The organism is Cupriavidus sp. 94F1, assembly GCF_057798875.1.
In genome coordinates this window covers 1-57,671 of record NZ_JBYOJT010000006.1, presented here as the reverse complement: position 1 = coordinate 57,671, position 57,671 = coordinate 1, and the positions used below count along the sequence as shown (strand labels likewise).

General features: G+C 65.5%; 37 protein-coding genes and 2 tRNA genes (1 of these 39 running past the window's edge). 21 read left to right on the top strand and 18 right to left on the bottom strand.

Going from position 1 to position 57,671, the window contains the following annotated elements:
• On the bottom strand, positions 1-95 hold the beginning of the coding sequence (locus tag AC3FJ6_RS16315; protein ID WP_488772864.1) for a (Fe-S)-binding protein. It extends 631 nt beyond the left edge of the window; the window shows 95 of its 726 coding nt (coding positions 1-95); its start codon is at positions 93-95; its stop codon lies beyond the left edge, outside the window.
• 239 nt (positions 96-334) lie between these two features.
• Here AC3FJ6_RS16315 and AC3FJ6_RS16310 point away from each other — a divergent pair, with 239 nt between their 5' ends.
• Positions 335-1,120 (top strand): IclR family transcriptional regulator, encoded by a 786-nt coding sequence (locus AC3FJ6_RS16310; RefSeq protein WP_153948087.1) that lies wholly within the window; start codon positions 335-337, stop codon positions 1,118-1,120.
• Positions 1,121-1,234: 114 nt separating this feature from the next.
• Here AC3FJ6_RS16310 and pbpG read toward each other — a convergent pair whose 3' ends face one another.
• The 4 genes from pbpG to AC3FJ6_RS16290 form a co-directional block, all read right to left on the bottom strand.
• A complete protein-coding gene (gene pbpG, locus AC3FJ6_RS16305) occupies positions 1,235-2,419 on the bottom strand; it encodes a D-alanyl-D-alanine endopeptidase (RefSeq protein WP_488772863.1) in 1,185 nt (394 codons plus the stop codon).
• Between the two features lie 295 nt (positions 2,420-2,714).
• Positions 2,715-3,410 (bottom strand): nitroreductase, encoded by a 696-nt coding sequence (locus tag AC3FJ6_RS16300; RefSeq protein WP_153948085.1) that lies wholly within the window; start codon positions 3,408-3,410, stop codon positions 2,715-2,717.
• Between the two features lie 25 nt (positions 3,411-3,435).
• The gene (locus AC3FJ6_RS16295) at positions 3,436-3,879 is read right to left on the bottom strand and encodes an acyl-CoA thioesterase (RefSeq protein ID WP_488772862.1); all 444 of its coding nucleotides are present in this window, start codon (positions 3,877-3,879) and stop codon (positions 3,436-3,438) included.
• 123 nt (positions 3,880-4,002) lie between these two features.
• Positions 4,003-4,950 carry a histone deacetylase family protein gene (locus AC3FJ6_RS16290; protein WP_488772861.1) on the bottom strand — a complete coding sequence of 316 codons (948 nt, stop codon included), beginning with the start codon at positions 4,948-4,950 and terminating at the stop codon, positions 4,003-4,005.
• 467 nt (positions 4,951-5,417) lie between these two features.
• Between AC3FJ6_RS16290 and phaP1 the strand changes: the two genes are divergently transcribed.
• Positions 5,418-5,996: a TIGR01841 family phasin PhaP1 gene (gene phaP1 / locus AC3FJ6_RS16285; RefSeq protein ID WP_400392899.1), complete on the top strand. Its 579-nt coding sequence runs from the start codon at positions 5,418-5,420 to the stop codon at positions 5,994-5,996.
• A 320-nt stretch (positions 5,997-6,316) separates the two neighbouring features.
• Here phaP1 and lpdA read toward each other — a convergent pair whose 3' ends face one another.
• From lpdA to aceE, 4 genes are all read right to left on the bottom strand, one after another.
• Complete coding sequence (gene lpdA / locus AC3FJ6_RS16280) at positions 6,317-8,095, bottom strand: dihydrolipoyl dehydrogenase (RefSeq protein WP_488772860.1); 1,779 nt, start codon at positions 8,093-8,095, stop codon at positions 6,317-6,319.
• Between the two features lie 39 nt (positions 8,096-8,134).
• Positions 8,135-8,767 carry an Ntn hydrolase family protein gene (locus AC3FJ6_RS16275; RefSeq protein ID WP_228770958.1) on the bottom strand — a complete coding sequence of 211 codons (633 nt, stop codon included), beginning with the start codon at positions 8,765-8,767 and terminating at the stop codon, positions 8,135-8,137.
• A gap of 63 nt (positions 8,768-8,830) precedes the next feature.
• Entirely contained in the window at positions 8,831-10,477 is a 1,647-nt protein-coding gene (gene aceF / locus AC3FJ6_RS16270) for a dihydrolipoyllysine-residue acetyltransferase (protein WP_488772859.1), read from the bottom strand.
• 202 nt (positions 10,478-10,679) lie between these two features.
• A complete protein-coding gene (gene aceE, locus AC3FJ6_RS16265) occupies positions 10,680-13,367 on the bottom strand; it encodes a pyruvate dehydrogenase (acetyl-transferring), homodimeric type (RefSeq protein ID WP_488772858.1) in 2,688 nt (895 codons plus the stop codon).
• 433 nt (positions 13,368-13,800) lie between these two features.
• Here aceE and AC3FJ6_RS16260 point away from each other — a divergent pair, with 433 nt between their 5' ends.
• Both AC3FJ6_RS16260 and AC3FJ6_RS16255 read left to right on the top strand, forming a co-directional pair.
• Positions 13,801-16,413, top strand: a complete 2,613-nt coding sequence (locus AC3FJ6_RS16260) for a PAS domain S-box protein (RefSeq protein ID WP_488772857.1) — start codon at positions 13,801-13,803, stop codon at positions 16,411-16,413.
• Positions 16,414-16,554: 141 nt separating this feature from the next.
• Positions 16,555-17,187, top strand: a complete 633-nt coding sequence (locus tag AC3FJ6_RS16255; protein WP_101682117.1) for a response regulator transcription factor — start codon at positions 16,555-16,557, stop codon at positions 17,185-17,187.
• A gap of 62 nt (positions 17,188-17,249) precedes the next feature.
• Here the strand turns inward: AC3FJ6_RS16255 and AC3FJ6_RS16250 are convergent, their stop codons facing one another.
• Positions 17,250-17,948 (bottom strand): hypothetical protein, encoded by a 699-nt coding sequence (locus AC3FJ6_RS16250; RefSeq protein ID WP_488772856.1) that lies wholly within the window; start codon positions 17,946-17,948, stop codon positions 17,250-17,252.
• 154 nt (positions 17,949-18,102) lie between these two features.
• On the opposite strand from AC3FJ6_RS16250, the gene folD reads away from it, so the two are divergent.
• The 5 genes from folD (at position 18,103) to AC3FJ6_RS16225 (ending at position 24,363) form a co-directional block, all read left to right on the top strand.
• Positions 18,103-18,960: a bifunctional methylenetetrahydrofolate dehydrogenase/methenyltetrahydrofolate cyclohydrolase FolD gene (gene folD, locus AC3FJ6_RS16245; RefSeq protein WP_488772855.1), complete on the top strand. Its 858-nt coding sequence runs from the start codon at positions 18,103-18,105 to the stop codon at positions 18,958-18,960.
• Positions 18,961-19,124: 164 nt separating this feature from the next.
• The gene (locus tag AC3FJ6_RS16240; RefSeq protein ID WP_488772854.1) at positions 19,125-21,227 is read left to right on the top strand and encodes a M3 family metallopeptidase; all 2,103 of its coding nucleotides are present in this window, start codon (positions 19,125-19,127) and stop codon (positions 21,225-21,227) included.
• A gap of 30 nt (positions 21,228-21,257) precedes the next feature.
• Positions 21,258-21,695, top strand: a complete 438-nt coding sequence (locus tag AC3FJ6_RS16235; protein ID WP_488772853.1) for a hypothetical protein — start codon at positions 21,258-21,260, stop codon at positions 21,693-21,695.
• A 6-nt stretch (positions 21,696-21,701) separates the two neighbouring features.
• On the top strand, positions 21,702-22,499 hold the full coding sequence (gene xth / locus AC3FJ6_RS16230; protein ID WP_153948436.1) for an exodeoxyribonuclease III: 798 nt from the start codon (positions 21,702-21,704) through the stop codon (positions 22,497-22,499).
• A 4-nt stretch (positions 22,500-22,503) separates the two neighbouring features.
• Positions 22,504-24,363, top strand: a complete 1,860-nt coding sequence (locus AC3FJ6_RS16225; RefSeq protein WP_488772852.1) for a SulP family inorganic anion transporter — start codon at positions 22,504-22,506, stop codon at positions 24,361-24,363.
• Positions 24,364-24,511: 148 nt separating this feature from the next.
• Here AC3FJ6_RS16225 and AC3FJ6_RS16220 read toward each other — a convergent pair whose 3' ends face one another.
• Positions 24,512-24,775, bottom strand: a complete 264-nt coding sequence (locus tag AC3FJ6_RS16220) for a DUF1488 family protein (protein ID WP_066738920.1) — start codon at positions 24,773-24,775, stop codon at positions 24,512-24,514.
• Between the two features lie 359 nt (positions 24,776-25,134).
• Between AC3FJ6_RS16220 and AC3FJ6_RS16215 the strand changes: the two genes are divergently transcribed.
• Positions 25,135-25,210, top strand: a tRNA-Lys gene (locus AC3FJ6_RS16215).
• 118 nt (positions 25,211-25,328) lie between these two features.
• Here the strand turns inward: AC3FJ6_RS16215 and AC3FJ6_RS16210 are convergent.
• A complete protein-coding gene (locus tag AC3FJ6_RS16210) occupies positions 25,329-26,711 on the bottom strand; it encodes an 8-oxoguanine deaminase (RefSeq protein ID WP_488772851.1) in 1,383 nt (460 codons plus the stop codon).
• Positions 26,712-26,829: 118 nt separating this feature from the next.
• Complete coding sequence (locus tag AC3FJ6_RS16205) at positions 26,830-27,729, bottom strand: LysR family transcriptional regulator (protein WP_488772850.1); 900 nt, start codon at positions 27,727-27,729, stop codon at positions 26,830-26,832.
• A 125-nt stretch (positions 27,730-27,854) separates the two neighbouring features.
• Between AC3FJ6_RS16205 and AC3FJ6_RS16200 the strand changes: the two genes are divergently transcribed.
• From AC3FJ6_RS16200 to AC3FJ6_RS16180, 5 genes are all read left to right on the top strand, one after another.
• Positions 27,855-27,930, top strand: a tRNA-Lys gene (locus AC3FJ6_RS16200).
• A 270-nt stretch (positions 27,931-28,200) separates the two neighbouring features.
• Positions 28,201-29,178, top strand: coding sequence for a tripartite tricarboxylate transporter substrate binding protein BugE (locus AC3FJ6_RS16195; RefSeq protein WP_488772849.1), 978 nt, complete (start codon positions 28,201-28,203; stop codon positions 29,176-29,178).
• Between the two features lie 177 nt (positions 29,179-29,355).
• Positions 29,356-29,730, top strand: coding sequence for a hypothetical protein (locus AC3FJ6_RS16190; RefSeq protein ID WP_066738921.1), 375 nt, complete (start codon positions 29,356-29,358; stop codon positions 29,728-29,730).
• A gap of 379 nt (positions 29,731-30,109) precedes the next feature.
• Entirely contained in the window at positions 30,110-30,631 is a 522-nt protein-coding gene (locus tag AC3FJ6_RS16185; RefSeq protein WP_488772848.1) for a MarR family transcriptional regulator, read from the top strand.
• A gap of 150 nt (positions 30,632-30,781) precedes the next feature.
• Entirely contained in the window at positions 30,782-35,671 is a 4,890-nt protein-coding gene (locus tag AC3FJ6_RS16180; protein ID WP_488772847.1) for an NAD-glutamate dehydrogenase, read from the top strand.
• A 135-nt stretch (positions 35,672-35,806) separates the two neighbouring features.
• On the opposite strand, the gene AC3FJ6_RS16175 is transcribed toward AC3FJ6_RS16180, so the two are convergent.
• Positions 35,807-36,196 (bottom strand): hypothetical protein, encoded by a 390-nt coding sequence (locus AC3FJ6_RS16175; RefSeq protein WP_153948430.1) that lies wholly within the window; start codon positions 36,194-36,196, stop codon positions 35,807-35,809.
• 423 nt (positions 36,197-36,619) lie between these two features.
• Positions 36,620-36,937, bottom strand: coding sequence for a hypothetical protein (locus AC3FJ6_RS16170; RefSeq protein WP_488772846.1), 318 nt, complete (start codon positions 36,935-36,937; stop codon positions 36,620-36,622).
• Between the two features lie 380 nt (positions 36,938-37,317).
• On the opposite strand from AC3FJ6_RS16170, the gene AC3FJ6_RS16165 reads away from it, so the two are divergent.
• Entirely contained in the window at positions 37,318-37,578 is a 261-nt protein-coding gene (locus AC3FJ6_RS16165; protein WP_101682162.1) for a hypothetical protein, read from the top strand.
• 38 nt (positions 37,579-37,616) lie between these two features.
• Here AC3FJ6_RS16165 and eno read toward each other — a convergent pair whose 3' ends face one another.
• Positions 37,617-38,894 carry a phosphopyruvate hydratase gene (gene eno, locus AC3FJ6_RS16160; RefSeq protein ID WP_488772845.1) on the bottom strand — a complete coding sequence of 426 codons (1,278 nt, stop codon included), beginning with the start codon at positions 38,892-38,894 and terminating at the stop codon, positions 37,617-37,619.
• Positions 38,895-39,015: 121 nt separating this feature from the next.
• Between eno and AC3FJ6_RS16155 the strand changes: the two genes are divergently transcribed.
• Positions 39,016-39,927 (top strand): LysR substrate-binding domain-containing protein, encoded by a 912-nt coding sequence (locus AC3FJ6_RS16155; RefSeq protein ID WP_488772844.1) that lies wholly within the window; start codon positions 39,016-39,018, stop codon positions 39,925-39,927.
• A 52-nt stretch (positions 39,928-39,979) separates the two neighbouring features.
• Here AC3FJ6_RS16155 and AC3FJ6_RS16150 read toward each other — a convergent pair whose 3' ends face one another.
• Positions 39,980-41,431, bottom strand: a complete 1,452-nt coding sequence (locus AC3FJ6_RS16150; protein WP_488772843.1) for a sensor histidine kinase — start codon at positions 41,429-41,431, stop codon at positions 39,980-39,982.
• Complete coding sequence (locus AC3FJ6_RS16145; protein WP_153948425.1) at positions 41,428-42,171, bottom strand: response regulator transcription factor; 744 nt, start codon at positions 42,169-42,171, stop codon at positions 41,428-41,430. Before AC3FJ6_RS16145 ends, AC3FJ6_RS16150 begins: the two co-directional genes overlap by 4 nt.
• A 186-nt stretch (positions 42,172-42,357) precedes the next feature.
• Here AC3FJ6_RS16145 and msrB point away from each other — a divergent pair, with 186 nt between their 5' ends.
• The 4 genes from msrB to AC3FJ6_RS16125 all read left to right on the top strand — a co-directional run.
• Positions 42,358-42,876 carry a peptide-methionine (R)-S-oxide reductase MsrB gene (gene msrB / locus AC3FJ6_RS16140; RefSeq protein ID WP_488772842.1) on the top strand — a complete coding sequence of 173 codons (519 nt, stop codon included), beginning with the start codon at positions 42,358-42,360 and terminating at the stop codon, positions 42,874-42,876.
• A 44-nt stretch (positions 42,877-42,920) separates the two neighbouring features.
• Positions 42,921-44,768, top strand: a complete 1,848-nt coding sequence (locus AC3FJ6_RS16135; protein WP_488772841.1) for a cytochrome c biogenesis protein DipZ — start codon at positions 42,921-42,923, stop codon at positions 44,766-44,768.
• A gap of 26 nt (positions 44,769-44,794) precedes the next feature.
• Positions 44,795-45,526 (top strand): peptide-methionine (S)-S-oxide reductase MsrA, encoded by a 732-nt coding sequence (msrA, locus tag AC3FJ6_RS16130; protein WP_488772840.1) that lies wholly within the window; start codon positions 44,795-44,797, stop codon positions 45,524-45,526.
• 705 nt (positions 45,527-46,231) lie between these two features.
• Positions 46,232-57,671, top strand: an 11,440-nt coding sequence (locus AC3FJ6_RS16125) for an autotransporter-associated beta strand repeat-containing protein (protein WP_488772839.1), incomplete at its 3' end; no start/stop codon positions are given.

Below are 57,671 nucleotides of genomic sequence, written 5' to 3'. Positions count from 1 at the left end.
TCGTAGCCGGCCGATTCCAGCAGCTTCAGCACCGAAAACCCGATTTCCGGGCGCATGAGGTCCACCAGACAGGTGGCGAACAGTCCGATTCGCATGGTTTTTTCTTTATCCAGACCCGGAAACCCCGTGATTATGCCCCTTTGCCCTGCCGCTGCGGGCATCCGGCGCCGCAATCCTGTTCATCTGGCGATGCAAAGCGGCTCATCCCACGCCAGGCGCCCGGACGCCTCAATCGAGGGAAATCTCGAAAATCACGTTTCACCTGTTGAAATTTTCACGATGCGAGATAGAATCAGGCAAACGCTTAATTTGCCGCACGGCAACATTTTTCCACATGGCAGAAGCAGACAAGTCACCCGGCAAGACCTCGATCCAGGTGATCGAGCGCATGATGACGCTGCTGGACGCGCTCGCCCAGCACGCGGACCCCGTCAGCCTGAAAGAGCTGTCGCTGGCCACCGGCCTGCACCCGTCCACCGCGCACCGCATCCTGAACGACATGGTGGCGTGCCGCTTTGTCGACCGGTCCGATCCCGGCAGCTACCGGCTTGGCATGCGGCTGCTGGAGCTGGGCAACCTGGTCAAGGCACGGCTTTCGGTACGTGATGCGGCGCTGGCGCCGATGCGCGCGCTGCACCGCGTGACGGGGCAGACCGTGAACCTGTCGGTGCGCCAGGGCGACGAGATCGTCTACATCGAACGCGCCTACAGCGAACGCTCCGGCATGCAGGTCGTGCGCGCGATCGGTGGCCGCGCCCCGCTGCACCTGACATCGGTAGGCAAGCTGTTCCTGGCCGCCGACGAAGCCACGCGGGTGCGCACCTATGCCACGCGCACCGGCCTGGCTGGCCATACGCGCACTTCGATCACGGAGCTGGCCAAGCTCGAACGCGAACTGAGCTGGGTGCGCTCGAACGGCTATGCGCGTGACAACGAGGAACTGGAACTGGGCGTGCGCTGCATTGCCGCGGGCATCTATGACGATTCCCGCCGGCTCGTCGCCGGCCTGTCGCTGTCGGCCCCGGCCGATCGGCTGCAGGACAGCTGGCTGCAGAATCTCAAGGAGACCGCGCTGCAGATTTCGCGCGGCATGGGCTACGTGCCCGAGCCCGCCGCCTGACCTGCACCGCCATCGTCGGCCAGACGGCCACGTGGGCCACGTCGGCCTGGCAAAAAAGAACGCGCCGGGGGTCTGAACCCCACGGCGCGTTTTCCATGGCGCAATGGCTACCGTTCAGGTGCCATGCGACTGCTGCGATACCAGGACCGCCGCAGGGGATCTAGGACCCTGCGTAAGATTGGGCGTTGACGGGAAAGGGCGCTGCTGGCCCCCTGCCGACGGAGGTTGGTGCTCAAGCCAGTTGCGCACGCGCGTGGCGTCGGCAAAGCGCGACAGCTTGCCCACCGAATCCAGGAACACCATCACCACGTTGCGATCGTTCACACGGGTCTGCATGACCAGGCACTGGCCGGCTTCGGAGATATACCCGGTCTTCTGCAGGCCGATATCCCAGCTGCCGCCACGGACGAGACGGTTGGTGCTGACATAGTGCATCGTCCGGCCCGACACGCTGACCTCGTGCTCCGGCTGCGTCGAGAATTCGCGGATGGTCGGGTTGCGGTAAGCGGCGTTGACCAGGCGGGCCAGGTCCATCGCGCTCGACACATTGCTGCTGGACAGGCCGCTGGAATCGACGAAGTGACTGTCGTTCATGCCCAGTTCGCGCGCCTTCTTGTTCATCGCCCCGACGAAGGCCGGCAGGCCGCCCGGGTAGCTGCGGCCCAGCACCGACGCGGCGCGGTTTTCCGAAGACATCAGCGCCAGCAGCAGCATCTCGTGGCGCGTCAGCGTCGTGCCGAAGCGCAGGCGCGAGCTGCTGTGCTTCTCGTTGTCGCGGTCGTCCTCGGTCACCGTCAGCATTTCATCCATCGGCAGGTGCGAATCCATCACCACCAGCGCGGTCATCAGCTTGGTGATCGAGGCAATCGGCAGCACCGCGGTCGGATTTTTCTGGAACAGCACCTCGTTGGTGTTCTGGTCCATGACCAGCGCCACCGACGAACGCAGCGACAGCGCGTCCTCGGTATCGCGCAGGCCCATCGCCTCGCCCAACGACGGTTTGGCCGGCACGAACGCGGCGCGCACCGGCGCCGCACGGCTGGCCACCACGGTGCGCTTGCCGTTCCTGACGACAATCACCTTTCGGGGAGACGCCTCCGCCTTCGCAGAAGCCACCTTTTTGATGGGTTTTGCGGACTTTTCGGTCTTTTTGGAGGAAGTTTTCGTCGCAGTCGACTTCGTCGATGCGTACGCTGCCGGCGCGGCCAGCAGGGCAACGGACACCAGCGCCGAAGTGGCGATAGCGGTCAGTTGGGGAAGGCCAAAGAGTCGGGACATGAAGGAATCGGTCCGGAACATGATCTGTTCAGCGCGAATACGGAATGGCGCTAGTGTAGGAAATTAAGAAATTCTTAGCAAGATTAATGACTTACAGCGGCTCTTTAAAGCTTCATTCGCAAACATTTCCGCATTGCGGTAAAAGAGCCAGATAAATCACATCACTGCTAACGCAAATACAACAGTTTTTGACTTGCTGCGTCTCAGGCGTCACGCCGTCGTCGTCGGCCACGGGGCACGTCAAGACGCCTTGTATCGTGCCGGCTCCTGTCGATAACGGTCTGCATGGCGGAATCCTGATATCTGTCAGGGCAATTCAGGAGAGGAAACGCACGAACCCACTGACCGGTTCACGTTCGGTTGTCAATTGATTGGCTGTCGCCCCCGGGTCTGCATACCCCAGCGACATGCCGCACACCACCATTTCCTCCTCGGTCAGCAACAGGTGCTGCTTGATGATTGCGTGGAACTGCGTGAACGCCGCCTGGGGGCAGGTATCGAGCCCGCGTGCGCGCGCAGCCACCATGATGCTTTGCAGGAACATGCCGTAATCAAGCCAGCTGCCCTGCTCCATGATCCGGTCGATCGTGAAAATCAGGCCGACCGGCGCATCGAAGAAGCGGAAGTTGCGGGCGTGCTGCTCGTGCATGCGCGCCTTGTCCTCGCGCTTGATCTCCAGCAGGCTGTACAGATCCCAGCCGACCTTGCGGCGGCGCGACAGGTACGGGTCGACCCACTCGCGCGGATAGTATGGATATTCTTCGCGGTACTTGGCGTCGCGCTCGGGGTCGTCGTAAGCGGCCAGCACATCTGCGCAGAAGCGCGCCTTGGCATCGCCCGCCAGTACGTAGACCTTCCAGGGCTGCGTATTCGTGCCCGACGGCGCCCGACTGGCGACCGCAAGAATGTCCTCGATGGTCTCGCGCGGCACCGGTGTATCCAGGAACGCGCGAACCGAACGGCGTGTCGTGATGGCGCGATCTACAATCGCGGCGTCATCTGCGTGCGACATGCTCTGGGGTCTCCTCAAGTCTTGTTCATTCTGGCTGGCCAACGGCCAGCGCCTGCAATGCCTGGCGCAGCGCCGGCGGCAACGCCACCGGCCTGCGCGTTTCGCGATCCACGTACACGTGCACGAAATGCCCCTGCGCCGCCGCCACATCCTCATCGTTGCGGAACAGCCCCACTTCGTAGCGCACGCTGGAATTGCCCAGCTTCGCCACGCGCAGGCCCGCCATAACCGTGTCGGGAAAGCTCAGCGACGAGAAGTAGTTGCACTGCGTTTCGATGACGAGGCCAATCGTCGCACCGGCTTCGATGTCGAGCACGCCTTCCCGGATCAGGTACGCATTCACGACGGTATCAAAGTAACTGTAGTAGACAACGTTGTTCACGTGGCCATACACATCGTTATCCATCCAACGCGTCGTGATGGGCTGGAAGTGCGCGTACGCACGACGGCGATCGGGTTCAGGCTTCATCGGAATCGGTTCGGGACATCGTTGAGCGAAACGGGATCAGCGCCGTAACAGCCACATGCAAGGACCGTATGAGCGCACGGTATGTCACAAGGTTCCAAATTTTTTACGATGCAACGAAGCGCGTCATGCGGCCGCTGCCGACATGGGCGACGCAAGACCGGCATCCCCTGCGCCGTACCGGGTGTGACAGGCCGCTGCCAGCGCGACGGTTTGCGTGTGCACAGCCACGGTGTTTTCGATCTGGTTGCCATAGCCGCCCGCCATCGCGACGGCGATCGGCAGCCGCTGCGACAAGGCAAAGTCGAACACCATGCTGTCGCGCCGGGCCAGGCCTGCCATTGTCAGCCGCAGGCGTCCCAGCCGGTCGTCTTCATGCGGATCGGCACCAGCCAGGTAGATCAGCAGATCGGGAGCAAAGCGCGCCTGCAGCGTTTCGAGCGCACCGGCCAGCGCTGCGGCATAGGTGTCGTCGTCGCAGCCATCGGGCAGCCCGACATCGAGATCGCTGGCTTCCTTGCGGAACGGGTAGTTCTTCTCGCCGTGGAGCGACAGCGTGAACACCGTCGGGTCGTCGCGCAGGATCGACGCCGTGCCGTTGCCCTGGTGGACATCGAGATCGATCACGGCCACGCGCCGCACCTGGCCATCGCACTGCAACTGGCGCGCGGCGATGGCAGCGTCGTTGAACACGCAGAAGCCACCCCCCTTGTCGGCGTAGGCGTGGTGCGTGCCGCCAGCCAGGTTGACCGCGATGCCCTGCGTCAGCGCGGTGCGGCACGCAGCAATCGTGGCGCCGGCGGACCGGCGCGAACGCTCCACCATGTCGTGCGACCAGGGGAAGCCAATTTCGCGCTGCCGCGCCGGGTCCAGCCGCCCTGCCGACACATCGGCGATGTAGTCGGCCGAATGGGCCAGCGCCAAGGCATCGTCATCCGCGCGCGGTGCTTCATGCAGTTCAAGCCCCGGCACCTGGCGCACCACGGCATCGCGCAGCATGCTGTACTTGCGCATGGGAAAGCGATGCCCAGGGGGCAACGGCAGGACGAAGTGGTCGGCGTAGAAGGCAAACATCTGGGCGCTTGGGGGTCGGGGCGCTGGAGGCATGGTCGACAAGTGACGCGTTGCAGTCATTTCCCGACCGGACAGTCAGCGATGGTAGCACCGTCTCCAGCGCCCGGCCCGTGCCGATGACGCAGGCGTGTGAAACGCCCGTTTTTCTCGCATCGCACCACCTCCGCGACATCCTTCCGGATCGGGAAAAACCCTTATCCATGGCGGGATAGTGGCCCGCGATGCCCTTCCCTGGCGCATTCCGCCAGTATTTTTGGTGCGCCGCACAAAAACCGCTTGACACCCAATCTGTCTTGCTTAGAATTGGAATTGTTGCGGCGCATCAAAGACCGAAAGAATCTCGGAAAACGCCGACAGACATACGAAGGTACGCTCGGGCTGGCCAGACACTGAAGTCATGGCTCTGACATCTGGGCGGCTTAATTTTACTTTTGCTTGACCTTGAAGTTCACCACTGGAGACCAGCAATGATCCTGACCCCGGAACAAGTTGCAGCTGCACAAAAAGCCAACCTCGAGACCCTGTTCGGTCTGACCTCGAAGGCCTTCGAAGGCGTCGAGAAGCTCGTTGAGCTGAACCTGCAAGTGGTCAAGGCCACGTTCGCCGAGAACGTCGACAACGCCAAGAAGGCCCTTGGCGCCAAGGATGCACAGGAACTGCTGGCCATCCAGGCTTCGCTGGTGCAGCCGGTTGCCGAAAAGACCCTGGCCTACACCCGTCACCTGTACGAAATCGCTTCGGAAACCCAAAGCGAGTTCACGAAGGTTGCCGAAGCCCAGCTGGCCGAAGGCACGAAGAACGTGCAGACCCTGGTCGACAACTTCGCCAAGAATGCCCCGGCCGGTTCGGAATCGACCGTTGCCATCGTGAAGTCGGCCATCTCGGCTGCCAACAACGCCTACGAATCGGTCCAGAAGGCCACCAAGCAGGCTGTTGAAATGGCCGAAAGCAACTTCCAGGCTGCTGCAACCGCCGCGACCAAGGCTGCCCAGCAAGCCAGCGCCACGGCCCGCACCGCCGCCAAGAAGCCGACGGCTGCTGCCTAAGCACCGTAGCTCCAGCGTACCGGCTTCGGCCGGTCCGTTGGCAAAGCATCCTCGCTTTGCGCCTCCAGCATGGGTGCTTTGCCAACGGCAAGCGTAGACAAGACGCGGTGCCATCGCCCCCCGCACCGTCTATCGCCCTGTACCGATGTCTCCTCGGTACCGATTCCAAAAGGTATCGTTCGGCCCGGCCCTGCAAGCAGGTAGCCGGGCGTTTTTTTGCCCGCTCGCTGCCGCAAGGATGGCTTGGCGGTTAATTGAATAATCAGGCAAAAAAAAGAAACCCGCCGATGGGCGGGCTTCTTCGGTGCGGGCAAGGCCGATCAACGCTTGCGCGGCGGCGGCACGTCCGTGCAGACGCCTTCGTAGATCTCGGCGGCCATGCCGATCGATTCGCCCAACGTCGGGTGCGGGTGGATCGTCTTGCCGATATCCACGGCATCGGCGCCCATCTCGATGGCCAGGCACACTTCGCTGATCAGGTCGCCCGCATGGGTGCCGACGATGCCGCCACCGATGATGCGATGGGTTTCCTCGTCGAAAATCAGCTTGGTGAAGCCCTCGTCACGCCCATTGGCGATGGCACGGCCCGACGCGGCCCACGGGAACACGCCCTTGCCGTACTTGATGCCCTGCGCCTTGCACTGGTCTTCGGTCAGGCCGGCCCAGGCCACTTCCGGATCGGTATAGGCCACCGATGGAATCTGCTTGACGTCGAAGTATGCCTTCTCGCCATGGGCCGCCTCGGCGGCCACGTGCGCCTCGTGCACGGCCTTGTGCGCCAGCATCGGCTGGCCAACGATGTCGCCAATCGCGAAGATGTGCGGCACATTGGTACGCAGCTGCTTGTCGACGTCGATGAAGCCACGGTCGGTCACGGCCACGCCTGCCTTCTCGGCGCCAATCTTCTTGCCGTTCGGCGTCCGGCCCACCGACACCAGCACGGCGTCGTAGCGCACCGGTTCGGCCGGGGCACCCTCGCCTTCGAACTTGACGTAGATGCCGTCCGGCCTGGCTTCCACGCCGACCGTCTTGGTCTTCAGCATCACGTTGTCGAAGCGATGCTTGTTCATCTTGTCCCAGACCTTGACCAGGTCGCGGTCGGCGCCCTGCATCAGCCCGTCGAGCATTTCCACCACGTCGATGCGCGCGCCCAGCGTGCTGTAGACGGTGGCCATTTCCAGGCCGATGATGCCGCCGCCGATCACGAGCATCTTGTTCGGGATGTCGCGCAGTTCCAGCGCGCCGGTCGAATCGAAGATACGCGGGTCTTCGGGGATGAACGGCAGCTTCACGGCCTGGCTGCCGGCCGCGATGATCGCCTTCTCGAAGCGGATCACGGTCTTCTTGCCCGTGGTGGCCTTGGCGTCACCTTCGGTTTCCTGCACTTCGAGGTGATGCGGGTCCAGGAACGTGCCGATACCACGCACCACCTGAACCTTGCGCGACTTGGCCATGCCGGCCAGCCCGCCGGTCAGCTTGCTGACCACCGATTCCTTGTAGTGCCGCAGGCCATCCAGGTCGATCTTGGCTTCGCCGAACAGGATGCCGTGCGCGGCCAGGGCCTTGGCCTCGTCGATCACGGCCGCGTTGTGCAGCAGTGCCTTCGACGGGATGCAGCCCACGTTCAGGCAGACGCCGCCCAGCGAGCCGTAACGCTCGACCAGCACCGTGTTCATGCCCAGATCGGCCGAACGGAAGGCGGCCGAGTAGCCGCCGGGGCCGGCGCCCAGCACCAGCATGTCGCACTGGATGTCGGCGCTGCCGCTGTGTTTGGCGGCCGTGGGGGCTGCCGCCGGCGCAGCGGCCGCAGCGGGGGCCGGGGCAGGTGCCGCGGCGGGTGCCGGCGCCGGGGCGGCGGCCGCGCCGCCTTCCACCGTGCAGATCACCGTGCCCTTGGCCACCTTGTCGCCCACCTTCACCTTGACGTCCACCACCTTGCCGGCGGCCGACGACGGCACTTCCATGCTGGCCTTGTCGCTTTCCAGCACGATCAGCGACTGCTCTTCCTCGACCGTGTCGCCGGCCTTGACCAGCACCTCGATCACTTCCACCGCGTCGAAATCGCCGATATCCGGCACCTTGACTTCGATCACACTCATGCTTTTCCTCCTGGGATGCGCGCCCTGCCCGCTCCGGGCTCAGGCCGCGTCGTCTTTGTTGGTTGCCGCGCCGCCGGGCTGCTGGGGCGTCTCATGGGGTGCCGCAAGAATCTTCACCGTGTGCACGTCGATCGGGCCAGCCGAGCTCTTGTCGAATTCGATTCCCGCGTCGACCCCGATCCGCGCAATATCGCCGGCGCCCAGTTCGGGCCGGTCGTACACCGCGTGCATGGCCCCGAGCGCATAGTTGCGGCCCGAGCCGATGCCCCAGAAACGGTCGAACGAAAACACCTCGCGGTAGGAATACACGCCAAAGATCCCGCCCGGATTTGCGATCAGGCAAACGATCTGCGATGACTCGTAAGGGTCGTCCTCGTCTTCCTTGGTGTTGATGAAGTACTCGTTCTTGAGCTTTTCATGCACCTTGAGGAAGGTCCGGAACACGTCGTCGCGGGTCATCAGGCGGCATTCGTCGCCCATGCCCGTCAACAGCGCGCGCATGACCGGGAAATGCGCGGTGGTGCCCGCCAGCGCGACGAAACTCTCGCCCACGGGAATCACCTTCTGGTTGCGCTCGTAGGCACGCGACAGCCGCGTATCGCCGAACGTCACCAGCGCATCGGCCGCGATCGCCACCTCGTCACCCTTGCGTACGACAACGCAGGTAGTCATGGCTCGCCCCTTTGAATCTGTGCGGACAATCCCGCCGGACCCGCCGGCGGGTTGCTTCGGTACTTAGAGAAGGATCCGGCGGAAATCCGCCAGCAGTGCCGCAAAGTACGTATTGAAGCGCGCGGCCTCGGCGCCGTCGATCACGCGGTGATCCCACGACAGCGACAGCGGCAGCGTCAGGCGCGGCGCGAACTGCTTGCCGTCCCAGACCGGCTTCATGTACGACTTGCACACGCCCATGATGGCCACTTCCGGCGCGTTGATGATCGGCGTGAAGTAGGTGCCGCCAATGCCACCCAGCGACGAGATCGAGAAGCAGCCGCCCTGCATCTGGTCCGGCTTCAGCTTGCCGTCGCGCGCCAGCTTGGCCAGCTCGCCCATTTCCTGGCTGATCTCGATCACGCCCTTCTTGTCGGCGTCCTTGATCACCGGCACGACCAGGCCGTTCGGCGTGTCGGCGGCGAAACCGATGTTGAAGTACTTCTTCAGCACCAGGTTGTCGCCGTCCAGCGATGCGTTGAAGTTCGGGAACTTCTTCAGCGCCGCCACGGTGGCCTTGATCATGAACGCGAGCATCGTGACCTTGATGCCAGCCTTCTCGTTTTCCTTGTTCAGCTGCACGCGGAACGCTTCCAGGTCCGTGATATCCGCCTCGTCGCAGTTCGTGACGTGGGGGATCATCACCCAGTTGCGGTGCAGGTTGGCGCCCGAGATCTTCTTGATGCGCGACAGCGGCTTCGATTCCACTTCGCCGAAGCGCGTGAAATCGACCTTCGGCCACGGCAGCAGGTCCAGGCCGACGCCGGAGCCGCCGCCGGCAGCCACCGCCGGGGCAGCGGTCTGGCCCGACATCACGCCCTTGACGAAGGTCTGCACGTCCTGCTGGGTGATACGGCCCTTCGGACCGGTGCCCGGTACGCGTGCCACGTCCACACCCAGTTCACGTGCGAACTTGCGCACGGACGGGCTGGCGTGGGCGGCCTTGCCGGTCACGCCCTGGGCCGGCGCAGCGGCCGGGGCCGGGGCCGGGGCCGGAGCGGGGGCGGCGGCAGCCGGCGCGGGTGCCGGTGCAGCCGCAGCCGGGGCGGCAGCGGGTGCTGCGGCCGGCGCCGGGGCTGCGGCGGCGCCGCCAGCAGCTTCCAGGATCAGGATCAGCGTGCCTTCGGACACGTTGTCGCCCACCTTGACCTTGACTTCCTTGACGGTGCCACCCTGCGGGGCCGGCACGTCCATCGTGGCCTTGTCGGACTCCAGCGTCACCAGTGCGTCTTCGGCGTTGATCTGGTCGCCCGGCTTCACGTGCACTTCGATGACGGGAACGGCGTCGTAGTCGCCGATGTCCGGCACCTTGACCTCGACCGTGCCACCGCCAGCCGGCGCGGCTGCGGGAGCGGGAGCAGGCGCCGGGGCCGCGGCGGCAGGCGCCGGGGCGGCGGCCGGAGCCGGAGCAGGCGCCGCTGCGGCGGCGCCGGCAGGCTCCAGCATGACCAGGACGGTGCCCTCGGTCACGTTGTCGCCCACCTTGATCTTGACTTCCTTGACCGTGCCGGCCTGCGGCGACGGTACGTCCATCGTGGCCTTGTCCGATTCCAGCGTGACCAGCGCGTCTTCCGCGTTGATCTGGTCGCCCGGCTTCACATGCACTTCGATGACGGGAACGGCGTCGTAGTCGCCGATGTCCGGCACCTTGATTTCAATCGCTTGACTCATTCAGTGTCTCTCCTGGGCAGCCGGCACCCTGGTTCGTTACGGTCAACACGACAAACGCAATCGGCGAGGTTACTCTCGCCGCACGCATCTGTCACGCTGCCGCGCATCACCGGCGCCGCGGGGCACCGCCGGGCCAGCCGGGGGCGCCCGCGGCGCGGCGGGTGGCCGCGCTGCGGGGGTTCAGTCGTGCAAGTCCGGGGAATCAGACCGACATCGGGTTCGGCTTGTTCGGGTCGAGGTTGTACTTCTTGATGGCTTCCGCCACCTTTTCGTGACCGATCGCACCTTCGTCAGCCAGCGCCTTCAGCGCGGCCACCGTCACCCAGTTGCGGTCCACTTCGAAGAAGTGACGCAGCTTCTCGCGGGTATCCGAGCGGCCGAAGCCGTCGGTGCCCAGCACCACGTAGCGGCGCGGCACGAACGGACGGATCTGCTCGGCGAACGCGCGGATGTAGTCGGTCGATGCGATGACCGGGCCACGCACGCCCTTCAGCTTCTGGGCCACGAACGACTCGCGCGGCGCTTCCGTCGGATGCAGCAGGTTGTGGCGCTCCACGGCCTGGCCTTCGCGGGCCAGTTCGGTGAAGCTCGGGCAGCTCCAGATGTCCGATTCCACGCCCCAGTCCTTCTTGAGCATGTCGGCGGCGGCGATCACCTCGCGGAAGATCGTGCCCGAACCCAGCAGCTGCACGCGCGGCGCATTGCTGTTTTCCACGCCCTTGCGGAACTGATACATGCCCTTGACGATGTCCTTTTCCACGCCAGCCGGCATTTCCGGATGTTCGTAGTTCTCGTTCATCACCGTCAGGTAGTAATACACGTCTTCCTGTTCGGCATACATGCGACGCAGGCCGTCCTGCATGATCACGGCCAGTTCGTACTGGAACGTCGGGTCGTACGAGATGCAGTTCGGGATCACGGCATGGAACACGTGCGAGTGGCCGTCCTCGTGCTGCAGGCCTTCGCCGTTCAGCGTGGTCCGGCCCGACGTGCCGCCCAGCAGGAAACCGCGCGAGCGCATGTCGGCCGCGGCCCAGCACAGGTCGCCGATACGCTGGATTCCGAACATCGAGTAGTAGATGTAGAACGGGATCATCTGCACGCCGTGCGTCGAATACGACGTGGCGGCGGCGATCCAGTCGCACATGGCGCCGGCTTCGTTGATGCCTTCCTGCAGCACCTGGCCAGTCTGCGATTCCTTGTAGAACATCAGCTGGTCATGGTCTTCCGGCACGTACTTCTGGCCTTCCTGGTTCCAGATCCCTACCTGGCGGAACAGGCCTTCCATGCCGAACGTGCGCGATTCGTCCGGCACGATGGGCACCACGTGCTTGCCGATCTGCTTGTCCTTGAGCAGCGTGTTCAGGATCCGTACGAAGGCCATCGTGGTGGACACTTCGCGGCCTTCGCCGGTGGCCTTCAGCAGCGCGTCGAACGCCGACAGTTCGGGCACCTTCAGCGCGTCGGCCTTCTGGCGGCGGGCCGGCAGATAGCCGCCCAGGTTCATGCGCGCCTGGCGCATGTATTCCAGTTCCTTCGAGCCTTCCTCGAAGGTCAGGTACGGGACTTCCTCCAGCTTGTCGTCCGGCACCGGGATGTTGAACTGGTCGCGGAACGCGCGGATGGCGTCCACCGGCATCTTCTTCTGCTGGTGGGCCACGTTCATGGCCTGGCCGGCATCGCCCATGCCATAGCCCTTGATGGTCTTGGCCAGGATCAGCGTCGGCTGGCCCTTGTGCTCGCTGGCCGCCTTGTAGGCCGCGTACACCTTGTGCGGATCATGGCCGCCACGGTTCAGGCGCCAGATGTCGTCGTCGGACCAGTCGGCCACCATGGCCTTCAGTTCCGGCGTGTTGAAGAAGTGCTCGCGCACGTACGCGCCGTCCTTGGCCTTGAACGTCTGGTACTCGCCATCCACGCAGTCCATCATGCGCTTCATCAGCAGGCCCTTGGTGTCGCGCTGCAGCAGCTGGTCCCAGCGGCTGCCCCACACCACCTTGATCACGTTCCAGCCCGAACCGCGGAATTCCGATTCCAGTTCCTGGATGATCTTGCCGTTGCCGCGCACCGGGCCGTCCAGGCGTTGCAGGTTGCAGTTGATCACGAAGACCAGGTTGTCCAGCTTTTCACGGCCGGCCATGCCGATCGCGCCCAGCGACTCCGGCTCGTCGGTCTCGCCGTCGCCCAGGAAGGCCCAGACCTTGCGGCCTTCGGTGTTCACCAGGCCACGGCTGCCCAGGTACTTCATGAAGCGGGCCTGGTAGATGGCCATGATCGGGCCGAGGCCCATCGACACGGTCGGGAACTGCCAGAAATCCGGCATCAGCCACGGGTGCGGGTACGACGAGATGCCCTTGCCGTCCACTTCCTGGCGGAAGTTGTCGAGCTGTTCGACCGTCAGGCGGCCCAGCAGGAAGGCGCGCGAGTACACGCCCGGAGCCGAGTGGCCCTGCACGAAGACCAGGTCGCCGCCGCTCTGTTCCGACGGGGCGCGCCAGAAGTGGTTGTAGCCCACGTCATAGAGCGTGGCCGCCGAGGCGAACGACGAGATATGGCCGCCGACGTTGGTGTTCTTGTTGGCGCGCAGCACCATGGCCATCGCGTTCCAGCGCGTGTACGAGCGGATGCGGTGCTCGATGTCCTGGTCGCCCGGAATGCGTGCCTGCTGCTCCACCGGAATGGTGTTGATATACGGCGTTTCGGCGTGGAACGGCTGCGTCACGCCGTTCACGCGTGCGTATTCGATCTGCTTGTCGATCAGGAAGGCGGCGCGGTCGGAGCCTTCCGCGTTCAGGACGCCCTGCAGGGCGTCAAGCCATTCATGCGTTTCCTGGGGATCTGCGTCGTTGGCGCTGCTGGCGCCGAGGATCTGCTCTGGTACAGCGGACATGACTGTCTCCTGGGTAAATTCCTGCCCCGGCGCCCGCCCGGTATGGCGGATCTCGGTTGGCCGGTCTGACGGTGTTGACGTCGCAGCGGAGCCCTTGCCGCATGGCCCTGGCATCGGTTCACTGGCCAGGACCGGGATCTTTCGCATCGGGTCGCGTCGCCCGGATCCTCATCGGCTCAAGCACATGGCTCCGCCCGCATTGTTCGGTCGAAGCGATTCTATGGAAGCACAGCAACGACTGACAAGCTAAATTTTCAGATTACGAAGTCATTTCTTATAATGTGAAATATTGCGGCAGTGCACCAGAAACCGCATGCCGGCGCCGTCAAACGGCCTGGCGGATTTGCGAATCTGCCTGTGCCGGATAGGCGCTTTCCCCAAGCGACGCACCGCAATAAAGCCGATACACTGGTTGGCTGACCGTCAATCCCCTATGCAGTTCTTCGACCGAATCCTCTCTGGCCTGCGAACGGCCATCCTGCCACCGAATTCCGCCGGTACCGTCAGCGATTCCGCCCAGGGCGTTGCGCCCGGCGTGGCGCGCGGGGGCCATGGCGACCCGCATGGCGGTCACGCCGAACACCCCGAACACGCCGATCACGCCGACGTCATGGAGCCGCTGGCCGCACCGCCGCGCCGCCTGTGGATCATGCGCTGGCGCAATCTGGTGGCGACCAACTGGTTCATGTTCATTCCGCTGGTGGCCATCGTGCTGTTCACCGTGGCGATGGGCGTCATCCTGTGGTCGCTGCACGAGACCGAGCGCCAGCAGCAACGCGACTCGCTGTACCGCGACGCCGCCTGGGCCCAGCAGCGTGTGCGGCTATCCCTGCTGAGCAACCAGGACCAGATGGCCTCGCTGGCGCGCGACATCGCCGCCGCGCAGCTGGACCAGGGCGCCTACCGCACCGCCGCCCAGGAAATCCTGCGCGAAAACCCCGAAATCGTCTTCATCAACTGGCTCGACGCCACCAAGCGGGGCCGCTGGTCGCTGCCGTCGACGTCCGAATTCGCTGGACGGCTACGTGAAACTGTCGACCAGCCGCTGGAACCCGAGGTGCTGGACACCTTCGACGCCGCGCGGGAGACCCAGCGCGTGGTCTATTCCCGCCCGCTGACCAACGACCGCGGCGACAGCTTCATGCTGATGGAAGTGCCGATCGTGCGCGACAACGAGTTCCTGGGCACGCTCGGGGCGCTCTATTCGATCAACGGCATCCTGACCCACCTGCTGCCGCCCGAGCTGACCGAGCGGTACCGCTTTTCGCTGATCGACAAGAACAACCAGACGCGCGCCAGCACGTCGGTGCGGCCGGTGCCAGGCAATGCGCTGTCCTACGAGGTGCTGCTCGACCCGCCGGGCCATTCGCTATCGCTGCGCGCCGACGCCTATCCGCCGCCATCGAACCTGCCCAACAACATGCTGCTGTGGCTGGTGGTGGGGCTGTCATGCTTCCTGCTCTGGAGCCTGTGGAGCATGTGGCGGCACACCAGCCGGCGCTCCGAGGCGCAGCGCGCGCTGCTGGCCGAGACATCGTTCCGGCGCGCGATGGAAAACTCGATGCTGATCGGACTGCGGGCGCTTGACCTGAATGGCCGCATCACCTACGTGAATCCGGCGTTCTGCCGCATGACCGGCTGGACCGAGCCCGAACTGGTGGGCCGCATCCCGCCCTTCCCCTACTGGCCACCCAACGACCAGCAGGAAATGCAGAAGCAGATCGACCTGACGCTGCAGGGCAAGTCGCCGGCCACCGGCTACGAAATGCGCGTGATGCGCCGCGACGGCAGCAGCTTCTTCGCGCGGATGTACGTGTCGCCGCTGGTGGACAGCCGCGGCCGTCATACGGGCTGGATGAGCTCGATGACGGACATCACCGAGCCCAAGCGCGCCCGCGAGGAACTGGCCGCCGCGCACGACCGCTTCACGACGGTGCTGGAAAGCCTGGACGCCGCGGTGTCGGTGCTGGCCACCGACAAGGCCGAACTGCTGTTCGCCAACCGCTATTACCGCCAGCTGTTCGGCTGGGAGGCAGAGGGGCACCTGAAACTGGCCGGCGACGACTTCGACAAGGAACAGATGTCGAGTGACAACACCGACTTCGTCGACGCGTACGCCGGCCTGCCCGCCTCGGAGCTGATGCCGTACGCGTCCGACGCCCGGGAAGTGTTCGTACCGGACATGCAGAAATGGTTCGAAGTGCGCCGCCGCTATATCCAGTGGGTGGACGGCCACCTGGCGCAGATGCAGATCGCCACCGACATCACGGTCCGCAAGGCCGCCGAGGAAATGGCGCGCCAGCACGAAGAACGCCTGCAGTTCACCAGCCGCCTGACCACCATGGGCGAGATGGCGTCGTCGCTGGCGCACGAGCTGAACCAGCCGCTGGCCGCCATCAATAACTACTGCATGGGCGCCGTGGCGCGCCTGCATTCGGGCCGCAGCACGCCGGAAGACCTGATCCCGGTGCTGGAAAAGACGTCGGCGCAGGCCGTGCGGGCCGGCACCATCATCAGCCGCATCCGCGGCTTCGTGAAGCGCAGCCAGCCCCAGCGGCGCGAGGCCGCCCTGCACGACATCGTGGCCGACGCCGTGGGCCTGGCGGACCTGGAAGCCACGCGGCGCCGCGTGACCATCCTGACGCGCCTGCCCGCCCCGCCGACGATGCTGTATGTGGACCCGGTGCTGATCGAGCAGGTGCTGGTCAACCTGCTCAAGAACGCCGTGGAAGCCATGGCCGGCCTGCCGGCAATGCGCGCGGCCGGCGTGGTCCGGCTCCACGCGCGGATCGAAAACGTCGAGTTCGGCCAATCGGTCTGCATCGACGTGATCGACCAGGGCCCGGGCGTGGACGAAGCCACCAAGGAGCGCCTGTTCGAGCCGTTCTTCAGCACCAAATCGGACGGCATGGGCATGGGCCTGAACATCTGCCGGTCGATCATTGAATCCCACCAGGGCCGTCTCTGGGTGGAAAACAATGTGGACGGCATCGGTTGTACGTTTAAAATCACCTTGCCGCTGCAGCCCGCGCTACCCGAGCAATAAGCTCCGGAGCGCCCCCGGGCATGCCGGACGACCCTCTGCCGCGGGGCATCGGGAGGCCGTCCGGACGATTTGCCTGGGGGTGTTGCGCGCCGCCGCATGCAGTTACACTTCGTTGCAAACGACTTTGCCCCAGGAGACTTCATGACCGCAACGCCCAGCCCAACGCCGCATCGTGGCGAGACCGTCTTCATCGTCGACGACGATGAAGCGATGCGCGACTCGCTGACCTGGCTGCTAGAGGGCAACGGCTACCAGGTGCGCAGCTTCAACAGCGCCGAGCAGTTCCTGTCCGCCTACGACACCAGTTCGGTGGCCTGCCTGATCCTGGACGTGCGCATGCCCGGCATGAGCGGTCCGGAACTGCAGGAACGCATGATCGCCGAGAACATCGACATCCCCATCGTCTTCATCACCGGCCATGGCGACGTGCCGATGGCGGTGTCGACCATGAAGCGCGGCGCGATCGATTTCATCGAAAAGCCGTTCGACGAGTCCGAACTGCGCGCGCTGGTGGAACGGATGCTGCAGAAGGCCCGCACCGACCATTCCGCCGCCCGCGAGCAGCGCGCCGCCAAGGATCTGCTGTCCAAGCTGACCACGCGCGAGCAGCAGGTGCTGGAACGCATCGTGGCCGGCCGCCTGAACAAGCAGATCGCCGACGACCTGGGGATTTCCATCAAGACCGTGGAGGCGCACCGCGCCAACATCATGGAAAAGCTCAACGTCAACACGGTGGCCGACCTGCTGCGCCTGGCACTGTCGCGCAACAGCTGACCGGGCTGCATTCCCCGACGCGCCGGCTGCCCGTGCATCGCCACGGCCCAGCCCGGCGCCCCCTACTTTCCGTCCAGATATTCGGCGTCGGCGAACGTCACCACCCATTGTGGGCGGTAGATGACGAAGATGGCCACCAGCATGCCGGTCAGGAAGGCCTCGCCGAAGGCGATGATCACCACGCCGGTCAGCCAGTCGCCCACGGTCAGCCCGGCCTCGCCCGCCTGCCCGACCAGCATGAGCCACGCCAGCCGCAGCACCCCCGCCACGATGGCCGCCACCAGCGCGGCAAAATAGCCGTGGCCCAGGATGAAGATGAACAGGTGCCGGGGCAGCCAGTGCCGCAAGGTGGCCTGCAGGCCGGCCGTGACCAGCCCGGGCACCGCAGCCATCCAGATAAAGCGCGGCGCCAGCGAAATCCAGTGGATGTCCTGCCACGCCTGCCCGGCCAGGTAGGCAAGCCCGATCAGCGAGATCACGTTGGCGATAGCCAGCGTCACCAGCGCCATCGGCAGGCCGAACATCGTCACGGCCAGGGTCGCGCCCATCAGTTGGATCACGACCCCACCGCCCAGCGTCGCGCGCGCCGTCCAGAGCAGCGCCAGGAACACCAGCGTGCCCAGCCAGGCATGCTGGATCGGCTCGCGGCGCAGCACCAGCCACGGCCGTTGCGAGATCGCCCAGGCCAGCACCGCCACGGCCAGGGTCGGCAGCGGCCAGGTCGCCAGCAGTTCCGGAATTGAAGATTCGTCGATGTCCATCGGCGGATGCTAGCAGTCGCCAGCTTGTCTCCGCTTGCATGCGGTCAAGGCGGCGCCGAATCGTGCCAAGCCTTTATAATCCGGGTTTTGCGCGCGCCGGCCCTTCCGCGCGGCGCGCGGCCCTTCCTCCCAGCCTTTCCAGTCACGTACGCCCATGTCCGCCCAATTGATCGACGGTAACGCCCTTGCCAAACAAATCCGTGCCGAAGCCGCCCAGCGCGCTGCCCGCCTGACCGCCGCCGGTCACCAGCCCGGGCTCGCCGTGGTGCTGGTGGGCGAGGATCCCGCCAGCCAGGTCTATGTGCGCAACAAGGTCAAGGCCTGCGAGGACAACGGTTTCTACTCGTCCCTGGACCGCTATCCGGCCGACCTGTCCGAAGCCGACCTGCTGGCCCGCATCGACGCGCTGAACAACGACCCGAAGATCCACGGCATCCTGGTGCAGCTGCCGCTGCCCAGGCATATCGACAGCCACAAGGTGCTCGAAGCCATCGCCCCCGAGAAGGACGTGGACGGCTTTCACGTGGCCAATGCCGGCGCGCTGATGACCGGCGCCCCGCTGTTCCGCCCCTGCACCCCGTACGGCTGCATGAAGATGCTGGAATCGATCCAGTACCCGCTGCGCGGCGCCCGTGCCGTGGTGGTGGGCGCCTCGAACATCGTGGGCAAGCCGATGGCGATGCTGCTGCTGCAGGCTGGCGCAACCGTGACGATCTGCAACAGCAAGACGCGCGACCTGGCCGCCCACACCCGTGACGCCGACGTCATCGTGGCCGCCGTGGGCCGCCGCAACATCATTACCGCCAACATGGTCAAGCCCGGCGCCGTGGTCATCGACGTGGGCATGAACCGCGACGATGCCGGCAAGCTGTGCGGCGATGTGGACTTTGCCGGCGTGCGCGAGGTAGCCGGCCATATCACGCCGGTGCCGGGTGGCGTCGGGCCGATGACGATCACGATGCTGCTGATCAACACGCTCGAAGCGGCCGAGCGCCGGGCCGGCCTGGCCTGAGACAGGATCCGGATGGGTCCCGATGGCGCGCCCGCCGCGCCTCAATCATCCTGATAGCTAAGTCGTACTGGATATTTGGCCTCAAAGGCCTCATCTTGCAGGGGTAATCGTGCCGCCATGCCCGCATGGCCTTTTCGACGGCGGCACGCCAACCGGGAATTGTCATGACTGATACCACCGACCGCGCCGCCAATCCGCTGCTGGACTTCACCGACCTGCCGCGCTTTGCCGAAATCCGCCCCGAGCACATCAGCCCCGCGCTGGACGTGCTGCTGGCCCAGGCGCAGGCCGCCGTCGCCCGTGCCGAAGCCCCGGAGACGCCGGCTTCCTGGAAGACCGCCGTCGAGGCACTGGAAGCCGCCACCGAACCGCTGGGCCGTGCCTGGGGCGTGGTGGGCCACCTGAGCGCCGTGGCCGATACGCCCGAGTTGCGCAAGGCTCACGCAGACAACCTGCCGCGCATGACCGAATTCTGGTCGTCGCTGGGCCAGAGCCTGGCCCTGTACGAGAAATACAAGGCCGTGGCGGCCGGCCCGGAATTCGCCGGCCTGTCGCCGGCCCGCAAGCAACTGCTCGAAAACGAGCTGCGCGGCTTCCGCCTGGGCGGCGCCGAGCTGCCCGAGGACAAGAAGCCGCGTTTTGCCGAGATCCAGGAGCAGCAGGCCCAACTGTCGAAGGCGTTTTCCGATCATGTGCTCGACGCGACGAACGCCTATGCGCTCTACATCGATGACGAGAAGCGCCTGGCCGGCATCCCGGCCGACGCGCAGGAAGCCGCACGGCTGGCCGCCGAAAAGGACGGCAAGGCCGGCTGGAAATTCACGCTGCACTTCCCGTCGTACTTCCCGGTGCTCCAGTACGCCGATGACCGCGCGCTGCGCCAGACCATGTACCAGGCCAGCGTCACGCGCGCCTCGGAACTGGGCCCGCAGTACAACAACGGCCAGCCCGACTGGGACAACACGGCGAACATGCGCGAGCAGCTGACGCTGCGCCGGGAAGAGGCGCAGATGCTCGGCTACAACAACTACGGCGAAGTCTCGCTGGTGCCGAAAATGGCCGAAACGCCGGCCGACGTGCTGAAGTTCCTGGACGAACTGGCCGTCCGCGCGCGCCGCTTCGCCGAAGCCGACTGGAAGGAACTGCGCGAATTCGCAGCCGCCGAACTGGGCCTGGACACCATCGAGCCGTGGGACGTGGCCTATGCGTCGGAAAAGCTGCGCCAGAAGCGCTATGCTTTCTCCGACGACGAGGTCAAGCAGTACTTCCAGGAGCCGCAGGTGCTCAAAGGCCTGTTCGGCGTGGTCGAAAAGCTGTTCTCGGTGAAGATCGAGCCGGACAACGCCCAGACCTGGCACAAGGATGTGCGCTTCTTCCGCGTGGTGTCGCCGCAGGGCGCGCTGCTGGCCCAGTTCTACATCGACCTCTACGCGCGCGAAGGCAAGCGCGGCGGCGCCTGGATGGACGACGCCCGCGGCCGCAAGGAGCGCGACAACGGCACCGTGCAGACGCCGGTGGCCTACCTGACCTGCAACTTCACGGCGCCGGTGGGCGGCAAGCCGGCACAGTTCACGCATGACGAGGTCATCACGCTGTTCCACGAGTTCGGCCACGGCCTGCACCATATGCTCACGCAGGTGGGCGACCTGGGCGTCTCGGGCATCAACGGCGTGGAATGGGATGCCGTGGAACTGCCGTCGCAGTTCATGGAGAACTTCTGCTGGGAATACGAGGTGCTGTCGACGATGACGGCCCACGTGGATACCGGCGCCCCGCTGCCCCGCGCGCTGTTCGACCGCATGCTGGCGGCGAAGAACTTCCAGAACGGCATGATGACGCTGCGCCAGATCGTGTTCTCGTCGTTCGACATGCACCTGCATACCGACTACGACCCGCAGGGCCCCGTGTCGGTGCTGGAACTGTCGCGCCAGATCAACGACGCGAAGCACGTGGTGCCGCAGTCGCCGCTGTCGCGCTGGCCGAACACGTTCAGCCATATCTTCGCGGGCGGCTACGCGGCCGGCTACTACAGCTACAAGTGGGCCGAAGTGCTCTCGGCCGACGTGTATGCGGCGTTCGAGGAAGCCGCCAGGCTGTCGGGCAGCGTGCTGGATGCGGCAACCGGCGAGCGTTACCGGCAGGAGATCCTGTCGGTGGGCGGCAGCCGGCCGGCCATGGAATCGTTCGTCGCCTTCCGCGGCCGCACCCCGCAGATCGACGCGCTGCTGCGGCACGGCGGCATGGCCGAAACGGCGGCGGCAGCCTGATCGCGTCACCCCGGCCAGGCGCCCCGGCTCATGGACATGCCTTTCCCGATCCGCAAGGAATGTCCGCCGGGCGCCTGCGTCTGCAACCGCGAGGCGCTGCTGGAAAACCCGCACGCCGACCGGCGCATCCTGCAACTCACGCAGCAGGAAGAAAAGAAACTCGTAGAACGACTAGAGAACATCGCCACGCTGGCCGAGCTGAACCGCATGCAGGAACGGATGCACGCGCTGCTGGGCATCACGATCACGATCACGCCCAGTGACAACGTGGTGCGCACCACGCGCGGCTTCCGCATCGAACTGGCCGACCAGCCCGGCCTGTGCCGCAAGACCCGGCAGGCGATTCCCGCCGCCATCCGGCGCAGCATGGAAACCCATCCCGACATCGCGTTCGAAATCCTCGATCAGCGCGATCTGCTGGGCGGCAGCCGCAACCTTTTTGGCGAAAGTGCCAACCCCGAAGAATAACGACATATGAGAATCGCCAGCTGGAACGTCAATTCCCTGAAGGTCCGCCTGCCCCAGGTGCTGCAATGGCTGGCCGCGCAGGACGCCGCGGGCACCCCGATCGACGCGCTGTGCCTGCAGGAACTGAAGCTGCCCGACGACAAATATCCGCTGGCCGAACTGGAGGCCGCCGGCTTCCACAGCATCTTCACGGGCCAGAAGACGTACAACGGCGTGGCGATCGTGGCGCGCGACGGCGCCATGCCGGCGCCGACCGACGTGGTGCGCAACATCCCCGGCTATGAGGACGCCCAGCAGCGCGTGGTGGCCGGCACCTACGGCGACGTGCGGCTGATCAGCGCGTACTTCCCGAACGGCCAGGCGCTGGATTCTGACAAGTTCGTCTACAAGCTCGACTGGCTGCGCGCCATGACCGACTGGCTGCGCGCCGAAATGATCAAGTATCCGAAGCTGGCGCTGCTGGGCGATTTCAATATCGCCCCGGAAGACCGCGACGTGCACGACCCGGCCAAGTGGGAAGGCCAGAACCTGGTATCCCCGCAGGAACGCGATGCGTTCAAGGCGCTGATCGCGATGGGCCTGGTCGATTCGTTCCGCATGTTCGAGCAGCCCGACAAGATGTTCTCGTGGTGGGACTACCGCATGATGGGCTTCCGCCGCAACGCGGGCCTGCGCATCGACCACATCCTGCTGTCGCCCGGCCTGGCGCCGCACTGCACGACCTGCCTGATCGACAAGGAACCGCGCCGCTGGGACCAGCCGTCGGACCACACGCCGGTCGTGGCCTCGCTCAAGCTCGACTGAGCCAATGAGCGCCACCGCCCGCGCCAACACCCCGCCTCTGCAACGGTGGTTCCCCTGGCTGCGACGCGTCACCCCGCTGACGCTGCGCGCGGACGTCATCGCCGGCCTGCTCGGCGCGGTCCTGGTTCTGCCGCAGGGCGTGGCCTTTGCCACGCTGGCCGGGCTGCCGCCGCAATACGGCATCTACACGGCCGTGATTCCGTGCATCGTGGCCGCGCTGTTCGGGTCGAGCTGGCATGTGATGTCCGGGCCGACCAATGCCAATTCGCTGGCGCTGTTCGCCATGCTCAGCCCGGTCGCATTCGCGGGCAGCCCGGCCTATATTGCGCTGGCCCTTGCCGTGACGATACTGGTGGGCCTGCTGCAACTGGCGGTCGGGGCGCTGCGGCTGGGCTCGCTGGCCAACTTCATCTCGCCGTCGGTATTGCTCGGCTTCACCTGCGGTGCGGCCACGCTGATCGGCCTTTACGCGCTCAAGGACCTGTTCGGCCTGGCAGTGCCCACGGGCACCAGCGCGTTCGGCGTGGTGCGTTTTCTGTTCGAGAACCTCGACACCGTCAATGGCAGCGCGCTGATCGTCGGCGCGGTGACGCTGGTGGTCACCATCGCCCTCAAGCGGGTGTCGCGGCGGCTGCCGTTCATGCTGCTGGGCCTGCTGGCCGGCTACAGCGTGGCGATGATGCTGAACCATAGCGGCTGGGGTGGCGCCCCGCAGGTGAACGTGGTGGGACCGATTCCGTCGGCCATTCCACCGTTCCATGTGCCCGACATCAACTGGCGCACGGTGCCCGACCTGCTCGGCATCGCCGCGGCGCTGACCATTGTGGCGCTGGGGCAGTCGATCTCGATCGCCAAGGCCGTGGCGCTGCGGTCGGGGCAGCACATCGACGCCAACCGCGAATTCATTGGCCAGGGTCTGTCGAACATCGCTGGCGGGCTGTTTTCGGGCTATATCTCGTGCGGTTCGCTGAACCGTTCGATGCCGAACTTCGAGGCCGGGGCCCAAACGCCGCTGGCCAGCGTATTTTCGGCCCTGCTGCTCGTGGTGCTGGTCACCGTCAGCGCCCCGCTGCTGGCCCAGATTCCGCTGGCCGCCATCGCGGCCATGCTGATGCTGGTGGCCTGGGGCCTGTTCGATTTCCAGCGGATGCGCCGCATCGCGCAGCTTTCGCGGACGGAATTCGCCATCGCGGTGGGCACGTTCGCCGCCACGCTGGTGATCCGGCTGGAAATGGCCGTATTGCTAGGTACGGTGCTGTCGCTGGTGGCCTATCTCTATCGCACATCGCGCCCCGCCGTCCGCAGCCTGGTGCCTGACGCCGACGACCCGGGCCGGCGCTTCACGCCGCTGGACGAACTGCGACGCCCGCAGCCCGAATGCCCGCAGCTGAAGCTGCTGCGCATGGAAGGCGCGATCTACTTCGGCGCGGTGCAATACGTGACCGATCGCCTGCACTGGCTGCGTACCGTCGATGCCGACCAGAAGCATCTGCTGGCGATGACGAAGAGCATGAACTTCATCGACCTGGCTGGCGCGGAGATGTGGGAAGCCGAACTGAGCGAACGGCGCGCGGCCGGTGGCGACCTCTACTTCCATCGCCCACGTACGCAGGTGCTGGAAACGTGGAAGCAGACCGGATTCACCGCCAAGCTGGGCAGCGACCATATCTTCCCGACCAAGCGGCAGGCACTTCACACGATCATCGCGCGGCTATCGCCCGAAATCTGCGCGCAATGCCAGGCGCGCATCTTCGAGGAATGCGCACAGCGGCCCGGCGGCCCGGCAAGCCCGCAGGAACAGGACACCACCGTTCAGGCCGCGCCACGGCATGGCGAAACACTGGACACGGCGGATCCTGCCTGAATGGCAATGCAGACAACCAGACTTTGAAAAAACTGCTGAGAACTTCTCGAAAGGCGCCCTGAACCTTCTGGCGTCTGGCGCGCCGGCCGGCCTGCGGTGAAGCAGGGCCGAAGCCGGCGGGCGGAGGGTTGCTACCGTCGGCCGGCTTTCAGACCGGCGCCACGTGTGCCCGCTTGACCACGACCGGCTGGGGGACACCCTGCTCGATCAGTACCACGGCCGCGCGTTCGATCGTGTCACGACCGGCGCGGAACGCCTCTTCCAGCGACAGCACCTGATCGGCGCTGAAGCCTTCCCAGAGTGCTTCGCGTGTTACCACGCATGTCACTTGCTCACCATCGACAAGCGCGTGGAACAGCAAACCCTCGTTGTTGATGTCGTAGCGGTCTTGCTCCTGGAATTTGATTTCCATCATCACAGCCCTCCATATGCAAGTGGAAAAGAATCCTAACATGGCTTTGCGGAAATCGTCTTCGATCCCCTGCACGCCATCAGCAGAATAGGATTCGTCCCAATGACCGGCGGCGGGTACGGCAAGTTCCGTCACTTGTCGAATGTTTCGCCTCGTGACGCCGCCACCGCAACCGCGCAGCGTGCCATGCGTGTGTGTCAGTGTGATGTGCCGACCGGGCAGCCGATCGGTCAGCCGATCGGTCCGGTCACGCGGCAGCTTGCAGCGCGCATGCTTGGGGGCCGCCGGACCGATTTATTCCCGGCACGCATTTAGCGTTTGACAAAGCTGAAAATGCTGCTAGAATCTCGGTCTTCGTCGGGGCGTTAGCTCAGTTGGTAGAGCAGCGGACTCTTAATCCGTAGGTCGAGTGTTCGAGTCACTCACGCCCCACCAGACACAAGAAAGGCCGGAAGCAGCAATGCTTCCGGCCTTTTGCTTTCTGGCGATGCGCTTTCTGGCGATACCGCCACGCAAAGCCGAACCGCTCATCAAAGCGCCCACCCCTGCCGCATCAGACCCTGGCACTCTCGAACAGGACGCGCGCCAGCCGGCGATGGTCGGACAGCACGCCTGGCAGGTCTACCGTGCGCAACTGGCCGTCGCGCACGACCACGCGGCCGTTGATGATGCTGGTCGACACATTGGCCGGCGTACAGAACACCAGCGCCGCCACCGGGTCATGGCCACCGCCGGCAAAGCCTACGGCGGACATGTCGAACGACACGATGTCGGCCGACATGCCCGGCACGAGCGCGCCGATATCGTCGCGATTCAGCACCCGGGCACCGCCGAGCGTGGCAATCTCCAGCGCCTCGCGCGCACTCATCGCGGCGGGGCCGAACCCCACGCGCTGCAGCAGCATGGCCTGGCGCGCCTCGCCCAGCATGTGCGCGCCGTCGTTCGACGCGCTGCCATCGACCCCCAGCCCCACCGGCACGCCCGCATCGCGCATGCGCCGAATGGGCGCGATGCCCGACGCCAGCCGCATGTTCGAGCACGGGCAATGCGCCACGCCCGTGCCGGTGCGCGCAAACAGCGCCACGCCCTCGTCATCGAGTTTCACGCAGTGCGCGTGCCAGACATCGTGCCCCACCCAGCCCAGGTCCTCGGCGTATTGCGCCGGCGTCATGCCGAACTTCTCGCGCGAGTAGGCGATATCGTTGTCGTTCTCGGCCAGGTGCGTGTGCAGCGACACGCCATAGTGGCGCGCCATCGTCGCCGATTCGCGCATCAGGTCGCGCGACACCGAAAACGGCGAGCACGGCGCCAGCACCACGCGCAGCATCGCGTGGCGCGAGGCATCGTGGTACTGCTCCACCAGCCGCTGGCTGTCGCGCAGGATGTCGGCCTCGCGCTCGACCACCACGTCAGGCGGCAGGCCGCCCTGGCTGCGGCCCACGCTCATCGAGCCGCGCGCCGCGTGAAAGCGCATGCCGATCTGCCGCGCCGCGTCGATCGAATCGTCGAGCTTCGCGCCGTTCGGATACAGGTACAGGTGGTCGCTGGTGGTCGTGCAACCTGACAGCATCAGCTCGGCCATCGCCGTCTGCGTCGACACGCGGATCATCTCGGGTGTCAGGTGCGACCAGATCATGTACAGGTTGGTGAGCCAGCCAAACAGCTCGGCGTCCTGCGCCGCCGGCACGGCGCGCGTCAGGCTCTGGTACATGTGATGGTGCGTGTTGACCAGGCCGGGCATCACCACATGGCCGCGCATGTTCACCACTTCGGCACTGCCGTCGTCGATCATGCGGCGATAGGTCTCGGGCAGATCCGCGGTGGCGCCCACCCATTCGATGGCGGGGCCGTTGGCCACCAGGGCGCCGTCGGCGATCTCGCGGCGCTGGGCGTCCATGGTGACCAGTACGTCGGCGTGCTGGAGGATCAGGGTCATGGCAGTCGTGTATCCGGATTGGCAATGCCCGGAGTCTACGCATCGCCGGCACGCCACCCCAAGCGCAGAATTTCGCGCGGGGTGTCCACAATTTGTGGACAGACGGCTATCTGGCGGATTATCGGAACAGGCCTGCCAGCGTCTCGGCCATGGCGTCGGCCATCAAGCCCGCAGCGGGCGACAGCGGACTGCGGCCGCGCGCCACGAGCCGCAGCGTCTGGCGCTGCAGGCCGTTGTCGCGCAGCGGCACGAACACCACCGCGCCGCGCGCCCGCTCCTCCATCACATCGAGCGGATTCAGCAGCGCCACCCCGGCGCCCGTCGCCACCAGGCGCTGGATCAGCACCACCGAGGTGGATTCCACCACCGGCATCAACTCGATCGACTGGCGGGCAAAGGCATCGTCGACCAGCGCGCGGATGGACAGCGACGGCGCCGGCAGGATCAGCGGGTACCCGGCGCATTCGGCCAGCGTGGCCGAAGTCTGGGCTGCCAGCGGATGGCCGGGCGCCACCACGGCGCCGATCGACCAGTCGCGACTGGCCACCACGCGAAACGCCGCCACTTCCGGCAGGTCGTAACCAAGCCCCAGGTCGGCATCGCCCTGCTCCACCGCCGTGACGATGCCGCTGACCGGCAGGTCGGCCACGCGCACGACGATGCCCGGCTGATGCTGCCGGAAGTCATGCACCAGCGACGGCATCAACGCGCCGGCCAGCCCCGATGTGGTGGCAACGGTCACCATGCCGCGCCGCGCGCCCTTGATCTCCGCCACGCGCGCCTGCAGCGCCTCGTGTTCGCGCAGCGTCTGCCGGACATGCGCCAGCACGGCCTCACCCAGCGGCGTCAGGTGCAGTCGCTTGTGGATGCGGTCGAACAGCGGCGCACCAAGCTCGGCTTCGAGTTCAAGGATCTGGCGATTGATCGCCGTGGGCGCCACGTGCAGGGTTTCCGCCGCGCGCCGGATCGAACCACGGCGAACAACCTCGTCGAGATAGCGGAGAACGCGTGCATGCATGGGCGAAGGACGGAAAAGGGTCGGCTCGGGAATCTGCGCATTGTACGGCGCAGCAATTTCTTCAAAAAACTGTTGAAAGGGGCTTGCGCGATACAAACCCCCTTGCTACAATCTTTTTCTTCGTTGGGGCGTTAGCTCAGTTGGTAGAGCAGCGGACTCTTAATCCGTAGGTCGAGTGTTCGAGTCACTCACGCCCCACCAGCGAATTCCAGAAAAGCCCGAAGCTGTCCGCTTCGGGCTTTTTGCATTCCTGGCCCACACTTTGCCGGCCCGCCGCTTCCCGGCCAGAACCGCGCACGTCCGCTCCCGTACGGCCCCCAAGAGGTCTGACCTCCACGGGTTCCTCCCTATATCCCACGCCTCGCCTTTCGCGGTTGAATGCTCTTCGCCGCATATCACGGAACGCAGTTCCGTATTGCGGAACCCGAGTCCGTACCCGGGCAATACAAGCAATATGTTGGGAGGCATCTCTTGAAAGCTGTTCTGAAAGTGGGCGCTGCGGGCGCCCTCGCCGCATTGGGTCTGGTCGCAACCGCCGCACACGCGCAGTCGTATCCGACCAAGCCGATTCGCCTGATCGTGCCGTTCGCGGCAGGCGGCACCACCGATATCGTTGGCCGCGCCGTTTCCGACGCGCTGGGCCGCGAACTGGGTCAGCCGGTGGTGGTGGAGAACCGTGGCGGCGGCGGCGGTGCGATTGGTGCCGACGCGCTGGCCAAGTCCGCACCGGACGGCTACACGCTGGGCATTGCCACCGTCAGCACGATGGCCACCAACCCGGCCACGAACGCCAAGAACCCCTACGATCCGATCAAGGATTTCGCACCGATCACGAACCTCGTGAACGTGCCGAACGTGCTGACGGTGAACCCCAAGGTGCCGGCGAAGAACCTCAAGGAATTCGTCGCCCTGCTCAAGTCCAACCCCGGCAAGTACAGCTATGCGTCGGCCGGCAAGGGCAGCATCTCGCATCTGGACGGCGAACTGTTCAAGTACATCACCAAGACCGACATGGTCCACATCCCCTATCGTGGATCGGGCCCGGCACTGAACGACACGCTGGCCGGCCAGGTGAATGCTCAGTTCGACAACCTGCCGTCGTCGATGCCGTTCATCCAGAGCGACAAGCTGCGTGCGCTGGCCGTGGCCGCGCCCAAGCGCGTGGAAGGCCTGCCCAACGTGCCGACCTTCGCCGAGGAAGGCATGAAGGACATGAACAACATGGCCTGGTACGGCCTGGTGGCACCGGCAGGCACGCCGGCCGCGATCCTGACCAAGGTGCACGATGCCGCGGTCAAGGCACTGCAGGACCCGAACGTGAAGAAGCGCCTGCACGACGCCGGCGCCTACCCTGACGGCAATACGCAGCAGCAATATGCCGCGCAGATCAAGCGCGAACTGGAACTGCGCAAGAAGATTGCGACCGACCAGAACATCACGCTCGAATGACAGCGGGATGAAGGCTTGACAGTCACGTGACGTGCCCGTCGCCCGAGCGTTGTTACTACGACTCTGGCGGCAGGCCGTCACAAATAGCGGTACAGTGTGATTATCGATACAGGCATTTTCTACAAATTTCTGTTTTTGGCCGGCCGCACCGACCGGCCCTCACTCGAGAGGATAATGATGCTGAAGAAGACCGTACCGACGCTGATCGTTGCCGCCCTGACTGCCCTGGGCGCCGTGCAGCTGGCCCACGCCCAGAAGAACTACACGGATGGCGGCGATCTCTACAGCGGCAGCCACACCAAGAACAAGGCAAATCCGAACCAGAATCCGGCCAAGTCCGGCAAGTTCGATCCGTACACCGATGGCGCCAAGAAATCGACGCGCGCCGACCTGGCCCCGAACAAGAAGGCTGACCCGTACACCGACGGCGCCAAGTCCGGCAAGCCGGACCCGTACCTGGACGGCGCGAAGAGCGGCAAGCCCGATCCGTACCTGGACGGCGCAAAGTCCGGCAAGGCCGATCCGTACACCGACGGCGCCAAGAAGCAGTAACCTCCAGCAAGATGATCGGCGGCGAGCGGACAACCCGCTGCCACCGCCTCGAGGCCCCTGCCACTCGCGCAGGGGCTTTTTCATTTGCACAGGATGGCACGTCCCTGCCTGCTCATCAGACGTCAGACCCCGGTCTGCCCTGCAGCGTCAAGCGACAACGAAGCCGCCTCAGCCAGGGCTCAGCCAAAAGACTGACTAGGACATACCCGAGCTGTCACGCAAATGTCCCAACATTGCTGATAGTGTTCCTCCCTACCGATTTTCAATGAAGAGCGACCGGCCCGAACGAGAGGCAGGCGCCAGCCGTCCGGGCCGGCCAAGCACCGGCCCAAGAAGTGTCCAGGCGGCAAGAAAACCCTGTTATGGGAGACCTGAGCAAATGCAGCCCAAAGCACTCGAAGTTCACGAGCCTGTCGTGCTCTCGCTTGTCGACGCCGTCACCGCATGGCAAAGCGCCCTGGAACAGACGCTAAGTGTCTCCGGGCTGTCCTATCCGAAATGGCTGCTGCTGCGCGCCATCCGCGCCGGCGAATTTACCCGCGGCCAACCGTGCCAGGGCGCGATCTTCCTCGACGTGCCCCAGACCGAGCGGCTGTTGCGCGAACTCCATGCCGATGGCTGGCTGGAGTTCCCCAGCGACGGCACGCCGCAGATCGCATTCGAAGCCTGTCCGCGCCTGGAGCGCGCGGCGCTGGCCGTGCGTGCGCTGCATTCGGTCTCGATCTCGCATCTGGCGCCGGCGGAACGCACCGCGTTGACCAGTCTGCTGCATCGCATGACCGCCACGCTGGACCATCACGCCGAACGCCACAGCCGCCAGACCGCCCGCAACACCGCCGAGTTATCGCTGGTGGTCGCCGAGCACGCCAGCCGCGCCGCACAACACGCGCTGGCCGCCTGACCCGTGCCGGGGCTTCGGCCCTGCGCCCGCCGGCCACGATCCTGACGCCCCGCCCTGCGGGGCGTCGTCGTTTTGTCGCCCCGGCCTCGTAAATCTTTCCTACAGTGTGAGCATGCACCGGCACACCACCGAGAACAGCGAGGAGAGGCCATGCCCCCCGAGAACGAAGAAAAGGTTGCGCAACTGCTCGATGACCTGGTTGCATTCGCGCGTGAACGCCTGCCCGCGGCCACGTTTGCCATCGTCGAGCCATTGTTCCGGCATTACTACGACCTGGCCGATGCCGAAGACCTGCTGGCGCGCGACGTGGCGGATCTGTACGGCGCCGTGATGGCGCACTGGCAGACAGCCCAGAAGTTCGTCCCGGGTGCCGCGCGACTGCGCGTGTACAACCCCAACCTGGAAGAACACGGCTGGCATTCCGACCATACGATCATCGAGATCGTGAACGACGACATGCCGTTCCTGGTGGACTCCGTGACGATGGAGATCAACCGTCACGGCCTGACCCTGCATTCGGCCATCCACCCGGTATTCCGCGTCTGCCGCGACGCACGCGGCGCGATCGAGAGCATCGGCCTGGGCGGCACCGAAGCCAGCACCGATCGTTGCCGGCTCGAATCGTTCATCCATTTCGAAGTGGATCGAACCGGCGAGGCCACCCGGCTCGACGCACTGCGCGTGGGCATCGGCGCCGCGCTTGGCGATGTGCGCGCGGCCGTGGAAGACTGGCCGCGCATGCGCCAGATCGCCCAGGAAACCGTGGCCGGCATGGCCCACGCGGCCGATGCGGGCACGCCGGAGTCGACCGAGGCGCGGGCGTTCCTGGAATGGATGCTCGACGACCATTTCACGTTCCTGGGCCAGCGCGACTATGAACTGGTGTCGCGTGACGGCCAGTACTTCCTGCGCGGTGTGGCGGGCTCGGGCGCGGGCATCCTGCGCGAGGCGCTGCGCGACCCGGGCACGGACGATGTCACCCCCCTGCCGCCCGCCGCACGTGCCATCATCGAAGGCGCATCGCCGATCTTCATCACCAAGGCCAACTCGCGATCCACCGTGCATCGGCCCGGTTATCTCGACTACGTGGGCGTGAAGCTGCTCGACGCCCATGGCAACCTGTTCGGCGAGCGCCGCTACGTGGGCCTGTATACGTCCACGGCCTACATGGTCAGTACCAGCGAGATTCCGCTGGTGCGCCGCAAGTGCGCCAATATCCTGCAGCGGGCCGGCTTCCTGACCAAGGGCCACCTGTACAAGTCGCTGGTGACGATCCTGGAGCAGTATCCGCGCGACGAACTGTTCCAGGCCGACGAGGACGAACTGTTCGACATCACGCTGGGCATCCTGCGCCTGCAGGAACACCAGCGTACGCGGCTGTTCGTGCGGCGCGACCGCTTCGACCGCTTTATCTCGTGCCTGGTTTTCGTGCCGCGCGACAAGTACAACACCGACCTGCGCCAGCGCATCCAGAAGCTGCTGGTGCAGTCGTTCAACGGCACCAGTTGCGAGTTCACGCCGCAGCTGTCGGAATCGCCGCTGGCGCGCATCCAGCTGACGGTACGCGGCCAACCGGGCACGATGCCCGAGGTGGACACGCGCGAGCTGGAAGAAAAGATCGTGCAGGCCACGCGCCGCTGGCAGGACGACCTGGCGCAGGCGCTGCACGACAGCCGCGGCGAGGAACAGGGCAACCGGCTGCTGCGCCGCTACGGCGACTCGTTCCCGGCCGGCTTTCGTGAAGACTACGCCGCCCGCACCGCCGTGCGCGATATCGAGCTGATGGAACACGCGCGCCAGCATCCCAGCAAGCTCGCGATGAACCTGTACCGGCCGATCGAGGCGCCATCGGGCGTGTTCCGCTTCAAGGTGTACCGCGCCGGCGAACCCATCGCGCTGTCGCTGAGCCTGCCGATGCTGGAACACCTGGGCGTGCGCGTGGACGAAGAGCGCCCCTACCTGATCGAGCCCGACGGCTGCGAGCCGGTGTGGATTCACGACTTCGGGCTCGAAATCGTGGCCGACCCCGACGGCAAGCCGCTGGACATCGATATCGAGAAGATCAAGCCGCTGTTCGAGGATGCCTTCGCGCGCGCCTGGAATGGCGAGATCGAGAACGACGACTTCAACCGGCTGGTGCTGCGCGCGGGCCTGGCCGCGCGCGACGTGACCATCCTGCGCGCCTACACCAAGTACCTGCGCCAGGTGGGCTCCACGTTCAGCAATGCGTATATCGAACGGGCGCTGACGGCCAATCCCAACATCGCGTCGATGCTGGTGTCGCTGTTCCTGGCGCGCTTCGACCCGGCCACGGCGGCCGCGCCCGCCCCCGATCATGCCGAAAAGACCGACGACCCGCGCACCCGCAAGTGGCTGGCCGACATCGATGCCGCGCTCGACCAGGTGCCCAACCTGGACGAGGACCGCATCCTGCGGCTGTTCCTGAACCTGATCGACGCCACGGTGCGCACCAACTATTTCCATCGCGGTACGGACGGGCAGCCGCGCCCGTACGTGTCGTTCAAGTTCAATCCGGCGCTGGTGCAGGGCCTGCCCGAGCCGCGCCCGATGTTCGAGATCTGGGTCTACTCGCCGCGCGTCGAAGGCGTGCACCTGCGCGGCGGGCGGGTGGCACGCGGCGGCCTGCGCTGGTCGGACCGCCGCGAGGACTTCCGTACCGAGGTGCTGGGCCTGATGAAGGCCCAGATGGTCAAGAACACCGTGATCGTGCCGGTGGGCTCCAAGGGCGGCTTCGTGGTCAAGCGCCCGCCGCCGGCCACCGATCGCGATGCCTTCCTGGCCGAAGGCGTGGCCTGCTACCAGACCTTCCTGCGCGGCCTGCTGGACCTGACCGACAACCTGGTATCGGGCCAGCCGGTGCCGCCGCCCGACGTGGTGCGCCACGACGAGAACGACCCCTACCTGGTGGTGGCGGCCGACAAGGGCACAGCCACGTTCTCGGACTATGCCAACGCCATTTCGGCCGAATACGGCTTCTGGCTCGACGACGCCTTCGCGTCGGGCGGCTCGGTGGGCTATGACCACAAGAAGATGGGCATCACGGCACGCGGCGCGTGGGAAAGCGTCAAGCGGCACTTCCGCGAAATGGGCGTCGATATCCAGAGCACGCCGTTCACCGTGGTGGGCGTGGGCGATATGTCCGGCGACGTGTTCGGCAATGGCATGCTGCTGTCGCCCCATATCAAGCTGCTGGCCGCGTTCGACCATCGGCATATCTTCCTGGACCCGGACCCCGATTGCGCGAAGGCCCTGGCCGAGCGCCAGCGCCTGTTCGACCTGCCCCGCTCCAGCTGGGCCGACTACGACAAGGCGCTGATATCGGCCGGCGGCGGCGTGTTCCCGCGCACGGCCAAGACGATCGCGCTGTCGCCGCAGGTGCAGGCCGCGCTGGGCATCCAGGCGTCGGCGCTGTCGCCGAACGAACTGATGCACGCGATCCTGACCGCGCCGGTGGACCTGCTCTACAACGGCGGCATCGGCACCTACGTCAAGGCCAGCACCGAGACGCACCTGCAGGCCGGCGACCGGTCCAACGACGCGATCCGCGTGAACGGCAACGAGCTGCGCTGCAAGGTGGTGGGCGAAGGCGGCAACCTGGGCTTCACGCAACTGGGCCGCATCGAATTCGCGCGCAATGGCGGCCGCATCAATACCGATGCCATCGACAACTCGGCCGGCGTCGATTGCTCCGACCACGAGGTCAACATCAAGATCCTGCTCGGCCTGGTGGTGGCCGATGGCGAGATGACCGGCAAGCAGCGCAACAAGCTGCTGGCCGAGATGACCGACGAGGTGGGCCGGCTGGTGCTGGAGGACAACTACTACCAGACCCAGGCGCTGTCGGTGGCGGGGCGCGAGGCGCCGGTGCTGGTCGATGCCGAGGGCCGGCTGATCCGATGGCTGGAGCGCGCGGGCCGCCTCAACCGTCCGCTGGAATTCCTGCCGTCCGACACCGACATCGCCGAACGCAAGTCGCTGGGCCAGGGCCTGACATCGCCCGAGCGCGCGGTGCTGCTGGCCTACAGCAAGATGTGGCTCTACGACGAACTGCTGGTGTCCGACCTGCCCGAAGACCCACTGGTGGCGGGCCTGCTGATCGACTACTTCCCGAAGCCGCTGCAACAGCAGCATGCGGCGGCCATGCAGCGACACCCGCTGCGGCGCGAGATCCTGGCCACGCACCTGACCAACATGCTGGTGAACCGCATCGGCGCCACCTTCGTCCATCGGCTGATGGAAGAAACCGACGCCCGGCCCGCCGACATCGTGCGCGCCTGCCTGCTGGCGCGCGACGTATTCGGGCTGACCGGGCTGTGGCAACGCATCGACGCCCTGGACAACCGCGTGGACGATGCCATCCAGGCGCGCATGTTCGGCGCGCTGGGCCGGCTGCTGGAACGCGCGACGCTATGGTTCGTGCGCTACCTGCGGGGCGGTGGCACCGTCGAGCCGGGGGCAACCCGTTTCGTGGAGGCCGCGCAGTGGCTGACGCCGCAACTGGCCGTGCTGCTGCCGCCCGAGACGTCGCAGGCCATGGCCGATGCGGCCCTGTCGCTGACCGAGGCGGGTGTCGACGACGACCTGGCCCTGCGCGTGGCGGCCAGCGACAACGCTGCCGCCGCACTGGACATTGCCGAAGTGGCCGGGGCCTGCCAACGCAGCCTGGGCGCGGTGGCGGCGGTCTACTTCGCGCTCGACACCGAACTCAACTTCGGCTGGCTGCGCGAACGCGCGCTGTCGCTGCCGGCCGATACGCACTGGGACCTGCTCGCGCGCACCACTACGCTGGAAGACCTGGGCCGGCTCAAGCGCGCGCTGACCACCAGCGTGCTGGCGCAGGCCCGGGACAGCGACGATGCGGCGGCAATGATCCATAGCTGGCGGGCCAGCCGCCAGGTGGCGCTGGACCGCTACGCGCAGATGCTGACCGACCAGCGCGCGTCGGGTGTGTCGGGCGCGGCGGCACTGTCGATGCTGTCGGTGGCGGTCAGGGAGATCGGCCTGCTGGAACGTGCCTGACGCGGGCGCACGCGTTGACCCGCACCGCAAATGGAAACGGCCCGCGCTTGGCGGGCCGGAAGATGGGGTGGTCAAACAGTCGTATGAACGGTCGTATGAACCGTCGTATGAAGGGAAGGGTCCGGTGCGGCGGCTTCAGTCGTCGTCGATCACGTCGTCGTCGTCCATGTCCCGCAGCGGCGGCGCGTCGTCGCCATCATCGGTCAGATCGTCGTCCGCCCCGTCGCCACGCGCACGGAATTCAAGCCCCAGGCGCAGGAACAGGTCGAACGCATCGGCCAGCATATGCTTCTGGCGCGGCAGCAGGCTCGCATACGGCATGTCGTAGATCGACTGATGCGTGCCGCGCGCCCCCTTGAGGCCGCGGTCTCGTGCGATGTCAGACAGCAGCGCGGCAAAGCCCGAGAGATCCTGCGCGGCCAGCGCGGTGTTCAGCACTCTGGCAATGACCTGTGGGGATGCACCCGACCATCCAATGATTTCGGCATTGGAGGCGGCATCGTGAGAGATATCGCTAATGTCCATGGGTGTCTTAACGGTACGAGACCGCGCCGCCTTGAGGAGGCATCGCTATCGCGATGGAAGGCCCCCCTCTTGCGCGGCGCAATCAGTGCCGTTTTCCACGGTGAGGCGCCGGCCTGGACAGACGCTCCGGCGCGGCGGCGGCGGGAGCGCGAGGAACCTGGCGGTATCCTGGCGCGCCGTCCGGCCCTCTGCGGGCCTCCAGGTGATTGCGCGCGCCACATAGCGGGCAGCGAAACAGCGGGCCCTGCCCTTCGTTCCGGATCTCCACCTCGTCGGGCGACCACTGTGCGCCGCAAGGCTGGTTCTGGCAGACAAACATCATGAACTCCAAATGAAGCGAGTCATCGTATCACGCAGCCATCGCGCGTCACACCGCGCATCCGCATGATTCACGCCCCACGTCGGCGGGATGGCGTGACTGGCCTAGCCATTGTTCTGCACCCAGTGGCGTGCCCATGCCCCGGCAGCCAGCCGCGCTTCGGCCGCGGTCAGGAACGTGGCCGGCGGACCGCCCGCTTCCTGCACCACGGCCCCGGCCTCCCAGATATCGCACCACGCGCGATAACGCTCCGGCGCCAGGGCCTGCCAGAACAGATGCACGACAAACCCACGGTACTCGAACATGTCGGACCCACCGTCGGTCTGGTGCGAGGCGGCCACCGAAGGTACCGGCCCGGCAGCGGCTCCGGCCGGCGCTTCGGCATCACCGGCATCGGCCGGGCCCGGCGTTCCGCCTGGCAACCTGTCGTGCCGCGCGCGCTGAACGCCCAGCCATGCACATATGCCCGCCGTGATGGCCCCCGTCAGCAATCCCGCAGCAAACCAGCACGTCCTGCTTTCCCTTTCCAACATCCGCAGCCTCCCGCTTCGAGACGTTTCTCCGATGTCGAGAGACGCCGGAAGATCGGAGGTTCCTGCATTGCAGGTTATACCAATCTGGCGATGGGGCAGGATCGCGGCCGTGGATGTGCCCCGGCGCAATGCGGTGTCGCCGAAGCAAGACTTTTCTGAATCCGAGATCGGCCGCGAAAATTGAGAATCAGGCACGTGCAGCCGGGCAGCAAGGCCGCTATACTACTGTATGTTTATACAGTATTCGATTCGCCGCACCGACGACCATCATGCCCGCCTACCAAGCCGCTTCGATCCTGCTGGAAGCCCATTACTTCGGCGACGACGCCGAGTTGCTGCGCCTGCCTTGTGACAGCGTCACCGTGCAGGGCGGCGCCATTGTTGTCGATGGCCTGGAAACCCGTTTCCTGCGCGGCCTGCGCTGGACGCCCGACTACCTGTCGTTCGAGGCCGGCGGCGACCATCATCGGTACCCGGTCAGCCGGCCGGCGGTGGTGGGGCCGCAGGCCGCCCGCTTCGCGCTGCTATAGGTGGCCGGGCTGGGGGCGTCCCCTGGCGTCGCCGGGCATCAGCGCCGCAAGGCCTCGCCGCCCGCATAGCGCCCCCGGCTACCCAGCATGCGCTCGATGCGCAGCAACTGGTTGTACTTGGCCGTACGATCCGCGCGCGACAACGACCCGGTCTTGATCTGCCCGCAGCGCGTGGCCACGGCCAGGTCGGCAATCGTGACATCCTCGGTCTCGCCCGAGCGATGCGACATCACCGCGGCATAGCCATGGCCATGGGCAACGCGTACCGTCGCCAGCATTTCGCTGAGGGTGCCGATCTGGTTGGGCTTGACCAGAATGGCGTTGGCGATATGCCGATCCACGCCTTCGCGCAGCAGCGTGGGATGGGTGCAGAACACATCGTCGCCCACCAGCTGGCAACGCTGGCCCAGCCGCTGCGTCAGCAACTGCCAGCCTTCCGCATCGTCCTCGGCCATGCCGTCTTCGATCGACACGATCGGGTAGCGCGTTGCCAGTCCGACCAGATAGTCCACCTGCTCGACGCGCGAACGCGTGACGCCTTCGCCTGGGTAACAATACTGCCCGTCCGCGTACAGCTCGCTTGCGGCGGGGTCCAGGGCCAGCGCGATGTCCTGCCCCGCCCGGTATCCGGCGCGCCCAATCGCTTCGACCAGGAAGTCCAGTGCCGATTCGGCTGTGCGCAGCGCAGGCGCGAAGCCGCCCTCGTCGCCCACGTTCGTGTTGTGGCCGTCGGCCTTGAGCAGGCCGCGCAGCGTATGGAATACCTCGGCACTGCCGCGCACCGCATCGGTAAATGTGGCCGCGCCCACCGGGGCAATCATAAATTCCTGAAAATCGAGCGCGTTATCGGCATGCGCGCCGCCATTGATCACGTTGATCAACGGCAGCGGCAACAGCGTGGCGCGGTCGCCGCCAAGGCTGGCGAACAGCGGCTGACGCCTCGAAGAGGCCGCGGCACGCGCCACGGCCAGTGACACGCCAAGCATGGCGTTGGCGCCGAGCCGGCTTTTGTCGGGCGTGCCATCGACGTCGATCATGATGGTGTCGACCTGCGCCTGTTCCAGGGCGTCGCATTCCCGCAGGGCGTCGCGCAGGGTGGTGTCGACCCCCCGCACGGCCCGCGACACGCCCCGCCCCAGAAAACGGCGCGGATCGCCATCGCGCAGTTCCAGCGCCTCGCGCGCGCCGGTGGACGCCCCCGACGGCACGATGGCGCGGCCGCTTGCGCCATCGTCCAGCGTCACTTCCACTTCGACGGTCGGGTTGCCCCGGCTGTCCAGCACCTCCAGTCCCGCCACCGCCACGATTCGCGCCATGCCAACTTCCCCCAGTGAGATTTCGTGAAAAAAATATCGATGGATGGATCGTAGACACCTTCCTGCCCGGCGAATATCGCGTTATTTTCTTCAATTCGTCAGTTTTTCTCACAGAGCCACCATGCGCACCCTGCCCCCGATGTCCACGCTGCGCGCGTTCGAGGCCACGGCCCGCACGGGTTCCGTCACGCGCGCCGCCGAGGAACTGTGCCGCACCCATGGCGCGGTCAGCCGGCAGTTGCGGCTGTTGCAGGAGCATGCGGGCGTCGAACTGTTCGAGCGTGACGGCACCGGCGTACGGCTCAACGACCATGGCCGTGCGTTCTACGATGTGGTGCGCGCGGTGTTCGACCAGCTGGAGCAAGGCTACGACCGCGTTCTGGACCAGTCGCGCGGTCCTACACTGCATGTGGCCTGCAGCGCGACGTTCGCGATGCGCTGGCTGGTGCCTGAACTGGCGGATTTTTATCGCGTCCGGCCCGATATCCGGATCCGGCTGTCGATGACTTCCGCGCGCGAGATGCGCACCGAAGGCGCCGATGTGGTGATCGCGTGGGATCTATCGTCGTACCCGGCCGCCGATCGGCAGCGTGCGATGCCGCTGGCCCCAGTCCTGTTCGGCCCGGTTTGCACGCCGGCCCACGCCAGGCAGATCGCCACGGGCGTGCGGATCACCCACGATTTCACGTCGAGCGCATGGGATCAATGGGAAGCCAAGACCGGCAAGCGTATCGCGCCCCATGGCGGGCTCACGTTCCCGCACACTCATCTGTGCATCCAGGCGGCGCTGGCGGGGCTGGGCGTGGCGCTGGTGGAGCAGCGGCTGATTCGCGGCGAACTGGATGCGGGCGCGCTGGTGGCGCCGTATGGCTTCACGGCGTTCGACGGCGGGCTGATGGCAGTGCCGGCCGAGCGTCAGATCCGCGCCGGCGTTCACGCCGATATCGCGGCATTCGTCGGCTGGCTAAGGGTACGCTTGGGCGGCCAGATCGTGGAGGGGCCGGATGGCGGTCACAGGCTGCCCCTGCCATGACGAAGGAAAGGCCCGCCAAGGGCTGCCGGACATCCCATGCCAGCCCTGACCGCTAGCGCGCCGCCGCCCGCAGCGCAAACGTCAGCGTCGTACCGCCCTGCCGGTCCACCAGCTTCACCTGACTGCCATTCAACTGCAGCATGCGCTGCACGATCAGCAAGCCCAGGCCGCCGCCCCGATGCGCGCCGCCCGACGGAAACGGCCGCTGGAAGATCGACTCGCGCAGTGCCGGCGGAATGCCCGGCCCCGTATCGCTGACGGTAACCGCCACCCTGCCGTCCTGGCTGGCCAGGTCGATTTCCACCGTACCGCCGGCCGGCGTGTGCCGGATCGCGTTGTCCAGCAGATTGGTCAGCACCCGTTCGATCATGCCCAGGTCGGCCGACACGGCCGGCAGCGCGGGGGGCACCCCGGCGCGCAGTTGCAGGTGCTTGGCCTCGGCGGGCAAGGCAAATTTTTCGAGCACGTCCTGCGTCAGGTCAGCCATCGAAAAATCCTCGGGTACGGCCTGCACCATGCCATGCTCCAGCCGCGCCAGCTCGAACAGCGCCTGCGCCAGGCCGCCGACCTTGGCGCTCTGCGCCAGCGCAATCGCCAGATAGCGCTGGCGTTCGTCCGCGCTCAGGCTGTCGGCCTTCACCGACAAGGTTTCCAGGTAGCCGTGCAACGACGTCAGCGGCGTGCGCAGATCGTGCGAGATATTGGCCACCATCTCGCGCCGCTCCTGATCCTGCTGCTTGAGCGCGCGCCACTGGCTGTCGATGCGGTCCGACATCTGGCGAAACGCCGATTCCAGCGCCGCCATTTCGTCGCGCGGCACGGGCTCTGCCGGCGTCGCCTGCGGGTTGCCGGCGGTGTAGGCATCGCCGGAATCGAACTGCCGGATTTCGTTGGTCAGCCGGCGCAGCGGCCGGGTGATCAGCGCAAACGCCACCAGGCCGGCGATCAGGCCCAGCGAGGCCACCAGCGCCATCGACCACAATGTGGTGCGCATGACCGAATCCTGCGACGCCCGCGCGGCCAGCCGGTCGTGCGTCTCGCCCATCAGCACCACATAGATATAGCCGCCCTGCCGCAACGGCGCGGCGCTGAACACCTTGCGCCCGGAGGCGCTGCGCGGGTCGTCGCCCAGGATCGGCAGCGCGCCGCCGTCGATCAGCTTCCTTATCGGCGCCAGATCGACCCGATCGCGGATCAGGTGGCCGCTGGGCGCATCGTGGCCGCGAATATGGCCCTGGTCGTCCAGCAGATAGACCTCCACGCTCGGGTTCACCACCATCAGTTGACCGAACAGCTGGCGTAGCGCCTGCGGCGCAATGGCACTCTGGTCCTCCAGCAAGGCATTGCGCGCGATGTAGGCGGCCAGGCCGCGCGACAGGCTCTGGATCACCTCTTTCTCGTGCATCGCGTTGGCGCGCACCTGCAGCCAGGCCGACGCCCCGCAGCAGGCCAGCAGCAGCGCCGCGAACACGGCGGACAGGCGCTGGGTCAGCGACAGCTTCACGATGGCTCCCCTTCTTCCCCCAATGGCGCGGCTGCCGGGTCGGCCACGAAACGGTAACCCCGGCGCCAGACCGTCAGGATGCGCATTGGCCGCGCAGGATCCGCCTCGATCTTGGTGCGCAGCCGGTTGATATGCGTGTTCACGGTGTGTTCGTAGCCTTCGTGCTGATAGCCCCAGACCGCGTTGAGCAGGTCCATGCGCGAGAACACCTTGTCGGGATGGCGCGCGAAGAAGTACAGCAGGTCGAACTCGCGCGGCGTGAGATCGAGCCGCCGGCCGTCCACCGAGGCCTGGCGCGCCAGCGGGTCGATGGCCAGGCCCGCCAGTTCCAGGCTGCCGGCATCGGCACGCACATCGCGGGCCATCGCCTCCACGCGCCGCAGCAGCGCCTTGACACGTGCCACCAGTTCCAGCACCGAGAACGGCTTGGCCAGGTAGTCGTCGGCGCCCAGTTCCAGGCCCAGGATGCGGTGCACCTCGCTGGACCGCGCGCTGGTGATGATGATCGGCGTGTAGCGCGTCATCGCGCGCGCCCGCCGGCAGATTTCCAACCCGTCCACGCCGGGCAGCATCAGGTCCAGCACCAGCGCGTCCCAGCCACCCTGCTCCAGCAGGCGCAGGCCTTCGGCGCCGTCGGCACTGTGGACGACCTCGTAGCGTTCGTCGCGCAGATGCATGGCCAGCACGTTGGCAATGCCGGCATCGTCTTCGACCAGCAGGATCCGTTTCGGGTGTTCCATGTTGTACCGGGTGGGCAGGGGCGCGGGAAAGATCGGGAGATCGGGAGTCAAGAAATCGGCAATGTGTCGCTATTGTGCAGAAATCCGCCCGAGGCAGTTATCACGAATTGTTTAAGGTTCGGCGAGGACTCCGATACGCCCCGTTGCCTACCATCCGATCACCCCTTCCCGAGCACGGAGTCCACCATGCGCATCACCCGACGCTTTCTGCTGTCCGGCGGCACCCTGACCGCCGCGGTGGCCGCCCTGGGCGGCTGGCGCCTGCTGGCTGGCCCGGCCAGCGCCGGCACTGGCCCGCAGGCCCCCGAGACATTCGAAGTGACCATGAGCGACGCGGACTGGCGCAAGAAGCTGACCGCTGCCCAGTACAACGTGCTGCGGCAGGAAGGCACGGAACGGCCGTTCAGCAGCCCGCTCAACGACGAGCACCGCAAGGGCGTGTTTGCCTGCGCGGGATGCCAGCTCGACCTGTTCTCGTCGCATACCAAGTTCGACAGCGGCACCGGCTGGCCCAGCTTCTGGGCCCCACTGGCCAATGCGGTGGGCACCACCCAGGACGTGACGTTCGGGATGATTCGCACCGCCGTGCATTGCCGCCGCTGCGGCGGTCACCTGGGCCATGTCTTCGATGACGGCCCCAAGCCCACCGGCCTGCGCTACTGCATGAACGGCGTGGCGATGACCTTCCGGCCGGCGGCCGCCTGACTGACCGGCCGACACCCCTGGCCACTGACCACGAGCACTACGCCATGCTGCTGCTGATACTTGCCTACCTGGGCGGGGTCCTGACGATCCTGAGCCCCTGCATCCTGCCCGTCCTGCCCTTCGTCTTCGCGCGGGCCGACCAGCCGTTCGTGCGCAGCGGGCTGCCCCTGCTGGCCGGCATGGGCATCACGTTCGCCGGCGTGGCCACGCTGGCCGCCGTGGGCGGCGGCTGGGTGGCGCAGGCCAATGAACTCGGCCGCTGGCTGGCCATCGCACTATTAGCCGTGTTCGGCGTGACGCTGCTGCTGCCGAGCCTGGCCGAACGGCTGACCCAGCCGCTGGTGCGTGCCGGCAGCCGCCTGACAAACTTCGCCCAGGCCGACGGACGCCCGGCCAGCCCGGCGTCGTCGTTCCTGCTCGGCATCGCCACCGGCCTGCTCTGGGCGCCCTGCGCGGGACCGATCCTGGGCCTGGTGCTGACAGGCGCCGCCCTGCAAGGGGCCAGCATCGGCACCACCCTGCTGCTGCTCGCCTATGCCGCCGGGGCCGCCACCTCGCTGGCCGTGGCACTGCTGGTGGGCGGCCGCGTGTTCGCCGCCATGAAGCGGTCGCTCGGCGCGGGCGAATGGATCCGGCGCGGCATCGGCGCCGCCATGCTTGTGGGTGTGGGCGCCATCGCGCTCGGGCTCGATACCGGCATCCTCACGCGCATTTCCACGGTGGCCACCGGCGGGCTGGAACAGCGGCTGGTCGATGCGTTCGCGGGCCGCAAGGACGCCGGCAACGGCGGTGGCGGCGCGATGATGATGCAGGCCAAGCCCCAGGCGATGGCACAGAACACCATGGCGATGTCGGCCACGCCCGAGGCATCCGGCGGGTCGATGATGATGCGCGCCGCGGCCGGCCCCGCATCGGATCTGCCGGTCGAAGGCAAGTTTCCCGGTGTCGATGGCGCGGTGGCGTGGCTGAATTCGCCGCCGCTCACGGCAGAGGCCCTGCGTGGCAAGGTCGTGCTGGTCGATTTCTGGACGTATTCGTGCATCAACTGCCTGCGCTCGCTGCCGTACGTGAAGGCATGGGCGGAGAAGTATCGCGACCAGGGGCTGGTGGTGATCGGCGTGCATGCGCCCGAGTTCGCCTTCGAGCGCAATGTCGACAACGTCCGCAAGGCCGCGAAGGACCTGGGCGTGACCTACCCGGTCGCGATCGACAACAACTACGCCATCTGGCGCGCGTTCCAGAACAACTACTGGCCGGCGCATTACTTCATCGACGCCCAGGGACGCGTGCGCTTCCACCATTTCGGCGAAGGCGACTATGCCAAGTCAGAAGCCGTGATCCGGCAACTGCTGGCCGAAGCCGGCCACACGGACGTGACCAAGGTCGCGACGACCGGCGGCACCGCCATGCAGGGTGTGGAGATGCCCGCCGACAACGACACGATGCGCTCGGCGGAAACCTACGTCGGCTATGCGCGCGCCGAGCACTTCGTGTCGCCCGGCGGCGCGCAGCAGGACCAGACCCGGGACTACACCACCCCGGCCAGTCTCTCGCTCAACGAATGGGGTCTGGCTGGCGGCTGGAAGGTGGGGCAGGAACAGGCATCGCTGGAACGTGCCAACGGGCGCATCGTCTACCGCTTCCATGCCCGCGACCTGCATCTTGTGCTGGGCCCCGGTACGGACGGCAAGCCGGTGCGCTTTCGCGTGACGATCGATGGCCACGCTCCAGGCGCCTCCCACGGCACCGACGTGGCAGCCGATGGCAGCGGCAAGGTCACCGGCCAGCGGCTGTACCAGCTTGTGCGGCAGCGCGGCGACATCCGCGATCGCACGTTCACCATCGAATTCCTTGACGCCGGCGTGCAGGCCTACGCCTTCACGTTCGGCTGATCCATCCATTTCGGAGAAAGCAGATCATGAAACCCACCGCCATCCTGCAACACTGGACCCGCCCCACCGCACTCAAGCTCACCGGCCTGGCCTTGCTGGCAGCCGTGGCGGTAACGTGGAAGCTGCCTGCCGTCTCGGCGGAAGCCGCGGTGAAGATTCCCGCGCCAACGGTCGACGAGAAACCGGGCACCAGCCACAGCGAAACCGCGGTATTCGCCGGCGGCTGCTTCTGGGGTGTGCAAGGCGTGTTTCAGCATGTCCGCGGCGTGACACGGGTGGTGTCCGGTTACGCCGGCGGCGCCGCGGGCACTGCGCAATATGAGCAAGTCGGCACCGGGATGACGGGCCATGCGGAATCCGTCGAGATCCGCTACGACCCGACCCAAATCAGCTATGGCAAGCTGCTGCAGGTCTTCTTCTCCGTCGCCCACGATCCGACACAACTGAATCGTCAGGGACCGGACTACGGCACACAGTACCGTTCGGCGATCTTCCCGCTCTCGCCCGAGCAACGCTCGGTGGCATCGTCCTACATCACGCAGCTCGGCGCGGCCAAGTCATTCAAGGCGCCGATCGTGACGCGTGTCGAGGACTACAAGGGGTTCTATCCCGCCGAGCCCTACCATCAGGACTTTCTGGCCAACAACCCGAACTATCCATACATCGTCATCAATGACCTGCCAAAGATCGGCAACCTGAAGACGATGTTTCCGGACGTGTACCGGAATGAACCGATGCTGGTGTCCAAGGGGAAATAACGGATGCCACTCAGCCCATCACCTTGACCACCGACGTCAGAAACCAGCCTGCCGCCAGGCAGGCTCCCACCCATCCAGAGCCGATCAGAAGTATGTCTCGCCACGTCATTCGTCGATGTTTCGCCAGTACAAACTGCATTGACACAATGAGCACAGGCTAGACCATCACAGGACCAAGACACATGTCTGAAATGTAAGGAAGCGTTGCAGCAATTCACCTCGGCACGCTGCAAGCGCTCTCCGCTCCACTCCTCACTGTCCACGCTCTCCTCCCTCCTCTCCCGAACAGTTCCGCCTTACGGGTTCCCCATTCGGGTGGCTTCAGATTTCCACATGGTCAGTATTCAAATCCGGAAAATCGCCTGATTTTCTTGATTATCCAGATTTTCCTCATTTTCAGTAGCGAACCGCCCTTGCTGGCATCGCCGGCGCCCCGCTACTGGCCTATATATAGTCGCTCGCAGCCAAAATCGCAAATCCCTCTCACAGCAAGGATTTCTGATCATCACGATAATCGATCCATATATACAGACAACGAACTGGATTTATTATTATCACCATATACACTCAGCATGACCGATCCGTCGCATCGGTTTTTAATACCCGCCAAATGCGACAGAATTTGCAACGCACGGAAATCCATATCCTTATTCTCGTAAAGCAGCCAATCAGACCACGTCATAATAACCGAGGTTGATAAAAACCATGACACTGACTGACTCCGCAAAAACAGTTGCCGGTCAACCGCGCAATTGCAGGGGAAGTGCTGCCGCAAGAATGAGGAACGGCAAAAAATCCGCCTCGCAGATCACCCCGAGGCACAATAATCTCGCTCTCGCCATGCTGATCGGGCAATTATTCAATCCGGCACTGTCTTCTTCTGCAGAAGCACAGACTCCCATACCTGTCGCAACGGATACCGGCAGTTATCTGAATGGCAGCACTTCGGGAACCCCCAACCGGTCCGACACCAGCAATTCCTTTCAGATCACTTCCGGGGCAACCTGGAATAACTCAGTATCCGTAAATACCGCGGGGCACTCGATACTGTCGATTGACGGGAACGGGAATACCATCACGCGCGCCGCCAATAATGTTCTGAACTACAACTCATCCAGCATCAACAACAACTCCGTCACGCTATCCAACCTGAAATTCGGACAAACGGCAAATGACGACCAGGCAATATTCTATAATACCGGCGGCACACGAACCTCCAATATATTCGTGAATAACGTCACATTCGACGGATTAACCGGCGCGTTCGGCAATGTATTCTATCTGGACGGCACAACCGGCAGCACGGTAGTGAATGTTACCGCCGGCACAGGCGACAACAAGGTGACTTTCAGCAACAACACTTCCACGGGTGACGGCGCCGGGGTTCTTTCCATGCGCGCTGGCACCATGGTTTTTAATGGTGAATATGTATTCAATTCCAACTCGACCGCGAATTATGGCGGTGCGATCGCCATGTACCAGAACAACGGAGAGCTGACTTTCAATGGAAAAACGACATTCAACAGAAATTATGCAGTCAGGTATTTCGGGGGAGCCATCGATATATGGGGTGGCGCCTCGACACTCACCTTCAACGACAGCGCCAGCTTCACGAGAAACTATGTCGAGTCGTCTTCCACCGGCTCTGGAAATCCTCGCGGAGGGGCCATCAACATCGGCTACACGAGCCCGGGCTCCGGCGCATCGGTCGTCAGGTTCAATGGACCGGTCACATTCGACGGCAACTACGTGGCGTCCACTGGCTCGGGGGGGTCCGCATACGGCGGCGCAATCAGCGCATTTGGAAATGGGAATTCCTACAATTACCGGTATATTTTTGGCGGCCCGGCGCTATTCCAGAACAACGTCGTCGCGAAAACCGGATCGGGAAGCGGCTCGGCAAATGGCGGCGCGATTTACTATGACGCTTCCGGCGCACTGCTAAGCCTGTCGTCAGGCACACAGTTTCTCAACAATTCGGCTACGGGAAACGGTGGGGCAATCTACTTGCAGTCCGGAACCATCTCACTGAATGCAGCCACCGAAAATATCCTGTTCCAGGGCAACCGGCACGGTGTCCAGGTGGATGGGGCCTACAACCCCATCACTGGAACCGGGACCCCCAACGGCATTTATCTCGGGTCGTCGGGCACATTTAACCTGAGTGCCAGCGCCGGTTATCAGATTCAGCTTCGCGATCCGATATCTTCCGTTGCCGGTTCCACCGTGACGGTCAACAAGACGGGGGCCGGCGATGTTGTCTTTTATGGAGACAACGGCACCACGTCCAATTACGACTCTAATATCACAGCCAATACCACAGTGCAGGACGGCAATTTCATCCTGGCCGATGGCGTGAAATACGGCAACACGTCGTCAGGAACATTTACTGTTGCCGCTGGCACGCTCCAGGGCAACGACAATACCAGCCTCAGGGCCTTGAACCTGACAGTCCAGAATGGGGGGCAAGTCCAGATCAACAACGGTCTTTTCACGCTCGATGCCACGAACATCAACTTCCAGAGCGGCGCGCAATTTTCCGGCAGCGGCACACTGGCTTCATCTGGCAACATCAACCTCATCGGTACGGTTCTCGCCAATATCGCTACCGGCTCCGCACTGAACGTGAGCGGCCGGCTGGCCGGCACGGGCGGCCTCAATATCCAGGGCGGTGGAACACTGCAGCTGTCATCATCCGGGAACAGCTATACCGGAACGACGAATATCAACACGGGCTCCACCCTTGCCGGAACCGTGGCCAATGCATTTGCAAGCAGCGGGAATGTCGTGGTGGATGGCACCCTCGACATGAGCGCAGATAATCTCAACCAGACTGCGCAGAATCTTTCCGGCGCGGGTTCCATACTCCTTGGTTCGGCAACACTGACCGCCAGCGGCAGCACCAGCACGACCTATTCAGGGGACATCACCGGCACCGGCTCCCTGACGAAGTCTGGCACGGGTACCTTGACACTTTCGGGCACGTCCAACAGTTACGGCGGCGGCACAATGATTTCGGCCGGAACACTGCGCGCCAGCAACAGCGGCGCCATCGGCACGGGCGCGCTCACAAATAACGGCACCCTGCAATTCGATTTTGCCGATGCCAATACGCTGGCCAACCGGATCTCCGGCTCCGGCACCCTGCTGAAGACCGGCGCGGGCACCGCGACCCTGACCTCGGTGGATTCTGGCGCGGGAACCGTCAACGTCAACGGCGGCACCCTGCATTTCGACCAGGAGGGTATTTTTGCCGTTGCGAACAATATGACCACCGCCAGCGATGCAACCACGACGCTGGGTTCCAACGCACAGCTGCAGATTGGTCAGACATTCACACAGGCAGCCGGGTCCACGCTGAATGTGGATGTCGGCTCGGCGAACTCGCCCCTGATCACCGCAAAGTCCGCCGCGGTCAGTGGCTCGCTGCACGTTGCCGGCTTCAGCGGCACACCGCCAGACTCAGCGAGCGAGCTGGATACCTCGCAGTACACGATCCTCCACACCACCGATGGCATCACCGGAACGTTCTCCGCCATCGACCTCAGTGGGGCGTCCGGCGCGAGGGACTACCTGGTCCTCTCCGCCCACAAGAGCGCCGACAACCTCGACTACAACCTCGGCTTCGGCCTTGCCTGGTACGCCGGCACGTCGCTTGGCAACGGAGCGTTCACACTGACTGCGGCATCCGATACGTTCGATGTCGATACCGCGCTGTCCGATCAGTCGGCGTCAACGACCGGCTGGAACGGCAAGAATCTGACCAAGGCGGGCGCCGGCACACTGACCCTGTCGGCCAAGAATACCTATACGGGTCAGACAGCCGTCAACGCGGGGACGCTGAGCGCCGGCATCGCCGATGCGTTCGCCACGAGCAGCGCGGTCTCCGTTGCCAGCGGCGCCACTCTCGCGCTAAACAACTTCAGCCAGACGGCCAAGAACCTGTCAGGCGCCGGCACGATCAACCTGGGAACACTGGACACGACAACGCTGACGGCCAGCAACAGCGGTGACACGGCGTTCTCCGGCGTGATCGGCGGCGTCGGCAAGCTCACCAAGACCGGAACCGGTGCGCTGACACTATCCGGCACCAACACCTACAGTGGCGGCACCACCGTCTCGGGCGGCAGGCTGGTGGCCACGGGCGGCAACAGCCTCGGTACCGGCGCCATCGCCAACAACGCCACCCTGCAACTCGACTTCTCCAGCGACAGCACCTTGGCCAACGCCCTGTCGGGTACCGGTAGCCTCACAAAGACCGGTACCGGTACGGCCACCCTGAGTACCCCGGGTAACCAGGGTGCTGTCTCTGTCGAAGCCGGCACATTGCGTTTCGGCCAGACTGGGGCGTTCAACGCCGCCAGCTTCGCTACCGCCAGCGGCGCCACCACGGCCATCGACAACAAGGCGCAGCTGAGCGTGGCGAATGCCTTCACCCAGGCATCCGGTTCCAGCCTCGACGTTGCTGTCGGCACCGGCAACAACCCTGCCGTCACCGCGGGGTCCGCCACACTGGCCGGCACCCTGAACATCAGCGGATACACCACCGCGGCACCTGCCACCGCCAGTGCGCTGGCCAATACCCTGTTCAGGGTGATCCATACCACCGGTGGCATCACCGGCGATTTCACTGCCGTCGATCTGGGCGACACTACCAGTGCCGTCGACTATCTGACCTTCGCCGGACGCAAGAGCGCCGACAACCTCGACTACGACGTCGGCTACGGGCTCACGTGGCAGGCCGGCACGACGCTCGGCAATGGGCTCTTCACGCTGACCAATACCGCCGACAAGTTCAACGCCGATGTCGTGCTCGCCGACCAGACCGCGTCGGCCACGGGATGGAATGGCCACGATCTGACCAAGGCCGGCGCCGGTACGCTGACGCTGTCGGCCAAGAACACCTATACGGGACTCACCACCGTCAGCGCCGGCACGCTGTCGGCCGGCATCGCCGATGCCTTTGCCAGCAGCAGCGCGGTCTCCGTGGACAGTGGCGCCACGCTCGCGCTGAACAATTTCAGCCAGACCGCCAACAACCTGTCAGGCGCCGGCACGATCACCCTGGGCTCCCTCGCCACTACCGTGCTGACCGCCAGCAACGCCAGCGACACGGAGTTCTCCGGGATCATCGGCGGTGCCGGCAAGCTCACCAAGACGGGAACGGGTGCGCTCACGCTCTCGGGTACCAACACCTACACCGGCGGCACCACCGTCTCCGACGGCACGCTGATTGCCACCAGCGGCAGCGCCATGGGCACCGGTGCCGTGGCCAACAATGCGGCCCTGCAACTCGACTTCGCCAGCGACGGCACCGTGGCCAACGCCCTCTCCGGCACGGGCAGCCTCACCAAGACCGGCACGGGCACCACCACCCTGACCGGTGGCGGCACGCAGGGTACCGTCGCGGTCGATGGCGGTACGCTGCGCTTCGCGCAGACCGGGATATTCAATGCCGACAGCCTCACCACCGCCAGCGGCGCCACCACCACCCTCGACAACAGGGCACAGCTCAGCGTGGCGAATGCCTTCACGCAGGCATCCGGTTCCATCCTCAACGTTGCGGTCGGCACCGGCAACAACCCTGCCGTCACCGCAGGGTCCGCCGCGCTGGCCGGCACCCTGAACATCACCGGATACACCACCCCGGCCCCAACCTCGGCCAGCGCGCTGGCCGACATCCGGTACACCGTGCTCCACACCACCGATGGCATCACCGGCGACTTCAGTGCCGTGGACCTCGGCGGGGCGGCTAGCACGGTCGACTACCTGACGCTGTCTGGACGCAAGAGCGCCGACAACCTCGACTACAACGTCGGCTTCGGCCTGACATGGCAGGCCGGCGCCACGCGCGGCAACGGCGTCTTCACGCTGACCAATGCCACCGACAATTTCAACGCCGATGTCGTGCTTGCCGACCACGCCGCGTCGGCCACGGGATGGAATGGCAAGAATCTGACCAAAGCCGGCGCCGGTACGCTGACCCTGTCGGCCAAGAACACCTATACCGGGCTGACTACCGTCAGCGCCGGCACGCTGACGGCCGGCATCGCCGATGCCTTCGCCAGCAGCGGCGCGGTCTCTGTCGCCAGTGGCGCCACCCTCGCGCTCAATGACTTCAGCCAGACGGCCAGGAACCTGTCCGGCGCCGGCACAATCAGCCTGGGTTCCCTCGACACAACAGTGCTGACCGCCAACAACACCAGCAACACGGCCGTCTCCGGGATCATCGGCGGGGCCGGCCAGCTGGCCAAGACCGGCACAGGCACGCTGACTCTCTCTGGCTCCAACACTTATACCGGCGGCACCACGGTCTCCGATGGCAGGCTGGTGGCCACCAATGCCAGCGCCATAGGCACCGGCGCCGTGGCCAACAATGCGGCACTGCAACTCGATTTCGCCAGCGACGGCGCCCTGGCCAACACCCTGTCCGGCACTGGCAGCCTCATCAAGACGGGTACCGGCGCGGCCACCCTGGGCGCGGTGGGTACCCAGGGCGCCATTGCCGTTAACGCCGGCACCTTGCGTTTCGGCCAGACCGGCACCTTCACCGCCGGCACTGTCACCACCGCCAGTGGCGCCACCACGGCCATCGACAGCAAGGCACAGCTGAACGTGTCGAATGCCTTCACGCAAGCCTCCGATTCCACGCTCACTGTCGCCCTGGGTGCCAGCAACGATCCCGCTGTCACTGCAGGCTCCGCCACCCTGGCCGGCACGCTGAACGTCAGCGGATACACCGTCGCGGCCCCCGTCTCGGCCAGTGCGCTGGCGGGCACGCACTTCACGATACTTCACACCACCGACGGCATTACCGGTGACTTCGCCACCGTCAACCTCGGGGACGCCGCCAGCGCCGTGGACTACCTGACCATTGCCGCCAGCAAGAGCACCGACAACCTCGACTACAGCGTCGGATATGGCCTCACCTGGCAGGCCGGGAAAACGCTCGGCAACGGCGTCTTCACGCTGGCCGATGCCACCGACGCCTTCAACGTCGACGTCGTACTCGCCGACCAGGCCGCATCGGCCACCAAATGGAACGGCAAGGACCTGACCAAGGCCGGCGACGGTACGCTGACCCTGTCGGCCCAGAACACCTATACGGGACGCACCACCGTCAGCGCCGGCACGCTGGCCGCCGGCATCGCCGATGCGTTTGCCAGCAGCGGCGCGGTCTCCATCGCCAGCGGCGCCACGCTGGCCATGAACGACTTCAGCCAGACCGCCAGGAACCTGTCAGGCGCCGGTACCATCGCCACGGGCACGCTCGACACCACGGTGCTGACGGCCAACAGCACCAGCGACACGGCCTTCTCCGGTGTGATCGGCGGCGCCGGCAAGCTCACCAAGACGGGAACGGGCGCGCTCACGCTGGCCGGTGCCAATACCTACACCGGCGGCACCACCATCTCGGGCGGCACGCTGGTCGCCACCAGCGGCAGTGCCATGGGCACGGGTTCGGTGACCAACAACGCCGCCCTGCAGCTCGCCTTCGCCAGCGACAGCACCCTGGCCAACACCATTTCCGGCACCGGCAGCGTCTCCAAGACCGATGACGGCACCGCCACACTCACCGGTACTAATACGTACATCGGCGGCACCACCATATCGGGCGGCACGCTGATTGCCACCAGCGGCAGCGCCATGGGAGCCGGCGCCGTGGCCAACAAAGCCGCCCTGCAACTCGCCTTCGCCAGCGACAGTACCCTGGCCAATGCCCTCTCCGGCACCGGCAGCCTCACCAAGTCCGGCACCGGCACCGCCACGCTGACCGGCGGCGGCACGCAGGGTACCGTCGCGGTCGATGCCGGTACGCTGCGCTTCGGGCAGACCGGGATATTCAATGCCGACAGCCTCACCACCGCCGGCGGCGCCACCACGGCCATCGACGGCAACGCGCAGCTCAATGTGGCCAACGCACTCACCCAGGCGACTGGCTCCACGCTCGGGGTCGCCCTGGGTGCGAACAACGACCCTGCCATCACCGCCGCCAGCGCCACCCTGGCCGGCACGCTGAACATCAGCGGATACACGACCGCGGCACCTGCCACCGCCAGCGCATTGGCCGATACCCTGTTCAGGGTCATCCATACCACCGGCGGCATCACCGGCGACTTCACCACCGTCAACCTCGGCGGCGCCGCCAGCGCCGTGGATTACCTGACGCTGGCCGGACGCAAGAGCGCCGACAACCTCGACTACAACGTCGGCTTCGGCCTCACCTGGCAGGCTGGCCCCACGATGGGGAACGGCGCGTTCACGCTCACCGGCCCACCCGACGCCTTCAACGTCGATGTCGTACTCGCAGACCAGGCCTCATCGGCCACCGGATGGAACGGCAAGGACCTGACCAAGGCGGGGGACGGCACGCTGACCCTGTCGGCAAAGAACACCTATACGGGGCTCACCACCGTCAGCGCCGGCACGCTGGCCACTGGCATCGCCGATGCCTTCGCCAGCAGCGGCGCGGTCTCAATCGCCAGCGGTGCCACCCTCGCGCTCAATGACTTCAGCCAAACCGCCAACAATCTGACCGGCGCCGGTACCATCGGCACCGGCACGCTCGACACCACGGTGCTGACGGCCAACAACACCAGCGACACGGAGTTCTCGGGGATCATCGGCGGCGCCGGCACGTTCACCAAGACGGGGACCGGTGCCCTCACGCTCTCTGGCTCCAACACGTACACCGGCGGCACCACCCTCTCCGACGGCAGACTGGTGGCCACCAGCGGCAGTGCCATGGGCACGGGTTCGGTCACCAACAACGCCGCCCTGCAACTCGCCTTCGCCGACGACAGTACCCTGGCCAACGCCCTGTCCGGCACCGGCAGCCTCACCAAGACCGGTGCCGGCACCGCCACGCTGACCGGCGGCGGCACGCAGGGTACCGTCGCGGTCGATGCCGGTACGCTGCGCTTCGGGCAGACCGGGATATTCAATGCCGAGAGCCTCTCCACCGCCAGCGGTGCCACCACCGCCATCGATGCCACCGCGCAGCTCAACGTGGCCGATGCCTTCACGCAGACCTCCGGCTCCACGCTCAGCGTCGCGATCGATGCCGGCAGCAATGCCGCTACCGCCGAACGCAACGCGCTGCTCGCCAGCAGCCAGCCGGTCATTACCGCCAAGAGCGCGGCCCTGGCCGGCACCTTGAGCCTCAGCGGATACACCACGGCAGCCCCGACCACGGCCAGCGCACTGACCGGCACGCATTTCACGGTACTCCACACCACCGACGGCATCACCGGCGACTTCACCACCGTCAATCTCGGGGGCGCCGCCAGTGCCGTGGATTACCTGACACTGGCCGGACGCAAGAGCGCCGACAACCTCGACTACAACGTCGGCTTCGGGCTTACGTGGCAGGCTGGCGCCACGCTCGGCAATGGACTCTTCACGCTGACCAATACCGCCGACGCCTTCAACGTCGATGTCGTGCTGGCCGATCAGGCCGCGTCGGCAACGGAATGGAACGGCCACGATCTGACCAAGGCTGGCGCCGGCACACTGACCCTGTCGGCCAAGAACACCTATACCGGACTGACCACCGTCAGCGCCGGCACACTGGCCGCCGGCATCGCCGATGCGTTTGCCACGAGCAGCGCGGTCACGGTCAACGCGGGCGCGACCCTGGCCATGAACGACTTCAGCCAGACCGCCAACAATCTGACCGGCGCCGGTACCATCGCCACCGGCACGCTGGACACCACCGTGCTGACGGCCAACAACACCAGCGACACGGCCTTCTCCGGCATCATCGGCGGCGCCGGTCAACTCACCAAGACGGGGACCGGCGCGCTCACGCTCTCTGGCTCCAACACCTATACCGGCGGCACCACCCTTTCCGACGGCACGCTGATTGCCACCCGCGGCAGCGCCATGGGAACCGGCGCCGTGGCCAACACCGCCGCCCTACAGCTCGATTTCGCCGACGACAGCACCCTGGCCAACGCCCTGTCCGGCACCGGCAGCCTCACCAAGACCGGTGCCGGCACCGCCACGCTGACCGGCGGCGGCACGCAGGGTACCGTCGCGGTCGATGCCGGTACGCTGAATTTTGCGCAAGATGGCGTCTTCACCGCCGACAGCCTCACCACCGCCAGCGGCGCCACCACCGCCATCGACGGCAACGCGCAGCTCAACGTAGCCAACGCCCTCACGCAGGACGCAGACTCCACGCTCGGGGTCGCCTTGGGTGCGAACAACAACACTGCCATCACCGCCGCCAGCGCCACCCTGGCCGGTACGCTGAACATCACCGGCTTCTCCGCCAGTGCACCCGACACCGCCAGCGCGTTGACCAGCACCTTGTTCAGGGTCATCCACACCACCGACGGCATCACCGGCGACTTCACCACCGTCAACCTCGGCGGCGCCGCCAGTGCCGTCGACTACCTGACGCTGGCCGGACGCAAGAGCGCCGACAACCTCGACTACAACGTCGGCTTCGGCCTCACCTGGCAGGCCGGCACGGCGCTCGGCAATGGACTCTTCACGCTGACCAATACCGCCGACGCCTTCAACGTCGATGTCGTGCTGGCCGATCAGGCCGCGTCGGCAACGGAATGGAACGGCCACGATCTGACCAAGGCTGGCGCCGGCACACTGACCCTGTCGGCCAAGAACACCTATACCGGACTGACCACCGTCAACGCCGGCACACTCGCCGCCGGCATCGCCGATGCGTTTGCCACGAGCAGCGCGGTCTCCATCGCCAGTGGCGCCACCCTGGCCATGAACGACTTCAGCCAGACGGCCAGGAACCTGTCCGGCGCCGGTACCATCGGCACCGGCACGCTCGACACCACGGTGCTGACGGCCAACAACACCAGCGACACGGAGTTCTCGGGGATCATCGGCGGCGCCGGCCAGCTCACCAAGACGGGGACGGGTGCGCTCACGCTCTCGGGCACCAACACCTATACCGGCGGCACCACCCTCTCCGACGGCACGCTGATTGCCACCAGCGGCAGTGCCATGGGAACCGGCACCATTGCCAACACCGCCGCCCTGCAACTTGCCTTCGCCAGCGACAGCACCCTGGCCAACGCCCTCTCCGGCACTGGCAGCCTGACCAAGACCGGCACCGGCACCGCCACGCTGACCGGCGGCGGCACGCAGGGTACCGTCGCGGTCAATGCCGGTACGCTGTATTTTGCGCAAGATGGCGTCTTCACCGCCGACAGCCTCACCACCGCCAGCGGCGCCACCACCGCCATTGACGGCAATGCGCAGCTCAACGTAGCCAACGCCCTCACGCAGGACGCAGACTCCACGCTCGGGGTCGCCCTGGGTGCGAACAACAACACTGCCATCACCGCCGCCAGTGCCGCACTGGCCGGCACGCTGAACATCACCGGTTTCTCCGCCAGTGCGCCCAACACCGCCAGCGCGTTGACCAGCACCCTGTTCAGGGTCATCCACACCACCGGCGGCATCACCGGCGACTTCACCACCGTCAACCTCGGGGGGGCCGCCAGTGCCGTCGACTACCTGACGCTGGCCGGACGCAAGAGCGCCGACAACCTCGACTACAACGTCGGCTTCGGCCTCACCTGGCAGGCTGGCGCCACGCTCGGTAATGGACTCTTCACGCTGACCAATACCGCCGACGCCTTCAACGTCGATGTCGTACTCGCCGATCAGACCGCGTCGGCAACGGAATGGAACGGCCACGATCTGACCAAGGCCGGCAACGGTACGCTGACCCTGTCGGCCAAGAACACCTATACGGGGCTCACCACCGTCAGCGCCGGCACGCTGGCCACTGGCATCGCCGATGCCTTCGCCAGCAGCGGCGCGGTCTCCATCGCCAGCGGCGCCACGCTGGCCATGAACGACTTCAGCCAGACCGCCAACAATCTGTCCGGCGCCGGCACAGTCAGCCTGGGATCCCTCGACACAACAGTGCTGACGGCCAACAACACCAGCGACACCACCTTCTCCGGCGTGATCGGCGGCGCCGGTCAACTCACCAAGACGGGGACCGGCGCGCTCACGCTCTCGGGCACCAACACCTATACCGGCGGCACCACCCTCTCCGACGGCACGCTGATTGCCACCAGCGGCAGTGCCATGGGAACCGGCGCTGTGGCCAACAACGCCGCCCTGCAGCTCGACTTCGCCAGCGACAGTACCC

Excerpts from the sequence above, each read along its gene's own strand:
- AC3FJ6_RS16310 (WP_153948087.1), top strand. The coding sequence starts at position 335 with ATGGCAGAAGCAGACAAGTCACCCGGCAAGACCTCGATCCAGGTGATC.
- pbpG (WP_488772863.1), bottom strand. The coding sequence starts at position 2,419 with ATGTTCCGGACCGATTCCTTCATGTCCCGACTCTTTGGCCTTCCCCAA.
- AC3FJ6_RS16300 (WP_153948085.1), bottom strand. The coding sequence starts at position 3,410 with ATGTCGCACGCAGATGACGCCGCGATTGTAGATCGCGCCATCACGACA.
- AC3FJ6_RS16295 (WP_488772862.1), bottom strand. The coding sequence starts at position 3,879 with ATGAAGCCTGAACCCGATCGCCGTCGTGCGTACGCGCACTTCCAGCCC.
- AC3FJ6_RS16290 (WP_488772861.1), bottom strand. The coding sequence starts at position 4,950 with ATGTTTGCCTTCTACGCCGACCACTTCGTCCTGCCGTTGCCCCCTGGG.
- phaP1 (WP_400392899.1), top strand. The coding sequence starts at position 5,418 with ATGATCCTGACCCCGGAACAAGTTGCAGCTGCACAAAAAGCCAACCTC.
- lpdA (WP_488772860.1), bottom strand. The coding sequence starts at position 8,095 with ATGAGTGTGATCGAAGTCAAGGTGCCGGATATCGGCGATTTCGACGCG.
- AC3FJ6_RS16275 (WP_228770958.1), bottom strand. The coding sequence starts at position 8,767 with ATGACTACCTGCGTTGTCGTACGCAAGGGTGACGAGGTGGCGATCGCG.
- aceF (WP_488772859.1), bottom strand. The coding sequence starts at position 10,477 with ATGAGTCAAGCGATTGAAATCAAGGTGCCGGACATCGGCGACTACGAC.
- aceE (WP_488772858.1), bottom strand. The coding sequence starts at position 13,367 with ATGTCCGCTGTACCAGAGCAGATCCTCGGCGCCAGCAGCGCCAACGAC.
- AC3FJ6_RS16260 (WP_488772857.1), top strand. The coding sequence starts at position 13,801 with ATGCAGTTCTTCGACCGAATCCTCTCTGGCCTGCGAACGGCCATCCTG.
- AC3FJ6_RS16255 (WP_101682117.1), top strand. The coding sequence starts at position 16,555 with ATGACCGCAACGCCCAGCCCAACGCCGCATCGTGGCGAGACCGTCTTC.
- AC3FJ6_RS16250 (WP_488772856.1), bottom strand. The coding sequence starts at position 17,948 with ATGGACATCGACGAATCTTCAATTCCGGAACTGCTGGCGACCTGGCCG.
- folD (WP_488772855.1), top strand. The coding sequence starts at position 18,103 with ATGTCCGCCCAATTGATCGACGGTAACGCCCTTGCCAAACAAATCCGT.
- AC3FJ6_RS16240 (WP_488772854.1), top strand. The coding sequence starts at position 19,125 with ATGACTGATACCACCGACCGCGCCGCCAATCCGCTGCTGGACTTCACC.
- AC3FJ6_RS16235 (WP_488772853.1), top strand. The coding sequence starts at position 21,258 with ATGGACATGCCTTTCCCGATCCGCAAGGAATGTCCGCCGGGCGCCTGC.
- xth (WP_153948436.1), top strand. The coding sequence starts at position 21,702 with ATGAGAATCGCCAGCTGGAACGTCAATTCCCTGAAGGTCCGCCTGCCC.
- AC3FJ6_RS16225 (WP_488772852.1), top strand. The coding sequence starts at position 22,504 with ATGAGCGCCACCGCCCGCGCCAACACCCCGCCTCTGCAACGGTGGTTC.
- AC3FJ6_RS16220 (WP_066738920.1), bottom strand. The coding sequence starts at position 24,775 with ATGGAAATCAAATTCCAGGAGCAAGACCGCTACGACATCAACAACGAG.
- AC3FJ6_RS16210 (WP_488772851.1), bottom strand. The coding sequence starts at position 26,711 with ATGACCCTGATCCTCCAGCACGCCGACGTACTGGTCACCATGGACGCC.
- AC3FJ6_RS16205 (WP_488772850.1), bottom strand. The coding sequence starts at position 27,729 with ATGCATGCACGCGTTCTCCGCTATCTCGACGAGGTTGTTCGCCGTGGT.
- AC3FJ6_RS16190 (WP_066738921.1), top strand. The coding sequence starts at position 29,356 with ATGCTGAAGAAGACCGTACCGACGCTGATCGTTGCCGCCCTGACTGCC.
- AC3FJ6_RS16185 (WP_488772848.1), top strand. The coding sequence starts at position 30,110 with ATGCAGCCCAAAGCACTCGAAGTTCACGAGCCTGTCGTGCTCTCGCTT.
- AC3FJ6_RS16180 (WP_488772847.1), top strand. The coding sequence starts at position 30,782 with ATGCCCCCCGAGAACGAAGAAAAGGTTGCGCAACTGCTCGATGACCTG.
- AC3FJ6_RS16175 (WP_153948430.1), bottom strand. The coding sequence starts at position 36,196 with ATGGACATTAGCGATATCTCTCACGATGCCGCCTCCAATGCCGAAATC.
- AC3FJ6_RS16165 (WP_101682162.1), top strand. The coding sequence starts at position 37,318 with ATGCCCGCCTACCAAGCCGCTTCGATCCTGCTGGAAGCCCATTACTTC.
- eno (WP_488772845.1), bottom strand. The coding sequence starts at position 38,894 with ATGGCGCGAATCGTGGCGGTGGCGGGACTGGAGGTGCTGGACAGCCGG.
- AC3FJ6_RS16155 (WP_488772844.1), top strand. The coding sequence starts at position 39,016 with ATGCGCACCCTGCCCCCGATGTCCACGCTGCGCGCGTTCGAGGCCACG.
- AC3FJ6_RS16145 (WP_153948425.1), bottom strand. The coding sequence starts at position 42,171 with ATGGAACACCCGAAACGGATCCTGCTGGTCGAAGACGATGCCGGCATT.
- msrB (WP_488772842.1), top strand. The coding sequence starts at position 42,358 with ATGCGCATCACCCGACGCTTTCTGCTGTCCGGCGGCACCCTGACCGCC.
- AC3FJ6_RS16135 (WP_488772841.1), top strand. The coding sequence starts at position 42,921 with ATGCTGCTGCTGATACTTGCCTACCTGGGCGGGGTCCTGACGATCCTG.
- msrA (WP_488772840.1), top strand. The coding sequence starts at position 44,795 with ATGAAACCCACCGCCATCCTGCAACACTGGACCCGCCCCACCGCACTC.